The organism is Porphyrobacter sp. MBR-49, assembly GCF_053628655.1.
In genome coordinates, this window is the sequence record NZ_JBRJGU010000010.1 from 57672 (window position 1) to 112548 (window position 54877).

Below are 54877 nucleotides of genomic sequence, written 5' to 3' on the forward strand. Positions count from 1 at the left end.
AATGGCGAAATGCGCCCGGTGCGCCGTCCTGCACCGGAAACCGATATCGGCCATATGCTGCCCTATCGCCGAGCTAGTTTTGGCCTTGATGCGATGGAGCTGCGCGGGTCAGCCGCGCCCGATTTCGCCGCGATCCTCGGGCTGAAAGACTATCCCGAGGCGACCTCGCCCGGTCTGCTCGACAATCTGCTGCGGCTGCCGTTCGAAATGGTGGTGACGGAAAGCTACGCCCCCAACGAACGCACCACGGCGAAAGAACGCATCGACCTTGCGCTGCGCCGTTCGCGCTCGGTGGATGAAGAAGCCGCTGCCGAACGCGCCGACATGATGGCGGCGCGCGATGCGCTGGGCAATGGTGCGGTCGGGTTTGGCGATCATCACCTGACCGTGCTGGTGCGCGAACGCTCGCTCCCCCGGCTCGATGACGCCATGGCGTCCTGCGCCGCGGCGCTGGCCGATACCGGCGCGATTGCGGTGCGTGAGGATACCAATCTTGAACCCGCGTTCTGGGCGCAGTTCCCCGGTAACGAGGAATATATCGTGCGCCGCGCGCTGATATCCTCGGCCAATATGGCGGGCTTCGGGTCGTTCCACGGCTTTGCGCTGGGGCAGGCCGCAGGCAACCACTGGGGCGATGCGGTGACGCTGCTGGAAACCACCAGCGCCACCCCGTTCTTCTTCAATTTCCACCACGGGGACTTGGGCAATTTCTCGGTCATTGGGCCATCCGGCTCGGGCAAGACCGTGGTGATGAACTTCCTTGCGGCCCAAGCGCAGAAGTTCAAACCGCGCACCATCCTGTTTGACAAGGATCGCGGGGCGGAGCTGTTCATTCGCGGGATCGGCGGGCGCTATGACCGGATCGCGCCGGGGATGCCCACCGGGTTCAACCCGCTCATCCTGCCCGATACGCCTGCCAACCGTGCGTTCCTGCGCGATTGGCTCGCGGTGTTGTTGAAGGCCGATGGGCCAGAGGAATTTTCGACCATCAGCGCCGCGGTTGATGCGACCTACGCCAATGATCCATCGCTGCGGCGGCTGCGCCACTTCAAGGAACTGCTCGCGGGCGCGCGTCGCCCGACACCGGGCGATCTGGCGGATCGGCTGGCGGCGTGGATCGGGGAAGGCGAACATAGCTGGCTGTTCGACAACGAACGCGACCGGCTCGACCTCTCGCAGCGCGTGCTCGGCTTTGACATGACCGCGCTGCTCGAAAACCCGCGTCTGCGCACGCCGACCATGATGTATCTGTTCCACCGGATTGATGAACGGCTCGATGGTCAGCCGACTATGATCCTGATCGATGAAGGTTGGAAGGCGCTGGATGACGAGGTGTTCGCCGCGCGCATTCGCGATTGGCTGAAGACGCTGCGCAAACGCAACGCGCTGGTCGGGTTTGCCACGCAAAGCGCGCGTGATGCGCTCGACAGCCGGATTTCGACCGCGCTGGTCGAACAGACCGCGACGATGGTGTTCATGCCCAACAGCCGCGCGCGGCCAGAGGATTACTGCGACGGGTTCGGGTTGACGAGCCACGAATTCGCGCTGATCCGCTCGCTACCCGCGCACTCGCGCTGCTTCCTTGTGCGTCAGCCCGATGCATCCGTGGTTGTCCGCCTCGACCTGTCGGGCGCGCCGGAGGTGCTCACCATCCTGTCAGGCCGCGAAAGCGCGGTGCGCAGGCTCGATCTGCTGCGCGAAGCGGTGGGGGATGAGCCGGCCGCTTGGTATCCCGCGCTCACCGGGCGCGAGTGGCCCGATGGCGTGGTGGACGAAGACGGCCAGCCTGTCTGGCAGGCCGCGGAATGACCACCGCGTGCGATCTGGCCGCCCAGTCGATGGGCACCGGGGTGGCCGCCGCGCTTTCGGCGGTGGACTGCATCGCCAGCGGGGTATCCGAACAGGCGTTCAACCGGCTGTTTGGCACCGAAGGCCAGCTGACCTTCGCGTTGACGCTGATGTTGGTGCTGTATGTCAGCTTCTTTGCGATTTCGCTGATGCTGGGGCGATCAAACCTTGGGGTGCGCGCGCTGCTGCCCAAGGTGATCACACTGGGGCTGGTAATGGGTTTTGCCACCAGTTTTGTGGCGTTTTCGACGATTTTCTACAACATCTTCATCGGCGGGCCGGACCAGATCGCAGGCATCTTGACCGGCGTGCGAGGTGAAAGCGCCACGACGGTGTTCGCGCAGAAACTCGACGTGGTGTTCCTCGCGATCCAGCAGGCGAGCGGGGATACCAAGGATATCAATGCCTTTTCGCCGCCGGGCATGATGTGGTTTGGCGCGATGCTGCTGCTGCTCGGCACCGTGGGCCTGCTGGTGGCGGCGCGGATTGCGCTGGCGCTGCTGCTCGCGGTGGGGCCGATTTTCGTGGTGCTGGCCTTGTTCGAAGGCACGCGCGGGCTGTTCACCGGCTGGCTCAAGGGGCTGACGATGATGGCGCTGGCACCGCTGTTCGCGGTGCTGGGCGGGTCGATCATGCTCGAACTCGCGGTGCCGATCCTCGCCGCGCTGGTGGCGGTGCCGGGGCAGATCGATCAGCAGGCGGCGATGGCGTTCTTTCTGGTCGGCGCGGTGCACATGGCGTTGATGTTCATGGCGTTGAAGGTGGCGGGCACGATGGTTTCAGGCTGGCAGGTGTTCGGGCTGGTTCCGGACAAGCAGCGTGGCCGCAGCAATGATGCCCCGCGCTCCGCGCCCCCACCCGTGATGGCCGTGACCACGCCGCGCAGCACGAATATCGCGTCTGGCAATCCCGGCCTTGCCCCGCGCAGGGTCGACCTAGGCACCCCTTCGCCCGCGCTTGCCGGCAATGATACCGGGCCTGCGGGCAATGTTTCACGTGAAACACACGTCTTTGCCACGTCTGGTGGCGGACAGGTGGTGCCGCTCAACCCCGCCACTTCGCGCACCCGCGGCATCGGCAACCGCTTCCGTTCGGCCAGCAATACCAAAGGCGGAGCCAAGCCCGCCATGACCACCCCACCGGAGACCTACCAATGATCCGAGCCGTGATTCTTCCCGCGCTCGCCTTCGCGCTGACTGCCCCCGCTGCGGCGCAGGACGCCCGACTGCAAACGCTGGTCTATGATGAGGCCGCCGTGGTGCGGATCGACGGCAAGGTGAAGGTGCAGACCACCATCAAATTCGCCCCCGATGAAGTGATCGAAAACGTCGCCATCGGGGACAGCGCGGCGTGGCAGGTGCAGCCAAACAAGGCGCAGACGATCCTGTTCGTCAAACCTTTGGAACCCGCCGCGCGCACCAATATGACGGTGGTGACCGACCGGCGCACCTACCTGTTCGATCTGGTCGCATCCCCGCGCAATGCCCCGCTTTACGTGCTGCAATTCCGCTATCCCGAGCTGGAAAAGGCCGAGGAAGAAGCGCGGCTTGCTATGGCGGCCGAGGCTGAGGCGGAGGCCTTGCGTGCGGCGGCCAACCCGCTGGAGCTGGCGGCTGCCAATGATCCCTATGCGGTGTCCGATCCGGCTAGTCTGAACTTCGAATGGGCGAGCGCGGGCGCGGTTGAACTGCTGCCCAGCCGCGCCTTTGACGATGGTGATGCAGTGTTCCTGAGCTGGCCCACGGGCACTGCAATCCCGGCCATTCTCGTGACCAATGACGATGGCGATGAAGGCCCGGTCAACTTCACCGTGCGCGGGGATACGGTGGTGGTTGACGGGGTGCCGCCGCAGATCATCCTGCGTTCGGGCCGCGATACCGCCACGCTCACCAATACCGGCCCTGCCGCTCCGTCGGCGCGCAGCGCCGGGCTGTCGGGCAAGCGGGGATCGTGATGATTTCGAACCACATTCACTTCGCCAAGGAGACCGAATAATGCGTCTGGCCATGCGTTTACCGCCGAAAAAGGGCGATGGAGCAGGTAGCGAAGCGGTTGATCCGCGGGAGCGCGAATCGGCGGAAATCATCGATCTCGCCAGCCGCGCGGCGTTCCCGGCTGTTACCGACCGCAAGGCGAAAGGTGACAGCCTTGGGCTAGCGGTTGGGGTGGCTCTGGTCGCGCTTTTGGGCGCGACCACGTTCTGGGCGATGAATTCGGCACGCACGCCAGAACCGCAGGGGATCGGCAATCCCGCCGTGGCCCCGCCGCAGGCCGCTGCGCCTGCGACGGTGCAGCCCGTGGCCGATCCTGCGCTGCAACCAGCCCAACCGCAGCCCGATCCCGCGCCAGCGCCCGTTCTGGCCAATAACCCCGCGATGATGCCGGGCGCGGCGATCAATCCCTATGCCAGCCCGCAATTGGTGTTCGACGCCAGCCGCGCCGCCAGCGCCTCGCGCCTTGCCGAGGCTCCGTTGGGCGCACCGGCAGGCAGCGCGGCGGGTGATGTGGCAGGCACCGGCGGTGCGGCCGCCTTTGCCAGCCGTATCGGCGGGGTGGGCGGCGCGCCTGCACAGGCGCGGCCGATGACCAATCCTTCGACCACAGTGACCGAAGGCACGCTGATCCCCGCGATCCTTGAAACCGCGATCAACACCGATGTTCCGGGCTTTGTCCGCGCGGTGGTGAGCCAGGATGTGCGAAGTTTTGATGGCAAGCGCATTCTCGTGCCGCGTTCGTCGCGGTTGATCGGGCAGTATCAGGCGGGCGTGCAGCAAGGGCAGCGGCGCGCCTATGTGATCTGGACGCGGCTGATCCGGCCGGATGGCGCTTCGGTCAACCTTGCATCACCCGCGATCGGGTTTGACGGGACGACCGGGCTGGAAGGTGACGTCAACAGCCACTTCTTCAAACGCTTTGGATCGGGCCTGCTGCTGTCAGTGATCGGCGGGCTGGGCGCGGTTGCGACCGGCGGCGTCGGCGGCGTGATCGTTGCGGGCGGCGCGCAAGGCGCGGCGAGTTCGGCGGTGCAGGCCAACGGCGAGATCAGCCCGACCATCCGCGTGCGCATGGGCGAACCGATCCGGGTGTTCACCGCGCGCGATCTCGATTTCAGCACGGTCGGCAACTGAGTGGAGCAATGAGCGCGGATATCCACCGACTGGGCATGGGTGAGGAGCCTGACAGCGCCGCGTTGAGTGCCGAACGCAGCGTCTATCTTGACGCCTATCTCGCGCCGTTCCGCCGCTGGCTTGATCGTGACACTGTGACCGAAATCATGGTCAACCGACCCGGCGAAGTGTGGATCGAGGATGCGTCGAATCCGGGGATGCAGCGGATTGATACCCCCGAAATTGATGACCGGCTCGTGCAGCGCCTCGCCGAACAGGTCGCGCGCGTTTCGCACCAAGGGATCAACCGCGAACACCCGCTGCTGGGTGCCACCCTGCCAGACGGCGCGCGGGTGCAGTTCTGCGGCCCGCCTGCCAGCCGCAAGCATTGGGTAATGGCAATCCGCCGCCATCGCAGGCTCGACTTGCCGCTTGATGCCTATGACACCGGCCCGCTGGTGGGCGAGGGCCATGTCGACCTGCCCGACCCGCAATCGCAGCCGATTGCGTTTCTGCGCGCAGCGATCCGGGCGCGGCGCACGATCCTGATTTCGGGCGGCACCAGCACCGGCAAGACCACCTTTCTCAACGCCATGCTCGGCGAAATCCCGCGCGCTGAACGGGTGGTGATGGTCGAAGACACGCCCGAGTTGAAGTTTCCGGGAGAAAACGCGGTCGGCCTGGTCGCGATCAAAGGCGAGCTGGGCGAGGCCAAAGTCACCGCCAATGAATTGCTGCAAGCCGCCTTGCGCCTGCGGCCCGACCGGATCGTGCTGGGCGAATTGCGCGGCGCGGAAAGTGTCAGTTTTCTGCGCGCGATCAACACCGGGCATCCGGGCAGTTTTTCGACCATCCACGCCAATAGCTTGCGCGGCGCGCTCGAACAATTGTCGCTGATGGTGATGCAGACCGGGATCGGGCTGACCCGCACAGACACCATCGCCTATGCCGCCAGCGTGATCGACGTGATCGTGCAACTGGGCCGCGATGCCAATGGCAAACGCGGGATCACGCAGATTGCTGATAGCCGGGATCTGGTATGATGTCCGGTCTGCGCCGCCAGAGGTGGCCCGTCAGCACAAGCTGTCAAATTGACATTGGTGTGACAAGCACATCTTCCTGATTTACACCTTGCAGCCTAGCGAACATGGGGTTGCGAGTGTCGTGATCGATCAAGCGGCGCGAGGCAGAACAGGGAAGCGATGAGCACGTCACCGATTGCCACTGAGGATGTTTCCGCCAGCACAAGCACCGTGCAGATGGTTGAACTTGGCCCTGACGAATCGCCCTATTTCAACCGCGAGCTATCGTGGCTGCAATTCAACCAACGCGTGCTGGCAGAGGCCTGCAACGAACAATATCCGCTGCTGGAACGCCTGCGCTTCCTGTCGATTTCGGGCAGCAATCTTGATGAATTCATGATGATCCGCGTGGCCGGGCTGGTCGGGCAGGTGCAGCGCGGGCTGGAAACACCGTCGCTTGATGGGCGTAGCCCTTCGCAGCAACTCGCCGCGATCCGGCAAAAGCTGGCTGAATTGTCGCAGCGCCAGCAAGCGATCTGGCGTTCGGTGCGCGATGGATTGGCCGGGGCTGAAATCCACATTGCCGATGAACAGCGCATCAGCCCTGCCGCCTACAAGTGGCTGAAAGCGTTCTTCCTTGAAGAAATCCTGCCGATCATCACGCCGCAGGCGCTCGACCCGGCGCATCCGTTCCCCTTCGTGCAGAACGAAGGCATGGGCCTGCTGTTCACGCTGACCCGCGACGAGACAAACGAACAATTGATCGAAATGGTGCTGATCCCCAGCGCGCTGCCGCGGTTTGTGCGGGTGCCGCATAGGGTGACGGGCGAAAGCGGGGTGCTGTATATTTCGATCGCGCGGCTGATCCAGCGCTATGCCGGCGCGCTGTTCCCCGGCTTCACGATCGAAGGCGACGGGTTGTTCCGCGTGCTGCGCGACAGCGACATCGAAATCGAGGAAGAGGCCGAGGATCTGGTGCGCACCTTCCGCAGCGCAATCCAGCGCCGCCGCCGCGGGCAGGTGATCCAGTTGGAACTGGAGGAAGATTTCGATCCTGCCGCCGAGGCGCTGCTGCTTGAACAATTGGGCATCAATGAAGCCGCGGTAATCAAGACCGATGGGATGATCGGGATCGACGGGCTGGCCGAAATCGTCCGCGAAGACCGGCCTGACCTGAAGTTCGACGCCTATTCGCCGCGCTTTCCCGAACGCATCCGCGAACATGACGGCGATGCCTTTTCCGCGATCCGCGAAAAGGACATCATCATCCACCACCCCTACGAAAGTTTTGAAGTGGTAGTTGATTTCATCCGGCAGGCCGCCGCCGATCCCGATGTGGTGGCGATCAAGCAGACGCTTTACCGCGCGGGATCACAAAGCGCGGTAATCAATGCCCTGATCGAGGCGGCAGAGGCGGGCAAATCGGTCACGGCCGTGGTCGAATTGAAGGCCCGGTTTGACGAAGAACAGAACCTCAAATGGGCGAGCAAGCTTGAACGCGCCGGGGTGCAGGTGATCTACGGTTTCACCGACTGGAAAACCCACGCCAAGGTGGCGATGGTGGTGCGCCGCGAGGGCGAAAGTTTCCGCACTTACTGCCATTTTGGCACCGGCAATTATCACCCTGTCACCGCCAAGGTTTACACTGATCTGAGCTTCTTCACCGCCGACCCCAAACTGGGGCGCGATGCGGCCAAGATGTTCAATTTCGTCACCGGCTATGTCGAACCCCATGCGCTCGAACGCATCCACATCGCGCCGATCGATCTGCGCGCCGAAATCTATCGCCGGATCGATATCGAGATCGCCCATGCGCAGGCAGGCAAGCCAGCGGCGATCTGGTTCAAGTGCAACCAGCTGACCGATGAAGGCGTGATCGATCGGCTCTATGCCGCCAGCAATGCCGGGGTGCAGGTGGAACTGATCACGCGCGGCATCTGTTGTTTGCGCCCTGGGGTGGCGGGCCTTTCGGAAAATATTCGGGTCAAATCGATAATCGGCCGCTTCCTTGAACACAGCCGTATCTATGCCTTTGCCAATGGTCACGCCCTGCCGAGCACGCAGGCGGCGGTGTTCATCTCATCGGCGGACATGATGAGCCGCAATCTGGATCGCCGGGTTGAGGCGCTGATCCCTATCCTCAACCGCACCGTGCATGATCAGGTGCTGCAACAGGTGCTGCTGGCCAATATGCTTGATACCGAACAAAGCTGGTGGTTGCACCCCGATGGCAATTATTCGCGGGTTACGGCAGCCAAGGAAGACGGAGCAAAACCATTCAACTGCCACCGCTATTTCATGACCAACCCGTCGCTATCGGGGCGCGGCGGGGCGCTTGAAGCGGGCGCGGTGCCCAAGCTGACCATGCGCCGGGGGGCGGCCTAGTGACCTATCCAAAACGTCGGGGTGAGCTTGGCAGCGTGATTGCCGGAAGCAGGCCCGAACGTGCGATCATCGACATCGGTTCGAACACCGTGCGTCTGGTCGTCTATGGCGGCACGATGCGCGCGCCCACCGTGTTGCTCAACGAAAAGGTGACCGCCAAACTGGGGCGTGACATCGCCAGCGCGGGCAGGCTGGCCGACGAAGCGATGGCGTTGGCGATGCGCGGGCTGAGGCGGTTTGCATTGTTGCTGGTCGATCTGGGCATCACCGATATTGAAACGGTGGCCACAGCGGCGGTGCGCGATGCAGCCAATGGCCCTGAATTCGTCGCGCAGTTGCAGGCTATCGGCCTTCAGCCGCGCGTCATCACGGGCGAGCAGGAAGCCTTGCTCAGCGCCCACGGGGTGATCGGCGCGTTCCCGCAAGCACGCGGGATCGTGGCGGATCTTGGCGGGGGTAGCCTTGAACTGGTGCGCGTTGCTGGCGGGCAGACCGACAGCGCCAGCACGCTGCCGCTCGGCACCCTGCGCCTGCCCGATCACCGCAAGGGCGGGCGGGCAGAGATGGACAAGTCGCTCGACAAGGCGATCCGCAAGGCCGGGTGGGATCTATCGGGCAATGCGCCTGATGCGAACGGCGCGCTCTATCTGGTCGGCGGAACGTGGCGGGCGATGGCGGTCTATGCGATGGCGGCGCGCGGATACCCGCTCAGCGATCCGCACGGGTTCGAACTCGACTCCGATGCCGCGAACGAACTTGCAAAGGGCCTAGCCTCGACCGAAAGCCAGGTAATCAAAGGCCGCGAACGGATTTCGGCGATGCGCGCTGAAAAGCTGCCCGATGCCGCCGTGCTGTTGCAGGCATTGCTGGCGCGGCTGGCACCCGCAAAGGTGGTGTTTTCATCATGGGGTCTGCGCGAAGGGCTGATTTATGATCGCCTGCCAGCGCATACCAAGGCGCAAGACCCGCTGCTCGCCGGGATCGCGGTGTTTGCCAGCCAGCGCGGATCGGCTCCGACGCTGGCGACGCGGCTGGCAGCCTGGACGCTCGACGCGGCGCCCGCGCGCGAACATGGCAGCGAACGGCTGCGGCTGGCAGCAACCATGCTGGCACTCGCCGCAATGCAGATCGAACCGAACATCCGCCAGCCGCAAGCCATCAACTGGGCGCTGCACAAACGTTGGGTGGGGATCAATGCCATGGAACGCGCGATGCTCGCCGCTGCGATTTCCGCCAATGGCAACCAGCTGAATCTACCCGCCCGGGTGCGCGCGCTCGCAAGCGAGGAGGCGCTGGAGGAAGCGGTGCGCTGGGGTCTGGCGCTGCGGATCGCCCGGCGGCTGGGCGCGCAGTCGCGCCGCTCGCTCGAAGTCAGCCGGCTGGTGGTGGAAGACACCGCGCTGGTTTTGAAACTGGCGCACAGCCACGCCGCGCTGTGCGGCCAGTCGACCGAAAAGGATATAAAGCTGCTGGCCGGGCGGTTGGGGCTTGGCTGGCGGGTCGATATCGTGCCCGACGCCGAACTGGTATAAGCCCGTGCGGCGCCTGAGCATTTTCAGCGCGTGATGCGTCAGCATCTTAGCGCGCTGGTATTAAGCGTTTGACGGTTGTTTCCTTGATAGTCCGGTTCATCCGCTCGGTCTGACCGTTGCGCCAGGGGTGATTGATCTTAGTTTCTATGCACCGCATATCGACCATGAGTGTCGTTCAGGTGGCTTCGGGCCAACGCCATAGGGAAGTAGCCAATGGCGTATGTCCTGAACGTCTTCATCGGTTCTTTGTCACCAGCCACTTCGGGCAGTCGGCTGATTGCGCGGCGCTGCAGGCAGCGATGCAGTGACGGGCATGTCAGAACGCGGGATTGTGGCCTGCTGGCGTAGAGGCAGTCATCCAGCGCCCGATGCGGCTTGCAAACGGGGCGAGGGGGTCTATTCTCGCTAAACGTTCGCAGGGGAGGCGGTGCCATGACAATCCACCAGGTTTCATTTCCGGTCACAGCTGCGCTGCTGATGGGCCTGACCGCTTGCAGCCCGGCCAAACAGACCATCGACCCCGCGGGCGAAACCTTTGCCGCAGTGGCACCTGATGAGGTGATCACGCTTACCGGAACCGAACCGTTCTGGGGCGTCCGGATATCAGGGGGGCAAGCAAATTATGCCAACCCCGATCATCCCGAAGGCTATGACTTTGCGGTTGAGCGGTTCGCTGGAAACAACGGGCTGGGCTTTTCGGGCACGATGGAAGGGGCCGCAGTCACTATCACGCTTACGCCCGGTGCGTGCAGTGACGGGATGAGCGACCGCACCTATCCCTATGTCGCCACTATCGCCTTGGGTGACGAAACCCTGCGCGGGTGCGGCTATACTGACCGGCAGCCATTTACGGGCGATGCCGCGCCGTAAACGGCGGGGTTGATACGCCCTGATCCTAGAACAGTCCCGGAATCTCGAACTGCGCGGCATTGGGCCGTTGGGGCTGCAGCATCTGGTGCTCTGGCAGATCGAGTCCGGCGCGCGCGCGCTGGGTTTGATTCACGCCGCCCGCAATTGCGATTTGCCCGCCGGTAATCGGCGCTGCGCATGAGCGCCCGGCCAGAAAATCGAGTGCGGTCGCAATTGAGGCTTCCTGCGGATCACCAAGCGCGCGTGAGAGGTCATCGCCCGCGCTGCAAGTATTCGGCATTACGCTAGCCAGACCCGAAAAATATTCGCCCTGGTCATTGGCGTTGACCGTTTGGAAGGTGACCGCGCGCACCCGCAGATCACATGCGGCAAGATCAAACCCGAACTGGCCGACCGGCTTACCAAACGAATTGGCACCGATCAGCGCGATGTTATCGTTCAGATAGGGGATCATGCTGTTGGTGACCAACTCGCTTGCCGATGCGGTCGCACCGGTGGCGATGAAGGCGACACGGCTGGGGGCAATCGCGTTGACTTCGCTGCGAAACAATCGTGTTTCGTTCTCGGCTGCCTTGGATGGGCGCAAGATGGTGCGGCTCCACACCTGTCCGATGCGTCCTTCACCCATCAGATCGCCCATCGTATCGGCCACACTCACCAGCCCGCCGCCATTATAGCGCAGGTCAATGATCAATTCGGTCACGCCCTGCGCGGCGAATTGGCCATAGGCCTGGCGCAACTGTTCTGCGGCGTCAGCAACAATGAAGGTGCGCAGGTTGAGATAGCCCACCTGTTTGCCGCCATCATTGAGGATCAGCGTGCCAAAGCGGTCTGATACCGGATCGAGCGAAAAATCGGTCTTGGTGATGCTGCTTTCGATGGTTGCGCCGCCGGGTTGGACAAAGCGCAGCACCCGTGTTGTACCTGCGGTGGACGGGCCAAGTGCATCGACCACCGCCTGCGCGCCTCCGCTTGCCATCAGGCTGGATACGGTTTGCAGGTTGGCGCTGGTGGTGCCGATCGCGGTAATCTCGCTACCGCGATCCAATCCGGCGGCAAGGCCGTTGGCACCTTCAAAAGCTTCCGCCACGAATACCCGGCGTGCAGCATTATCAAACGCCAGACGGATGCCGAAGCCCGCGCTGGAGCCGGAATTGATCAGCGCGTTTTCTTCGGCAATCGAGGTTGCAAAGGTGAACCCGCGATCACGGTTCTGCGCCCGCGCCGGGGCGACCCGCGCATCAAGGTAGGCTTGCAGGCTGTTGACGCTGGTCTGATTGACCGTGGCCAGCAGATCGGGGAACAGATACCATTCATTGAGCACCTGATCGGCAAAATCCTGCTGGGCACGCAGCGAACAGGCTGAAGGTGTCGGAGTTGGTGTGGGCGCAGGGGTCGGCCCGCCGCCGGTATTGGGCGGTGGGCTTGACGATCCGCCGCCGCCACAGGCAGCAAGACTGGCGGCGAGAACGAAGCTCAATGCGGTGCGACCGACATGCATGGCGAGTGATAACTCCGGAATCGTAAAGGATCAGAGGCGGGCTAAGCCCTGTTTTCTACATCGAAGAGATGCAATGTCACCGGTGCAAGAGCAAGGATCGGCGCATCCAAACTGTGCAATAGGGCTGAAACCGTGACCTTTTTGCCTGCATTTGCTGAGTTTTCCGCAAAAACCGGCGAAAACCGCCTTGCCAAGTCTCGTTTCTCGGCGCTGGCTGGACTAGCACGAGGGGGATGGAACGACAGAATCATGACTGATTTTCCGGCCTGGCTCACGGCGCACGTGCCTGCGCCCGCGCGTCATCCCGGCCTTGCGGTGGCGGTGCTGGGATCGGCGCAGACGATGGCGCGCGGCGGATTTGCGCTGACCAGCCCGGCGTTTGGCGCGGGCGAGGAAATGGACGCCAGCTTCACCGCGTGGGAAGAAGACGCCGTCGCCCCGCCGCTGGAATGGAGCGCGCCGCCGCCCGGATCGCACGAATTGGTGCTGGTCGTTGAAGATGCTTCGGGCGCTTTGGCCAAGGGGGGCGCTGAACCAGCGTGCCACTGGCTAGTCTGGGGCCTCGCTGCGCAGCGCGGCAAGCTGCTTGAAGGCGAAGTGCCGCCGCGCACTGGCAAGAACGCGTTTGGCAATTCCGAATGGCTGTTGCCCGACCCGCCCGAGGGTGAGACGCGCCACTATCTGTTTCAACTGTTCGCTACCGACCTGCCGCTTGTGCTGATGCCTGGCGCGGGGAGGGCGGAACTGCTCGCATCGCTGCAAGGGACGATTACCGCCTGCGCAGTGCTCCACGCTACCTTTACCGGGGGCGGGAGTGATGATGCGGGCTGGGAAGATGATGAGATTGACTAAACTGCCACTATGACAAGGGAGTAGAATATGGCTGGCTCGACCAACGCACTGCAGAAACCCGTGACACTTTCCGGTGATCTCGAAGCGGTCATCGGCAAGGGTCCGATGACCCGCGCTCAGGTGACATCGAAGGTGTGGGAATACATCAAGGCGAACAGCCTTCAGGACACCAAGGACAAGCGTCAGATCAATCCCGATGCCAAGCTGGGCGCGGTGATCGGCAAAGACCAGATCTCGATGTTCCAGATGACGGCTGCGGTGTCCAAGCACCTCAAGTAAGCGTGCCGGGCACCATCGCGGTGCCTTGCCACTTGCGCAATATCGGCGGCGCGCGGCCTGTTATGGGTCGCGCGCCGTCGTGTTTTGGCGGTGGTTGGGCCTGTGCGGCGCACCGGTAATTCCAGCGCAATTGTTCGATCAGCTTAGCCGCGCTATCACCCTTGCCAATGTCTTTGCCCCGATCAGCGGGCGTTTACCTTCGGGAGCCTCCTCCATGCAAATCTGTGCGCCGTCTTTCATCGCTCTGGCCGCTGCGCTGGCGCTGGTCAGCCCGCTTGCTGCGCAGGAGGCTGACCCGGCGGTCGCCACCGCCAATGCCGCGCTGGAGGCCGCGCCGGTGTTTGATGGGCATAATGACGTCCCCAACCAGCTGCGCGCGCGGGTGGCGAACCAGATCAACGGATTTGATTTTGCGGACACCTCTCACACTGGCGAGAGCCATCCCCAAGCGAGCGTGATGCAGACCGATCTGGCGCGGCTTGCCCAAGGCAAGGTCGGGGCGCAGTTCTGGTCGGTCTATGTCCCCTCCAACCCCGATGAGGCCGAGGCGGTGCAGCAGGTGATCGAGCAGATCGATGTCACCAAGCGGTTGATCGCGCGCTACCCCGATGGGCTGCGTTATGCCGAGACCGCCGATCAGGTCGAACGCGCAATGGCCGATGGCAAAGTCGCTTCGCTGCTGGGCATGGAAGGCGGCCATTCGATCGGATCGAGCCTGGCGGTGCTGCGCCAGCTTTATGCGCTGGGCGCGCGCTATATGACGCTCACCCACAACAGCAACACCCCGTGGGCCGACGCGGCGACCGATACCCCGGTGCACGGGGGTCTGAGCGATTTCGGCAAGGATGTGGTGCGCGAGATGAACCGGCTGGGGATGCTGGTCGATCTTTCCCATGTCAGCGAGGCGACAATGCTCGATGCGCTCGACGTGGCGCAGGCCCCGGTGATTTTCAGCCACTCGGGCGCGCGCGCGATCAATGGTCATCCGCGCAATGTGCCCGATTCCGTTCTGCGGCGGCTGCCCTATAATGGCGGGATCGTCATGGTGGTGGCGTTGCCGGGGTTCCTCAATGAACAACGCCGCCAGTGGTTTGCCACCCGTTCGGCCGAAGAGGCGCGGCTGAAGGCGCTGTTTCAGGGGCAGCCCGACACGGTAACGGCGACGATGGACGCATGGGATAAAGCCAACCCCGAACCCGCCACCACGATTGCGCACATGGCCGACCATATCGACCATATCCGCGAGATTGCGGGAGTGGAGTCGATTGGCATTGGCGGGGATTTTGACGGGATGCCATCAGGCCCGGTCGGTTTCGAGGACGTGCGCGGCTATCCGCTGCTGTTCGCTGAACTGGCCCGGCGCGGCTATTCGCAAGCCGAACTGGAGATGATCGCCAGCCGCAATGCGCTGCGGGTGATGCGCGCGGCCGAAGCTTTTGCCGCGAGCGTCGCGGACATGGCTCCGATCGAGACGCTGATCACATCGCCCGCGAAGGCGCAGTGATCAGCCCCAGATCGCCGGAATGATCCACACCGCGCTCATCGCGATCACGGCGAAGGCAAGGCTGAAGCCCAGCACATAGCGAAGGCCAGTGTGGGATACTGACCCGCGCGCGGCGTCGGTTTCGATGTGGACGGTGTCGTCTTGTTCGGACATGCGACTCTCCTATTGGTTTCCGTAAGGTAAGCCAACGGCAACATATTACAATGATTACCGCGATACCGCGCCGGGCGCGTTCTCAAACCTGCCGGGCGCGGTCGTCCCTCAGTCTCTGAGCAGTTCGTTGATTCCGGTCTTTGAACGGGTCTGCGCGTCCACCGTTTTGACGATCACCGCACAATAGAGGCTTGGGCCGGGTGATCCATCGGGTAGCGGCTTGCCCGGCAGCGATCCGGGGACGACCACCGCATAGGGCGGAACCGCGCCCATGTGGACTTCACCCGTGGCACGGTCGACGATCTTGGTTGATGCGCCAAGATAGACGCCCATCGACAGCACGGCGCCTTCGCCCACCCGCACACCTTCGGCGACTTCGGCGCGCGCACCGATGAACGCGCCATCGCCGATGATGACGGGTTCGGCCTGCAAGGGTTCAAGCACACCGCCAATCCCTGCGCCGCCGGAAATATGCACATTCGCGCCGATCTGCGCGCATGATCCGACAGTCGCCCAGGTATCGATCATGGTGTTTTCGCCAACGTAAGCGCCGATATTGACGAAGCTCGGCATCAGCACCGCGCCCTTGCCGATAAAGCTGCCGCGCCGCACCACTGCGCCGGGCACGACGCGAAAACCCGCTTCGCTAAAACGGTTTTCGCCCCAGCCAGCAAACTTCAGCGGCACCTTGTCAAACGCCGCCTCACCCGCTGCGCCGCCTTCCATCACGCGGTTTTCGTTCAGCCGGAAGCTGAGCAGCACGGCCTTTTTCAGCCATTGGTTGACCTTCCAGCCGCCACTTCCGTCAGGCTCTGCCACGCGCGCCTCGCCGCTATCGAGCAGCGCGAGTGCATCACTGACGGCATGGCGCACATCGCTGCCGGGTGTGACGTCAGCGCGGCTTTCCCACGCGTCTTCGATGGCGGCGATCAGGGTGTCACTCATGGTGTTCTCCGGTGCGAAATCAGCAAGTCGGTGCTGCTAGCCGCACTGTGGGAACACGGCAAGCGTTACGCTGGCATTCCGGCGGCGCGGGCGAATTCGTAAGCCCGCTCGGTCAATGGGCGCACGCGGTCGCTCATCGCCTGCGCATGGGCAGACGACGCGGTGCCATCGATCACGCGCTTCTTGATCCCCTGCATGATCCCGGCAAGCCGGAACAGGTTATAGGCAAAATACCAATCCATCGGCGGAACGGGATAGCCGGTGCGCGCGACGTAGCGTTCGACCGCTTCTTCGACCGTGGGGATGCCCAGCGCCGCCAGATCCAGCCCCAGCAGCCCCGCACGCCCGTCAGCGGGCTGGAACCAGTTGAGCATCAGGTAGCTGAAATCGGCAATCGGATCGCCCAGCGTCGACAGCTCCCAATCGAGCACCGCGATGATGCGGGCTTCCGTCTTGTGGAAGATTACGTTGTCGAGCCGGTAATCACCATGCACCACGGATGAACCGTGCTGCGGCGGGATGGTTTGCGGCAGCCATTCGATCAGCCGCTCCATTTCGGGCATATGCTCGGTTTCAGACAGCTTGTATTGCTTGGTCCAGCGGGCGATCTGGCGCGCGCAGTAATCGGTTGGCTTGCCATAATCGCCAAGCCCGATGGCGTCGGGTTGATTAAGGTGCAGATCGGCCATCGTGTCGATCAGCGCGTGATAAAGTTCGCGGCGTTCGGCAGGTTCGATCCCCGGCAGCGCGCCATTCCACAGGCTGCGCCCATCGGCCATGCTCATCACGAAGAACTTCGATCCGATCACGTCCGGATCTTCGCACAGACCATAGGTGCGCGGGACGGGAAAGCCGGTGGGATACAGCCCGGTCATCGCGGTATATTCACGGTCAACCGCGTGAGCCGATGGCAGCAACTTGCCGAACGGTTGACGGCGCAACACGTAGGATGCGCTGGGCGTGTCGATCCGGTAGGTCGGGTTCGATTGCCCGCCCTTGAACTTGGTGTAGCTGATCGGGCCGGCAAAGCCTTCGACATTGGCTTCGAACCAGCGCGTCAGCGCGGCGAGATCGAGCGCGTCTTTCTCGGTCACTGCGACCGTGCCGACCATTTCCTTGTCGTAATCGATGTTGTTCGTTTCTGGCATCAGTCAAACACCACCACGCTGCGCGCTGAATGCCCCGCGCGCATCTTGTTGAAGCCTTCGTTGACCGCATCGAGCGGGATGCGTTCGGCGATAATCGTATCGAGATCGAGCAGCCCGCGCAGGTAAAAATCGACGAGGCGCGGCAGATCGATGGGGAAGTGGTTCATCCCCATCAGCGCGCCCATCAGCTTTTTGCCGCCGAGCAAATCCATCGCCGACAGGCCAACCTTGCAATCCAATGGCATCATGCCGAGGATCACTGCTGTTCCCCCGCGCCGCAACGATGCCACTGCAAGATCGGCCGAGGCTTGTCTGCCCACCGCTTCGATCCCCCAATCGACCCCGCCATTCGAAATGGCGATGATCTGCTTGGCCGCATCCTCGGCCAGCGCGTCGATGGTATGGGTCGCGCCCAGCACTTCAGCCAGCGCGCGCTTTTCCGGCAGCGGATCGGCGGCGATGATCTTGCCTGCGCCAGCGATTTTGGCGGCGTTGATCGCGGCCAGACCCACGCCCCCGCAGCCCACCACCAGCACGGTTTCACCCGGCGTCACCTTGCAAGCGTTGAAAATCGTCCCCGCCCCGGTCGTCACCGCGCAGCCGAGCACGGCGGCGCGATCAAACGGCATATCCTTGTCGATCGCAACGCAGGCGTGTTCGTGAATCAGCATCTGTTCGGACAGCGCCGACAGGTTGAGCATCTGTGCCACGGGTGAGCCATCGGCGCGCAGCATACGCGGCGGTTCACCCTTGGCACGGCGGGTGTCAGCGCCCATGCACAGCGCCATGCGGCCCGTTACGCAGAACTCGCAGTGCCCGCAAAAGGCGGACAGGCAGCTGACGACATGATCGCCGGGCTTCACCGTCTTCACTTCCGATCCGACCGCGCGCACGATCCCCGCCGCTTCATGCCCCGGTATAGCGGGAAGCGCGTGGGGGTAATGCCCATCGATGAAGTGCAGATCGGAATGGCACAGCCCGCAGGCCTTGGTGTCGATCAGCACTTCATGCGGAAGTGGGTCGGCAAAGGTGACTTCGCCGATGGTCAGGCCTTGGCCCGGTTGTTCAAGAATCGCGGCTTTTGCCATTGATCCAAATCTCCGTTCGCCCTGAGCCTGCCGAGGGCTGTTCTTCTTCATGACCCGTTGCTCGAAGAAAAGCAGTGCTTCGACAGGCTCAGCACAAACGGATTTCCTGACTGGCCTAGCGCGCCACACCCATATCGCCCGAACTGAAGCTCGCGCCGTCAGTGGTGGCCCGCCCATGGTCGCCGCGCAGCGCATTGGCCGTGGGGCCGGGCTGCGGAGCGTGCTTGGCGAACTCCATATGCGCAATCGAGCGCGCGTGGACTTCGTCCGGCCCATCGGCCAGCCGCAGCGTGCGTTGATTGGCGTAGCTGCGCGCAAGACCGTAATCTTCCGACACGCCGCCGCCGCCATGCGCTTGGATCGCATCGTCGATAATCCGCAGCGCCATGGTGGGGGCCTGCACTTTGATCATCGCGATTTCCTGCTTTGCCGCCTTGTTGCCGACCTTGTCCATCATGTCGGCGGCTTTCAGGCAAAGCAGGCGGGTCATGTCGATATCGATGCGGGCACGCGCGACGCGTTCTTCCCACACTGAATGCTTGTAAACCGGCTTGCCGAAGGCTTCGCGTTCCTGCAGGCGGCGGCACATTTTCTCCAGCGCTTCTTCCGCGACGCCGATGGTGCGCATGCAGTGGTGGATGCGGCCCGGCCCAAGGCGGCCTTGCGCGATTTCAAACCCGCGCCCTTCGCCCAGCAACATATTGGTGACGGGGACGCGCACGTCCTTCATCTCGACTTCCATGTGGCCGTGCGGGGCATCATCGTAACCGAACACCGGCAGGTGACGCAGGATGTTCACGCCGGGGGTGTCAATTGGCATCAGCACCATCGATTGCTGGGCGTGGCGCTGGGCAGAAAGATCGGTTTTGCCCATCACAATCGCGACCTTGCAGCGCGGATCGCCAAGGCCCGATGACCACCACTTGCGCCCGTTGATGACGTATTCGTCGCCATCGCGTTCGATCCGGGTTTCGATGTTGGTCGCATCAGATGACGCAGTGAAAGGTTCGGTCATCAGGAAGGCCGAACGGACTTCCCCGTTCATCAGCGGACGCAGCCACGTCTCTTTCTGCTCGCGCGTTCCATAGCGGTGGAACACTTCCATATTGCCGGTATCGGGCGCGGAACAGTTGAACACTTCGCTGGCCCAGCCGATGCGTCCCATTTCCTCGGCGCAGAGCGCATATTCGAGGTTGGTGAGGCCGGGGTCTTCAAATTCGAAGCTGTCGTCGACATGGTGATGGCTGTCATTGCGCGGCGGCATGAACAGGTTCCAGATGCCGGCTTCCTTGGCCTTGGCCTTGGTTTCCTCGACGATCGGAAGCACCTTCCAGCGATCGCCTTCGCGGTCTTGCTGGTCATAGACCGCCACGTTCGGGCGCACATGCGCGGCGATGAAATCGCGCACGCGATTGCGCCAATAAAGCTGACGTTCGGTGGGTTCGAAATCCATGGGGATGTTCCTCTCTCGTCCTGAATTGCAATCGACTCTGCGGACAACCGTGGCAGAGCCTCGTGCGCCCGCCAAGCTCTCATTTCTGGGGCGCGGGCAAGATTCCCTCCTGCGCGAGCGGCGCATCGGGCGCTGCCGCTACGGCATCGCGATTTTCCCGCATTCGGCGTTCGGCCAGCCGGTTGACCCGCGCTTCGTGATCTTCGCGGCTGATCGGAAAGCGCGCCAGCCACCATGCGGCAATTACCGCCAGCAACAGCATCGCACCGCAGTAATAGATTACCAGATCGGCGATAACCCCCTGTGGCACGGTGCCGGGGGAGGCATCGGTTGCAAGCTGAGACAAGGAGATGATCTGCCCCGACATAAAAATCCCCGCGCCCGTCGCACATTTCTGCACCAGCCAGTTACCCGAATAGAACGATCCTTCCGCCCGGCGGTTGGTGCGTTCCTCAAACGCCTCGACAATTTCGGCAATCATCGAGGTTGCCGATACCAGCGAGATGATCCCGAGCGAATTGGCAATCAGCACGAAACCGTAAAACAGCCCGGTTGAAGCTGTGCTGCCGGGTTGCGGCCAGAAGCCAAGCAACAGCAACGCGAACGGCGTAATGCCAATCGAGGTGCCGACAATCATCGCAAGGCCTGCGCTTTTCGCTTTGCCAAAGCGGCGGTGCAGCGGGCCGATCATCACGAACATCAGCACCACTGATGCAAACAGCACCAGCGGATAGAGGATCAACTGCGCGCGAGTGAGCTGCCACACGAACAGGTTGAGGTAATTGGTGATCGAAAAGGTCATGCCTTGATGGACATAGGCGGCAAGCCCGCCAACCGCGAAAATCAGGAACGCGCGTTCGGAAAAAGCCTCGGTAATCTCGCTGAACGCGCCCTTGATGGTGAACGGGGCAGGCTTGGTTGCGGGCAGGCGAGCCACCAGTTTGTGCTGGCCCAAAGCCGACCCGATCACCGACACCGCCATCAATATCGCGCCGAATATGCCAAACACGAAATAGCCGTCCTGCTGCAACAGCCCTTCGGCGCCGGGCATGAAGACCGTGTAGGCCAGCACCATCATGCCCAGCCCGCCGATCCACCCGCCCATCGCGCGGTATCGGAACAAGGTGGTGCGTTCATCGTAATCGGCGGTGATTTCCGGCACCAGGCTGATTGACGGCACCTCGCACGCTGACAGCAGCAGGCGCACGGCAATCGCGATACCGAGCAATCCGGCAAAACTGGGGGCTTCGCCGCTGGGCGGGCTCCACATCAGCACCCAGCAAAAGGCCAGCGGGATCGGGGCGGCATAGAGCCACGGCAAACGCCTGCCCCACTTCGTATAAGTGCGATCCGACAGGTTGCCGAGGATCGGATCGACCACCGCATCGACCAGCAGCGCAATCAGCAAAGCAACGCTGACCAGCGCTGCATCCATGCCCAGCACCTGATTGTAGAAAATCAGCAGGAAAAACGAAAAACCATTGTCTTTCACGCCGAATGCGACCGCGCCAAAGCCCTGAATCAGCTTAAGGCGCATTGGCAATTTGCCTGTTATTAAACCAGCGCCGCCGCTCATAGGCAGCCGCCTGCGCTGGCTTTCAGCCCGCCGAATCCGGCCAAATTCTCTCTCCCGTTTTCAGTTTCGAACCTAGACCGATTGTGCGGGCCGTCAATCATGCAAGCCTGACGCTACGGCATCGCAGTTCGGGCGATCAGTGCTTGCAGGCGCCGTGCGAATGCCGATAACGTAAGCGTCAAGTGGGAGCTTATCGAGAGGAGAATCGGCTCATGGCTGATCTGGAAACATTCCGCAGCGAAACCCGTGCATGGCTGGAGGCGAACTGCCCGGCTGAAATGCGCCAGCCCGTCCGCGATGAAGATGACGCCTATTGGGGCGGACGCCGTGCCAAGTTCAAGAATGACGCGCAAAAAGCATGGTTCGAAGCCTGTCTGGCCAAGGGCTACACCGTGCCTGCATGGCCGCAAGCATACGGCGGGGCAGGGCTGAACCCGGCCGAAGCCAAGGTGCTGTGCGAAGAAATGAGCCGCATCAACGCCCGCCCGCCCTTGTCGTCATTCGGCATCTGGATGCTTGGCCCCGCGCTGCTGCATTTTGGCACCGAAGGGCAGAAACAGCGGTTCCTCAATGAAATCGCGCGCGGCGAGATTCGCTGGTGTCAGGGCTATTCGGAACCGGGTTCGGGCAGCGACCTTGTCAGCTTGCAGACCTTTGGCGAGGATAAGGGCGACAGCTGGGTGGTCAACGGCCAGAAGATCTGGACATCCTACGCCGATCACGCCGACTGGATTTTCTGCCTCGTGCGCACCGACAAGGCCGACAAATATCAGGGCATCACCTTCATGCTGTTCGATATGGCGAGCGAAGGGGTGAGCACCAAGCCGATCCTGTTGATCAGCGGCAATTCGCCGTTCTGCGAAACCTTTTTCGACAATGTTTCAGTGCCCAAATCCTATGGCGATGATTGTCCGGCCTATGTCGGCCAGATCAATCGCGGGTGGGATGTGGCCAAATATCTGCTCGGCCACGAACGCGAGATGATTTCGGGCGCGGGCGGCGGCGACCGCACGGCTGCGATTGGCGCGGTGATGAAGCGCGCGGCAGCCCGCACCGGCGATGACATTGACCCCGTGCTGCGCGCCGAACTGGCGATGTTCGATGTCGATGCGCTGGCCTACACCGCGATGGGCGAGAAGTTCCTCGATGAAATCAAGGTTGGCAAGGCGCACCCGGCGCAGCCCAATATGATGAAATATGTCGGGACGGAACTGAACAAGCGCCGCCACGAATTGATGATGGCGGCGGGCGGTTCGCGCAGCCTTGAATGGGACAGCGAGGAAACCGGCGGCGGTAAGCCTTCGCGCGGCTGGCTGCGCACCAAGGCGAACTCGATCGAGGGCGGCACCAGCGAGGTGATGCTAAACGTGATCGCCAAGCGTATTCTCGATCTGCCGGGCGCGTAATTTGAAACATTGAGCGTCACCCCTGCCCCAAAAACCTTGGCGCCGGGGTGACGGGCACCATAGAGAGGGAAAACCAATGCCCCTGTATCATAACGACGATCAGGCCATGCTGGCCGATACCGCGCGCGGCTTCATGGCCGAAGAAGGCAACATCGCCAAGCAACTGCGCCACTGGCGCGACCGCAATTGCAAGGATGGCTTCGGCCACGGCCTCTGGAAGCAGATGGCCGAAATGGGCTTTACCGGGATGCTGGTGGGCGAGGGTGATGGCGGGCTGGGCATGGGCCATGTCGAAGCCGGGATCGTGCTTGAGGAAATCGGCCGCAACCTTACCCCCTCGCCGTTTCTCACGTCCTCGGTGCTCGCCGCAACCGCGCTCAAGCACGGATCGGCGGACGTGAAGGGCCGCTACCTCCCCGGCCTGATCGCAGGTGACAGCGTGTTCGCGGTGGCGATTGACGAAACCGCCAAGCACCGCCCCGGTCGCATCACCACCCGCGCCGAACGTTCGGGCAACGGATTCCGGCTGTCAGGTTCCAAAAGCTTCGTCGTCTATGGCGGCAGCGCCGACATGATCGTGGTCGCCGCGCGCACGTCTGGTGCGGACGATGACGACGATGGGATCACGCTGTTCGCGGTGCCCAAAGACGCCAGCAGGATGAGCCATGACGCGGTGCGGCTGGTCGATTCGTCGATGGCAACCCACACCAAATTCGACAACGTCGAGCTTGATGGCGATGCGGTGATTGGTGAGGTCGACGGCGGGCGCGAAGTGCTCAATGCGATGCTGCTGGCGGGCCGGGTTGGCGCTGCGGCAGAAGGCGTGGGCGTTGCCAGCGGGGCGATGGACATGACGGTCGATTACCTGAAACAGCGCAAGCAGTTCGGGCGGCTGATCGGTGAGTTTCAGGCGCTGCAACACCGCGCCAGCCATCTCTATTCCGAGGTCGAAATCGCCCGCGCGGTGACGATCAAGGCGCAGCAATTGCTCGATGCCGGTGCGGAAAGCGCCGACCTGATGACCAGCGTTGCCAAGGCCAAGGTTGCCAAGACCGCGCGGCTCGCGGTGCAGGAGGGGGTGCAAATGCACGGCGGCATTGGTATGACCGACGAATACGACATCGGCCTTTATATGAAGCGCGACCGCGCCTTGGCCGAATTTCTGGGCGATGCTTTTTTCCACGCTAATCGCGTGGCGACCTTGAGCGGATACTAGACTTTTTATCGTCGCCCCGGACTTGATCCGGGGCCCCGCTTTTGTCTCGCGGCGGGTCCGAAGTTAGCGGGATCCCGGGTCAAGTCCGGGATGACGGAGAGAATAGTCGAAATGGACATTCAATCACTTTTCAGCCTCGAAGGGCGCATCGCGCTGGTCACGGGTGGTTCGCGCGGGATCGGCAAGATGTTTGTCGAAGGCCTGCTCGCCGCCGGATGCGCGCGGGTTTACATCTCGGCCCGCAAGGTTGAACAGATGCAGGCCACGATTGACGAATTCGGTGCGGATCGCGTGATCGGCATTCCTGCCGACCTTTCGCAGATGGACGGCATGGTCGCGCTGGCTGATGAATTGCATCGCCGTGAGACCCGGCTCGATATCCTCATCAACAATGCCGGCGCAGCGTGGGGGCAGCCGTTCCTCGAATTTACCGAGGCTGGCTGGCACCGGACGATGGATCTGAACGTCAAAACCCCGTTCTTCCTCACCCAGAAACTGCACGATCTGCTGGTCGAAGGCGGCAAGGCCGGGCATCCGGCCAAGGTGATCCACGTGTCATCAATTGATGGGCAGCGGATCAACCCGTGGGAAACCTACGCCTATCAGGCATCCAAGGCGGCGGTGATCCAGCTGACCCGGCGCATGGCGGCGCGGCTGATCCATGATAACATCATCGTCACCTCGATCGCGCCGGGCGCCTTCCCGTCAGAAATGAACAAGGCCGCCAAGGACGCGCCCGATGCCAGCGCGGCAGGCATCCCGGCCAAGCGGATCGGCACTGCCGAGGATATGGCGGCGGCCGCGATCTACCTGTGCAGCCGCGCAGGCGATTACGTGGTGGGTGACACGCTGACGGTGGATGGCGGCGTGGTCAATGCGCTGCTGCCGAACCACTTCGCCGATCCGGGCGGCAAGGGCTGATCGCCTGACCACCGCAAGCTGGCATCGCGCAATCGGGAAAATTCTCCTGATTGCCGCAGCAGTTACCCAGGCCTAGATTGGCGCGACTCAACATCTGAAGGGCCGCGCCATGATGTTCAATTTTCTGCCTAGGATGATCACCTCCGCTTGCGCGCTTGCGCTGATGGTGCCCGCCGGTGCCTATGCGCAGGAGGCCGCGCCGGCTTCGCCTGCTGACGAAGAGGATTTCGCCATTCCGGATGAGGGTGAGGATGCCGCTCCGCCAGCCGAAATCGCGCCGGAAATCGCCGCCGCGCTGGAACAGATGGATGAAGTGATCAAGGCGCTCGATGCCAAGGCGACGCGCACCGGCAATAATTGGCAATTCACGCTGGAAGAACACATGATGATCGTCGTCACCGATACGGCGGCGGCGCGGATGCGGATCATCACCCCGATCGCGCTGATTGCCGAACTGCCCGAAGGGGCGATGCAGCGGTTGATGCAGGCCAATTTCGATACCGCGCTCGATGCGCGTTATGCAGTGGCGCAGGATCTGGTGTGGGGCGCGTTTATGCATCCCCTTGATACGCTCACCCAGCGCGATTTTGCCTCGGGCATCCTGCAGACCCACAGCATCGGTGCGACCTTCGGCACCAGCTTTTCGAGCGGTGCCATCAGTTACGGCGGCGGTGATAGCGGCGCGATTTTCGAACAGCAATTGGAAGAACTGCTCAAGGAACTGGAGAAGAACCGCACCACCTGATCTGGCATGCAGGGTGCGACCACACGCTTTCTGGCCGCAGTTGCGATGGCCTTGATCCCGAGCCGCTCTACAGCATTTACCAGGCGTGACCGATCCTGTAGCGGTAGCCCATTGTGGTGGCAGCCAAGGGGTGCATTCTTGTCGGCAATTGGGCGCGCGATGATCGGGATTGCCGGCCTGCAACAGCAGCCGATGGCGCATGCTGAACTGGTGTTGTAGGGATTGGCGATGCAATCCCTTTTGGCGGACTATGTCACCCCTTTTGGCCCCTATATCGGCCTTGCCCTGCTAATCGGCATTTTTGCGGCCTTCGCGACTGAGCGCAGGCCGCCGGTGATCATTGCGGTCACGGGCGGACTGTTGATGATGCTATTCGGCTTTCTGCCCCCGCGCGAACTGCTGGGCGTGTTCAGCAATTCGGCACCGATCACGATTGCCGCGATGTTTGTGCTGTCAGGCGCGTTGCTGCGCACTGGCGCTCTGGAGGAGGTTTCGGGCTGGATCATCCGGCGCACCTTGCGCAAACCCCGGCTGGCGGTGGCGGAGATTGGCGCCGGAACCATCGTGGCTTCTGCGTTCATGAACAACACGCCGGTTGTGGTTGTGATGATCCCGATCGTTCAGCGCCTCGCCCGCGTGCTCGGCCTTGCTGCCACCCGGCTGCTGATCCCCTTGTCCTATATATCGATCCTTGGGGGGACGCTGACGTTGATCGGCACGTCAACCAATCTGCTGGTCGATGGTGTGGCCCAGCAACAGGGGCTGGCGGCGTTCGGGATTTTTGAGATCACTGTGGTCGGCCTGTGCGCCGCGGCGGCCGGGCTTGGAGTGCTGACCCTGACAGGAAGGTTTCTGCTGCCCGACCGGGCCGCCCACGCCATTGACGATCAGGGTGAGAGCGATGCGTTTCTGTCGCACCTGGTGCTGGCACCGGAAAGCCTGCTGGTCGGGCGCAGGATCGGTGACATCACCGTTTTTCGCCGCCCTGGCGTGCGTCTTATCGGCGTCCAGCGGGGCAAGGCGATCAATCGGCATGGTTTCGATGATTGGCTGCTTGCGGCGGGGGATCAACTGATCGTGACCGCCAGCCCGACCGAGCTTGCATCGCTTGCCGAAGCGGATGATTTCAAGGTCGGTCTGATGGGTGTTGGCGGCGGAGTAACAACGGCTGGCCCAAACCGACCCCGAGACCTGCGGCTGGTGGAGGCGGTAATTTCTCCTTCCCACCCCATGATCGGGCGCAGACTGGCCGATATCCCGCTGCTGTCCCGGCTCAGGGTTCGCGTGCTTGGCCTTGTCCGGCCCCGCCATGTTGCTGGCCCCGATCTTGCCAATGTGCGCGTGCGGGCAGGCGACCGGTTGCTTATCGCAGCGGGCAACGATGCCGCGCAGGCGCTGCAGGCAAATGTCGGCCTGACCGATGTCAGCAAGGCGAAAGTCCGTGCGTTTCGGCGGACCAAGGCCCCTATCGCCATTGCCACCTTGGCAGGGGTTGTTTTGCTGGCCGCGACATTCGGATGGCCGATCGAAGCGCTCGCTTTGGCAGGGGTCGGCATCGTCCTGTTGTTCCGCTGCCTTGAACCGGAAGAAGCCTGGGGCGCGATTGACGGTAATACGCTGGTATTGATCTTCGGGATGCTGGCTGTCGGCAAGGGGTTGGAAAATGCCGGGACGGTCGAACTGATCGTGTCCAGTCTTGAACCCCTGTTGACGACAATGACACCGTTGATTCTGTTGATCGCGATCTATGCCGTCACCAGCCTGCTCACCGAAACCGTAACCAACAACGCGGTGGCGGTGATCATGACGCCGATTGCGATTAGCCTGGCCCCGATTGCCGGAATCGACCCGCGCCCCTTGGTGGTCGCCGTGATGTTCGGGGCCAGCGCGAGCTTTGCTACGCCGATTGGTTATCAGACCAACACACTCGTTTACGGCGCGGCCAACTACCGCTTCATGGACTTCGTGAAGATCGGCGTCCCGATGAATATCACGGTCGGCATTGCGGCATGCATGGCGATTCATTGGCTCTACTGATGCGCTTATACCAGCGCGCTAAGATGCTGACGCATCACGCGCTGGAATTTCTCAAGCGCCGCACGGGCTTATACCAAAGCGCGATGAGTCAGGCTCATCGCGCTTTGGTATAACATCAGCGCGCGGGGAATGTCGGAGCCAATCCAGCAGGCTAACCAGTCAAACACTGATCCCGAACAACCTGCCAACCGCAGCTGTGACCGCCATCGCCAGAATGCCCCAGCCCATCACCCGCAGCATGGCCGGGATGATCGGCGCAGCGCCCGCCTTCGCGCCAAGCGCGCCGAGGATCGCAAGCGCGATCACGGAAATCACCACCACCACCGGGATAATCACTGCCGCCGGGGCGAGAAAGGCCGCGATCAGCGGCACCGCCGCCGCCACGCTGAACGTCGCACCAGAAGCAAGCGCGGCCTGCAACGGGCGCGCGGTGAGCGCTTCGCTCAAGCCCAGTTCGTCACGCACATGGGCGGCCAGCGGATCGTGCGCGGTCAGCTCGCGCGCGACGGCGGCGGCGGTTTGCGCGCTCAACCCGCGGCTCTGATAGATCGCGGCAAGCTCTTCCTGCTCGGCCTCGGGCGTGTGCACCAGCGCGTGCTGTTCGCGCCGGATATCCGCCTGTTCGGAATCCCGCTGCGATGAAACCGAGATATATTCGCCCGCCGCCATCGACAGCGCGCCTGCCAATAGGCCTGCCACCCCGGCAACCAGAACAGCCTGCGGCTGCGGCGTTGCGGCGGCCACACCGATGATCAGCGAGGATACCGAAATAATCCCGTCATTCGCCCCCAGCACAGCCGCCCTCAACCAGCCGCTGCGGTGGACGACGTGCGGATCATCGGGGTGGGCGGTGGCAGATGTCATGCTTGGTTATCCCATCAGCCCACGCACAAACGGGATCAGCCCGGTCTGACGCTGACGCTTCATCCGCTCGGCCTCAAGGATGGCGCGGACTTTGGCAAAGCAGACCTCAATATCATCATTGATGATCACGTAATCATACCCGTCCCAGTGACTGATTTCGGCCCGCGCGCGTTCCATGCGGGCGGTGATCACTTCGGCACTGTCGGTGGCGCGGCTGTGCAGGCGGCGGTGGAGTTCATTGATTGACGGAGGCAGGATGAATACCCGCACCACATCCTGCTGATCTTTCTGGTAAAGCTGCTGGGTGCCCTGCCAGTCAATATCGAACAGGAAATCCTGCCCGTCTTTCAAGGCGGCGCGGATGATTCCCTTGGGCGTTCCATAACGATAGCCGAACACCTCGGCCCATTCGTAGAAATCGTCCTCGTCAATCATCTGCTGGAACAGATCGTCTGAAACGAAGTGGTAATGCACGCCGTCAACCTCGCCCGGGCGCGGGGGGCGGGTGGTGGCTGATACCGACAGCTTGATCTCGCCGTCCTTGGCGAGCAGCATCCGCGACAAGGTGGTCTTGCCCGCACCCGACGGTGAGGACAGAATGAACATCAGGCCGCGGCGGTGAAGCTGGTCGGCTGAATTGTGTGAGGTATCGCCCATAGCGCCCGTTGCCCCAAGAGGAGGGCACAAATCAAGAGCGCTCAGCCGTTGTTGCCCGTTCGTTTGCGCGCGCGGCGGTTGGTTTCGAGCCGTTTGCCCCGGTCATACAGCAGTTTGGCGGCGAGGCCTCCGGCCACCACCACAAGGCCCAAGGGCGAGCGGGTGGCGATGCGGCTCGCCCCCCACAATGCCACGCTGGCAGCCAGCGAGCGGCCATCGATCAGGCGATCAGCCTCGGCCTTGTCATAATCACCATCGGAACTGGCCGCCAACAGGCCTTTTTCCGCCCGTTTGCGCAGCAGGCTGCCCGCTGAGCGCAGCACGATATCGGCGATCATCAGGTTGGTACCAGCGACCAGGCTGGACGGCGGTGATTTGTCCGCAATGGTGGCTGGCGGTGCATCTGTGGACGTATCTGCGGGGGCAGGGGTTTCAGCCGCAGCCGGGACGGGCGCACTCGCGCTGCGCTTCACCTGTGCACCTGTCCGCTTGGCCCACGCCATCGGCGCTACTTCTTGCGCCCGAAATCGACCGACACGACGTTTGATCCGTCGCCATCGCCGTCACCATCGGGATCGGTGCCGTCGTTTTCGGCATCCTCGTGCGTTTCCGGGGCGAATTCTTCGGCTGCGGCCTGAAACTGGAGGCCGAAATCAACCGCCGGATCGACAAACGCAGTGATCGCGGCGAACGGGATGACCAGTTTTGACGGCACCTGATTGAAGGTGAGGCTGACTGAAAAGCCGTCTTCGCCCACTTCAAGATCCCAGAACTTGTTCTGCAGCACGATGGTCATTTCATCGGGGAAGCGTTCGCGCAGGCGTGGCGGGATCGAAACGCCCGGCGCGCCGGTCTTGAAGGTGATGTAGAAATGGTGAGTTCCCGGCAGTGCGCCGCCACCGCCAACGATTGATCCGAGCACCCGGCCCACCACCGCGCGCAGGGCTTCCTGCACGATTTCGTCATAGGGGATCAGGCTGTCGGGCGTGTCGCTGTTCATGGTGGGCGGATTCGTGGCGGGACGCGCGGGCTTGGTCAAGCCCTTTGCAGCATGATCCCACGGGTTTGGCAGGTGCTTGTCATGGGCCGCGAGAGGGCTATAGCGCCGGAATATGGCCAACATCCTCGCCCGCACCGGCTCGATAGAGCGCAACACCACCGAAACCCGCATCGCGATCCACGTCGATCTTGATGGATCGGGCGCCTATGATGTGTCCACGGGAATCGGCTTTCTCGATCATATGGTCGAACAGTTCAGCCGCCATTCGCTGATCGATGTGACGATGAAAGTCGAAGGCGATCTCCACGTCGATCAGCACCACACCACCGAAGATTCGGCGATTGCGCTGGGTCAGGCCATCGCGCAGGCGCTGGGCGACAAGGCCGGGATCGGGCGTTACGGCGCGGCCTATTCGCCGATGGACGAGACGCTGGCGCGGGTGGCGCTGGACATTTCCGGGCGCCCGTTTCTGGTATGGAACGCGCGCTTCACCCAGGAAAAGTTGGGCGAGTGGGATACCGAACTGATCGAACACTGGTTCCATTCGGTATCGCAGGCGGCGGGGATCACGCTGCATATCGAACTGCTTTACGGCAGCAACAACCACCACATCTGCGAAAGTATCTACAAAGGCTTTGCCCGCGCGATGCGGCAGGCGGTGGAACGCGACCCGCGCAAGGGCGAGAGCGTGCCGAGCACCAAGGGGCAATTGGGTGGGTAATTCGGCTGCGCAGCAGCCGCAAGGCCGCCAAAGCGTTCTGGCGCCCGTCCGCAGCGGGCGCAGCTGTGCTGCGCGCGTAGCGAGGATCGCGCGCCCGGAGGGGCGTGCGGAAAACAAAAATGCCTGAGGTTATCGCGCTGATTGATTACGGCGCGGGCAACCTCCATTCGGTTCACAATGCGCTGAAGGCGGCGGGAGCGGACGTCACCGTCACCGCCGATCCGTTCGTGGTGCGCGCGGCTGACCGGATCGTGCTGCCCGGCGTCGGCAGTTTTAAAGCCTGCGCCGAAGGGCTGCGCGCCATCCCGCACATGGTCGAGGCGATGACTGAGCGCGTCCATGTCGGCGGCGCGCCGTTCCTTGGCATCTGCGTGGGGATGCAGCTTCTCGCAGATCGCGGCCTGGAGCATGGCGAAACCCCCGGTCTTGGCTGGATCGCGGGTGAGGTGCGGCTGATCGAACCGACCGACGCAAGCATCAAGGTGCCGCACATGGGTTGGAACGACGTTGCGATCCTGCCCCATGCCAGAAATCACCCGGTGATTGCGGAGGGGGAAGCCTATTTCCTCCACTCCTACCACTTCGCTGCCGATAACGGTGCGGATGTCGCGGCGATGACCGACCACGGCGAGGGGCTGGTGGCGGCGGTGGCGCGTGGTAATGTGCTGGGCGTGCAGTTTCACCCGGAAAAGAGCCAGAGCTACGGGCTGGCGGTGCTCCGGCGCTTTTTGGAGTGGTATCCATGAGGAGTTTGGCATGATCGTCTTCCCCGCCATCGACCTCAAAGGCGGTCAGGTCGTCCGCCTTGCCGAAGGGGACATGGAGCGCGCCACGATTTATGGCGATGATCCGGCCGCGCAGGCGTTGATCTTCGCCGATGCCGGGGCCGAGCACCTGCACGTGGTCGATCTTGACGGCAGCTTTGCGGGCGAAAGCCGCAACCGCGCGGCGGTCGAGGCGATTGTCGAAGCCTTCCCCGGCTATGTGCAGCTGGGCGGCGGCATCCGCGATGCGGCGGCGGTTGAAGGCTGGTTCAACCTCGGCGTGGCGCGGGTGGTGATGGGCTCCGCCGCGCTCAAGAACCCCGAATTTGTGAAAGACATGGCCCGCGAATGGGAAGGCGGCATCGTCGTCGCGGTGGACGCGAAAGACGGCCATGTAGCGACCGAGGGCTGGGCGGAGGTCTCGGACGTGCCGGTCGTGGATCTCGCCCGCCGGTTTGAGGATGCGGGGGTTGCCTCGCTATTGTTCACCGACATTGGCCGCGACGGCTTGCTCAAGGGTGTGAACATCGACGCGACCGTCGATCTCGCCCGCCGCGTGGACATTCCGGTGATCGCCAGCGGCGGGGTCAAGGGGCTGGACGACATCCATATGCTGGCGCTCCACGCGCATGAGGGGATCGAGGGGGTGATTACCGGGCGGGCGCTGTATGAAGGGCGGCTCGATCTGGCGGCGGCGATTGCGATGGGGAGCCGTGAATGACTGTCCGCATCCGCGTCATCCCCTGCCTTGATGTCGCCAATGGCCGCGTGGTCAAGGGCGTCAATTTCGTCGATCTGAAGGACGCGGGCGATCCGGTGGAGCAGGCGCGCGCCTATGACGCAGCGGGTGCGGATGAACTGTGTTTCTTAGACATTTCCGCCAGCCACGAAGGGCGCGGGACGTTGTTAGACATGGTGCGGCGCACAGCAGAGGTGTGCTTCATGCCGCTGACCGTGGGCGGCGGGGTACGTTCGGCGGAAGATGCGCGCGCGCTGCTGCTGGCCGGCGCGGACAAGGTGGCGGTCAACTCTGCGGCCGTTGCCCGGCCCGAACTGGTGGGCGAAATCGCCGCGAAGTTCGGCAGCCAATGCGTTGTCGCCAGCGTCGATGCGCGGCGCACCCCGCGCGGGAATTGGGAAATCTTCACCCACGGCGGGCGCAAGCCCACGGGGATTGATGCGGTTGAATACGCGATGCAGGTCGCGGCGCTGGGGGCAGGCGAATTGCTCGTCACCTCGATGGACGGGGACGGCACGCAGCGCGGCTATGACCTCGACCTCACCCGCACCATCGCCGATGCGGTCAGCGTCCCGGTGATCGCCAGCGGCGGGGTGGGGAGCCTTGAACACCTCGTTGACGGCGTGACCAAGGGCCATGCCAGCGCGGTGCTGGCGGCGAGCATCTTCCATTTCGGCACCCACACCATCGCCGAGGCCCACGCGGCGCTGCGGGCGACTGGCTTGCCAGCACGCGGTTAATCTCCCTTCACCAAAGGGATGGGACTTCAATTGCGCGCGCGTGTCCACTATGGACATGCCAATGGACATCTTATCCCGCCTAGAAGCCGCTATCGCTGAGCGTCGCCATGCTTCGCCGGACGAAAGCTATGTGGCCAAGCTCCACGACAAAGGCCTCTCCAAAATCGCCCAGAAACTCGGTGAGGAAGCGACCGAGGCGGTAATCGCCGCGCTTGCGGGGGACGAGGTCGATCTGGTCGAGGAAGCGGCCGACCTGTTGTTCCACCTGCTTGTCATGCTTGGTGCGCGCGAGGTCAAGCTGGCCGCGGTGCTGGCCGAACTCGAACGCCGCGAAGGCACCTCTGGCATCACCGAAAAAGCATCACGGAGCGAATAATGCCGATTGATCCGACCCTGCCTTATGATGATGCCAATATCTTTGCGAAAATCCTGCGTGGGGACATCCCGTCAAACAAAGTCTACGAGGACGAGTGGGCTTTCGCGTTTGAGGATATCAACCCGCAGGCAGAGGTGCACACGCTGGTGGTGCCCAAGGGCCGCTATGTCAGCTGGGACGATTTTTCGACCACGGCCTCGGATGCTGAAATCGCCGGGTTTGTGCGCGCGGTGGGTGCAGTGGCGCGGGCCAAGGGGCTGGTCGAACCCGGTTACCGACTGCTCGCCAATATCGGCGCGCATGGCGGGCAGGAAGTGCCGCACCTGCATGTCCATATCTTTGGCGGCGAGCCATTGGGGCGTATGATTTGTGTTTAATGCAGCCCATCCGGGCTGCATTTTCTTCGCATTGCAACCGATGATTGCGCGGCGGCGAGTGCGGGCTAAGCCCCGTTCCACTGCCATTCATCGACAAATCGCAACACCCGGCTTTGCAGCGATTCCCGGCTGCGCTAATGCGAGCCGCGATGATCTCTCCCACTCCCCCCGGCGGCATCCTTGATGGTGCGCGGCATCTTTATGCGGTGCGCGTCTATTATGAGGATACGGATCTGTCGGGGATCACCTACCACGCCAATTACCTGCGCTGGTTCGAACGGGCGCGCTCTGACCTGTTGCGCGTGCTCGGCATAGATCAGCGCGCCGCGATTGAAGGTGGGGAGGGCGCCTATGCCCTGTCCGAGGTCAACCTGAAATATCTGCGCCCCGCAAAGCTGGACGATGATGTGGTGATCGAAACCCGCTGCACCGAACTTGGTGCGGCGTCGTGCCGGATGCACCAGATTGCAAGGCGGGGAGATGATACCTTGTGCGAAGCCCACCTGCGGGTCGGCTTTATTACCTTTGACGGTCGCCCGCGCCGTCAGCCTGCCGCTTGGCGCGCTGCCTTCCAGACATTCATGAACGAGGAAATCTGAACCCGTGACGCTTGCCCTGCTTAGCGCCGTTGCCGCTGCCCCTGCTGCCACCCGGCTTGATCCGGTCGAACTGTTTCTGCAGGCCGATATCATCGTGCAAGCGGTGATGGTGGGCCTGATCCTCGCCAGCATCTGGGTGTGGATGATCATCGTCTCGTTCAGCCTGCGGCTTGGCGGCCTGACCCGCAAATCGCGCGCATACGAAGCCGAGTTCTGGGAGCACCGCGACCGCGAAGGCCTGCTGACCAAACAGGCGCGCAGGGAAGTCCCCGCCGCGCGTGTGGCGGGCGCTGGGCTGGACGAATGGAAGCGGTCGACCGCCAAGCAGCCGTTTGATCGCGACGCCACCCGCCAGCGGGTCAGCGCAGTGATGGAAAGCCAGATCGCCGAGGAGGCCGATGAGCTCGCCGGACGGCTCAATTTCCTCGCCACGGTCGGATCGGTCGCGCCGTTTGTCGGCCTGTTCGGCACGGTGTGGGGGATCATGAACAGCTTTTTCCAGATCGGCGCGCAGCAAAGCGCCAGCCTCGCCGTGGTCGCCCCCGGCATTGCCGAAGCGCTGTTTGCTACCGCCATCGGGCTATTCGCGGCGATCCCGGCGGTGATTGCCTATAACCGCTTTGGCGCGTCGGTGAACCAGTATGAAGCGAAGCTGCAACGCTTTGCTGACAAGCTGCACACCGGGCTGAGCCGCGAGTTGGATCGGTTATGAAAAGATTGGTGTCAATCGGCGGCAGCGCCGCCGCAAGGGCGACTGCCCGCCCGCAGCGGGCGCAGCTTTGCTGCGCGTCTAGCGAGGATCGCGCGCCCGGAGGGGCGTGCGAAAAACAAAAATGGCCATAAATCTATCCTCTTCCCGCCGGGGCAAGCGCACGCGGCGCAGCGCGATGGCTGAAATCAACGTCACGCCGCTAGTGGACGTGATGCTGGTGCTGCTGATCATCTTCATGGTGACGGTCACGCTGCCCGCCGTCGGCGTGCCGGTGGAACTGCCGGAAAGTCGCGCCGTGCCGGTGGAGGAAACCCCCGATCAGATCACCATCTCGATCGACCGCGCAGGGGTCATCTATATAGAAGATACCGCCGTGCCGACCGGCGGGCTTCCCGCCGCGCTTGAGACGCTGGATCGGGGCGGGGAGCCGCCGCTGATTGTGCTGCGCGGGGATCGCAGCCTTGATTATGGCCGGGTGATGGCGGTGATGGGTGAATTGGGCCGCGCGGGCTTCACTTCGATCTCGCTGGTCACGGATGGTTCAGTTTCGGCCCCATAACTGCAGAACCATGGTGGGTGAAATGGCGTTCCGGAGCGAGGAGAAGGTCGGCCTTGCCGCAGCATTGGTGCTGCACGGCGTGCTGGTGGCCGTGCTGTTGATGCAGGCGGTGCGCAGCGAAGTGTCGGTGTTTCCCGAACGCATGATGGTGAGCCTTGCGACCGAAGTGGGGCTGGAGGCGAGTGCGCCCGATCCCGTGGCGGAAAGCCGCGCCGCGATTGCGCCGACGCTGTCCGATACCCCCGCGCCTGCGCCCGATCCTGTGCAGCCCGAACGCGCCGAGCGTGCCGCGGCTACTCCGCCGCCCCAGCCGAAACGCACCACCCGCACCCCCGCGCCCAAGCCCAGCGCTGCGCCCGCCAAACCGGCGGAAGCGGGGGGGGGGAGCCGGATTGGCGATGATTTCCTCGGCGGGGCCGGTTCGTCCACCACCACGACAGAAACCCGCATCCCCGCTTCGCAGATCGGGGCGAGCGCCAAGGCCTCTATCGGGCAGGCGCTGGCGCGTCAGGTCAAGCCGCATTGGACCGCGCCGCAGGGTTTGGAGGTTGACCAACTTGTAACTTTGGTCGACTTTGACCTGAACCCGGATGGTAGCCTGAAAGGCCGCCCGCGTGTGCGCAACCAGAGCGGGATCAACGATGCCAACCGCACACAGGCAGCGCGCCATGCGGAAAATGCCATTCGCGCAGTGCAACTGGCCGCGCCGTTTGACCTGCCGGAAGAATATTACGAGGCTTGGAAGGCTGTCCGGGGCGCTCGGTTTGATAGGAACACATCACGATGAAACCCGTATTGCTTGCCGCCCTTTTGCTGACCGCCGCGATGCCCGCTACGGGGATGGCGCAGGATCTTGGCGCGCCGATCAGCGAGGATGGCCGGGTGGAAACCACCGCCACCGATGCTTCTGCAGCGCAGGCGGAGGAAGGCATTTCCTTCACCGTCACCGATGAAAACGCATGGTCGGACATCGGCATCGCCATCCCGGCCTTCGCCACCGACCGCGAACGCCCCACCCCCGCCAACGAGGGCGGCACCGGCGCGCTGGGGCGCGAAGTTGCCCGCGTCATCACTGCCAACCTGCGCAATAACGGGCTGTTCAAGCCGGTCGGCCCCGACAGCCTGCCGCAGCCCGCCTTCAACCAGATCACCGCCCCGGCCTTCTCCACATGGAGCGGGCGCAGCGCGGAAATGCTGGTGCACGGCTATGTCCGCGCGCGCGATGATGGCAAGCTGGTGGTCGGCTGCTACCTCTATGATGTCGCCTTGCAGGATGAACTGGTGCGCGAAGGCTGGGTGGTCGGCCCGGCGGATTGGCGGCGCGCCGCGCACAAGTGCAGCGACCTGATCTTCTCGCGCCTGACCGGCGAAAGCCCGTTCTTTGACAGCCGCATCGCCTATATCGCGGAAACCGGGCCGAAAGATCGCCGGGTCAAGCGGTTGGCGATCATGGATAGCGACGGGGCCAACCACCGTTTTCTGACGCTTGGCAGCGCCACCGCGCTTACTCCGCGCTATTCACCCGACTATTCGAAGATTCTGTATCTGTCCTATGTCGACGGCAATCCGCGCATCTATGTCTATGACATCGGCAGCGGCAAGCAGACGCTGGTATCTGAAAACCGCAATCCCACCATCGCCCCGCGCTGGTCGCCCGATGGCCGCTTCATCCTCTATTCGATGGCGGTGGCGGGCAATACCGACATCTACCGCGTGCCTGCGACCGGCGGGGCGAGCGTCAAGCTGACTGATAATCCCGGCATCGACGTGGGCGGATCCTATTCGCCCGATGGCAGTAAAATCGTGTTTGAAAGCGACCGTTCGGGCAGCCAGCAATGCTATGTGATGAACGCGGATGGCACCAACCAGAAACGCATCAGCTTTTTCGGCGGACGCTGCGCCACGCCCGAATGGAGCCCGCGCGGCGACCAGATCGCCTTCACCCGGATCGCCGGGGACTTCAACATCGCGGTGATGAATACCGGCGGCGGCAATATGCGGGTGTTGACCCGCGGCTGGCAGGATGAAGCCCCGACCTGGGCACCCAATGGCCGCATCATCCAGTTCTTCCGCACCGAACGCAACACCGGGCGTTCGGGCATCTGGCAGGTCGATCTGACCGGCCAGAACGAACGCCGCCTGCCGACCCCGGTTGACGCCTCCGACCCCGCCTGGGGCCCGATCCGGCCTTGAATAAGCCTGTTACGATGAAAGGAACCAAGCGATGAACACGAAACTTGCCACGATCCTGCTGCTGGCATCCGCCACCAGCCTTGCCGCCTGCGCCAAGAAAGCGCCCGAACAACTGCCTCCGCCGCCCGAACCGGCGCCCACCGTGACCCAGCCTGCACCGGCAGTGCAGCCCAGTGGCCCGCAGGTCGGATCGCAGCAGCATTTCGCCGTTGCGGTTGGATCATCCACCACGATCTATTTCGATACGGATCGCTACAACGTCGATTCGCAAGATGCCGCCGCTTTGCAGGCACAGGCGCAGTATTTCGCGCAGTATCCGCAAGTGACCTTCACGATCGAAGGCCATGCCGACGAACGCGGCACGCGCGAATACAACCTTGCGCTGGGTGAACGCCGCGCGACTGCGGCGAAGAACTTCCTCGTCAGCCTTGGCGTCAATGCGAACCGCATTTCAGTGGTGAGTTACGGCAAGGAACGCCCGGTGGCGCTGGCATCGAATGAAGGTGCGTGGGCGCAGAACCGCCGCGCCGCCTCGGTCATCATTAACTGAGGATCAGAGTGAATGCAGGCCGGGTGCAAGCTCGGCCTGCACCGCATAGGGCGCAGCCGCAGCCGCAGCCGGGGCGTCGATCCCGGCAAGATCGCGCGCACTTGTCACCACGCAGAGGCCCGCCAGCGCAAGCACTGAAAACAGGCTGGAAAGGGTCAATTGCGGGCTCATCCTGAAGTCTTTCCTGATCGAATGGCGAACCATCGTATTGCAGCCTATTGCATTGCAGCATTTCACATTGCAACTGGTTTTTCTTGTCTCACCGCTTCCCAATCCCCGCCACCTCGCCTAGATTGACTGCCCAATGCCATCGACCAACAACATTTACCGCCGCCGCCCCGGTGCCCCGCGATGAGCCGCGCCAAGCGTTCGCTCGACTGGGGCTTTCCGCGCTGGCGGGCCTACGGCTCCTCGCAGGAAGCCACGCAGGTGCGCATCTGCGACCGCCACGGCTGCGCCGAGCCGGGCAATTGCCCTGCGCCCAAAGCCCCCAACAGCCGCGAACGGTGGTATTTCTGCCAGAAACACGCCGCAGAATATAATTCCGGCTGGGATTATTTCGAAGGGCTGGAGCAGGCCGAAAAGGACGAACGCACCCGTGCTGAACAGCGCGAAAACGCCGGTTACGCTGAAAGCGCGTATTACGGCTGGGCCGGATCGGGCGATGGTTCGCGCAGCACCGATGAAATGCGCGCGCTTGAATTGCTGGGGCTTGAAGCGGACGCCGATTTTACCGCGATCAAAAAAGCTTACCGCGCCTGCGCCAAGGAAGTTCACCCCGATGTAAAGCCCGGCGATGCCGAAGCGGCCAAGCAGTTTCAGGCGATACAGGTATCCTACGAAGTGCTGCGCGCCGCCGAAGAACGGCGTGAATGGCGGGGATAGCGCGTTGCTTCAGAATGTCAGCGTGGCACCCGCCAATGGCCCGCTGAGATAGCCTTCAAACCGTGTCCCGCCTGATGGCCGATCAAGGTAAAGGTGGCGGTAGCCTGCTGACAGGTAGAGCGATTTTCCCGCGCGGTAATTCAGGGTCGCAACGCCTTGCCATGTGAGGTCGGAGCCCACTGCGAACCCGCCGACATCACCATAGGCCAGCAATGACAGGCGCGGCGCGATCTGGCTGTTCAGCCGGATTGCGGTGACGGGATCGACGAAGGTATCGTCCGGCGCCAGCGCGATCCCGGCAAGCGGGACGTCCACCCTGCCATCAAGGCTCCACACACGCACGCCGCCGAGCACGTCGATGGTGGTCGTATCGCTCGCCTGAAACCGCTTGCCGCCGAGCAATGAGAGCGAGCGAATCGCAACTTTTCCTGCGGCGGGAATGCCCGGCGGCACAAGGCCGTCTTTGGAACTCTTGGTGTAACTGAAATCGGTCAGCAGCACCAAATCGCCTTTGCGCGCCAGTGCTGTGGCGAAGATTGCGGCATCGAGATCTTCCAGCACCTCACCCAGTGATTTGTTGAACTCCAATGCCGGCCCGCCGGAAAAGGGAGTGAAATCCCCGCCGATCCCGGCGCCCCAGCCATAAATGGTGACTTGCCCAGACCAGTCATCATCGGTCGATTGGGCGGCAGGCTCCTGCGCTGCCAGCGGAGCGGGCAGTATTGCCAACACGGCCAGCGCGGCGATTGATGCCCGGATCACGCCAAGTTCTCCTTGAACACCCGCCCGCCCTTCATCACCAGTTTCAGGTTGCTCGCCGGATCACCGATAAAATCGAGGCTGGCTGATGGATTGCCGTCCCACACCAGCAGATCTGCCAGCGCGCCCGGCTCGATCACCCCAAGCTTGCCCGGATAGGGCGCGCGCTCGCCCGACATTGCCAGTAACTCGCCCGCCGCGCCGGTTGCCATGCGCAGGGCCTCTAACGGGGCCATGAAGCGGGTCAGCTTGGCCAGTTGCCGCCCCTGACTGGCTGAACCACCGGGGTTCATCAGGATGTCGGTGCCAAACGCCATCTTCACCCCCTCGGCGCGGCCTTGCTCGAACGCCTGCACTGTGCCGCGCGCGACCTGTTCGCCCTTGGCCTGCTGGACCGGGTCGGCTCTGGGATTGGAATCTTCATCGGACAGGAAGGGCTGGATTGACCACCATGCCCCTTCAGCCTTCATCATGCGGATGGTGGCGATGTCGGCCAACTGGCCGTGCTCGATCGACCTGACCCCGGCCCGCAGCGCCCGCTGGATGCCTTCTGGCGTGTAGACGTGCGAACAGACATAGGTGCCCCAATCCGCCGCCGCGCGCACGGCGGCACGCATTTCCTCTTCAAGGAATTGCGCGGTGTCGAGCGGGTCATACAGCGAAGTGACCCCGCCGCCCGCCATGATCTTGATCTGCGATGCGCCCTTCATCAATTGTTCGCGCGTTCGGCGCAGCACCTCGGCTTCACCATCGGCAATCGCGGCAACCCCGGTGCGTTCAGTGTAATCTGCGGGATCGCCGTCCATGCGGGGCAGGGCGTTGAGCAGGCGGAAATCGCCATGGCCCGATGTTTGCGAAATCATCGCACCCGACGGGAAGATGCGCGGGCCAGCCAGCACGCCGCGATCCACCGCCTGTTTCAACCCGAATGCCGGTCCGCCGGTGTCGCGCACAGTCGTGAAGCCGCGCATCAGGGTTGCGCCTGCTTCCTGCCCGGCGATCAGGTGGATGAAGGCGATATCCTGCGTTAGAGCGGCCAGTTGGCTGACGCTGACAAGGGTGGCGTGCCAGTGGCTATCAATCAGCCCCGGCGTAACGCTGCGCCCGCCGCAGTCGATCCGGTCTGCGTCTTGCGGCCCGGTTCCGGCATTGACGATCGCGCTGATCTTGCCACCTTCGACCACGATTTCGCGGCCCTGTTGCATCCGCAAGGTGGTGCCATCAAAATAGCTGCAATTGGTCAGAACCGTGGGCCGCCCCGGCGTCTGCGCGCGAGCGAAGCTGGGGGCTAGCCCGAACCCGGCGAACATCCCCAGCACCGCCGCCGTGCCGCCCAATGCCTGCCGCCGCGAGAGATCAGCTTCAATCCGGTCAAAGGCCGCCTGCGTTTTGGGCGCGCCGCACAGGCAGGGGTTGATCCACGCCGCCTCCGGCGTGCCATCAGCGTGTTGGTGTCCGCAACATTCCAGCCCCATCGTCACATCCCCCGATATTTCGAACCAGACCAACCTACGGAATAAAAGCCTGTTTGCAAGCCTTCATGGCGTATCCTGCGGCCCCGCAAACCCCTTGCCCCGGCTGTCGATTTGCGGATCGGGGTTGTCGTTCCACCACGCCACATCACTCCACGGGCGCACGTCGATTTCGTGCGTCCAGCAATCGCGTGGCTGGTGGGCGAGGTGCCAGTACGTTTGCGCCAGGGATGCGGGATTGATGATGCCATCGGAACCTTTCGCCGCCTTGAAGCCAGCGAAATTGTCACCCAGCAGCTTGCCCAATGTGTCAGGGGCATCAACCGCGCCATCGACCACCACGTGCGCGACATGGACACCGTGCGGGGCAAATTCGGCGTTCAATGTCTGGCACAGCATCCGCCGCCCGCCCATTGCGGCGGCGTGGCTGTGTTGTCCGGCATTGCCGCGCACTGCCGCAGTTGATGACGTGACCAGCAGCGTGCCATGCGCGCCTGTTTTCGCCCGCTCGACCATCGCCGGCAGCAGCGCGTGGGCCAGCCGGAACACGCCATAGGTGCCCAGCCGCCAACCCAGTTCAAACGTGCGGTGCGGGGTATCGGGCAGGGCGCGGGTGCCAATCTGCGCGCCGAGATTGTAGAGCGCGCAGGCAATCGGGCCGATATCGGCTTCGGTGCGCGCCACCAGTTCCTCGATCGTGCCATCGTCCGCCGCGTTGAGCAGGGTGCCGTTGGCGCTGCCGCCCGCGGCTTCGATTGCGCCAACCAACCGCGCCAGCCCGGCCTCATCAGAACGCCGCGCCAATACCGCGTGGTATCCCCCGGCGGCAAAATGCGCAGCGGCATGGCCCCCGATCCCGGCCCCTGCGCCAAGGACCAGGAATACGGGCTTGCGTGTGTCGGTCATGGTGGTTTCTCCCTCGCCTCGCTTGCACTCTATCAAGCGGGGCGAGAAAGCTCACACATATTCCAGCGCCTGCGCAAAATCGGCGATCAGATCATCGGCATCCTCGATCCCCACGCTGATCCGCACGAGATTGTCGGTAATCCCCAGCATCGCCTTGCGCGCCGCCGGAACCGACAGGTGGGTCATCGACGCCGGGTGGCTCGCCAGCGTTTCCGTCCCGCCAAGGCTGACGGCAAGTTTGGCGATTGTCAGATGATCGAGGAAGGCGAAACTTTCCGCCTCTCCGCCCTTGATGAACACCGAGAACGTGGATCCGGCGCCAAGGCAGTGACGATCATAGATATCCTGCTGGCGCGCATCATTGATCAGGCCGAGATAGCCCAGCCCTTCGACCTTGGGGTGAGATTTCAGGAAATCGCACACTTTCGTCGCGTTTTCGCCCGCGCGCTGCATCCTCAGTTCAACCGTTTCAAGGCTGCGCATCAACATCCATGCGGTGTTGGGATCAACGATCCCGCCCATCGTGTTGCGCAGCGCGCGCACCGGGTCCATCCACCGTTTCGCGCCAGCTAAACTGCCCGCAACCAGATCCGAATGGCCGCCGACATATTTGGTCAGCGAATAGGCGACAATATCCGCGCCATGATCCAGCGGGCGCTGCCACAACGGGCCGAGGAAGGTGTTGTCGATCGCAATGGGCGTGCCTGTAAGTGCGTGGTCGCGCGCAGCGGCGACGGCTTCGATGTCGACGAGCGCGTTGGTGGGATTGGCGGGGCTTTCAAGGTAGATCATCGCCACCTTGCCGCCTTGCGCTTCGGCCTGCGCCTTGGCCTTGGCCAGCACCGTGTCCAGTTCAGCGCGGGTCGCCCCGGCGGGAAAATCAATATAGGTGACGCCAAACCGGCTCAGCACCTTGGCGACAAAGCCTTCGGATGCGGCATAGAGCGGCCCGGAATGCACGATCACGTCGTTCTGGCTGGCATAGGCCATCAACAGGATGCAGATCGCCGTCATCCCGCTGCTGAAGGCGAGCGCGTCTTCGGCCCCATCCCAAATGGCGAGCCGGCCTTCGAGGATTTCCTGATTGGGGCCGTTGAACCGCGAATAGACTAGGCCTTCCGCGCCGCCTTCACGCAGGCCGGTGATGCCTTCGAAATGGCGCTTGCCCGCAGCGGCGCTTTCAAACGCGAAGGTCGAGGTAAGGAAGATCGGGGCTTTCAGCGATCCTTCGGACAGCACCGGATCATAACCGTGGCCCATCATCAGGGTGGATGGCTTTAACGCGCGCCCGCCGATGGACTTGATGCCGGGTTTGGGTTTGCGGCGCGGGGTGGGGATATTGGTCGCATCGACAGCGTCGGTCATGTGCAGATTGCCCTTCCTAGACATACGCTCCCAGGAAGGCGGGAGCTGGTCGCAATGGGCAGGGCACCCGTTCCTAACCTCCGCAGGAACGCCTCTCCGCAGCCAGTGCTCAATCGCCAACCGAATATCGCGCGCCGACCAGCGTTGCAAGCGCAGCGGCGGTGGTTTCAGACAGGCGAATCAATATTCAGACAAGCGCTGCAATTCCCCACACCACACCCACGATCAGCACGATGCCTGCCAGATCCAGCAGTGCGCCCGCTGTCACCATCCGTTCGATCCTGATGCGTCCCGTGGCCCAGGCGATCGCGTTGGGGCCAGTGCCTGCGGGCAGCATGAAGCCCCAGCTGGCCGCCAGCGCGGCGGGCAGGGCGAGCAGCACCGGATCAGCCCCCAACGCTACCACCAGCGCGGCGACCACTGGCACGATCCCGGTGGCGGTCGCGACATTGCTGGCAAATTCGGTCACCACGATCACCAATGCAACCACCGCCAGCGCGACCAGCAACAGCGGCCAATGTTCGAGCGGCAGCAGCGCCTGCCCGACCCAATCAGCCAGCCCCGATGCCTGCATTCCGCCCGCCAACGCCAACCCGCCGCCGAACATGAAGATCACGCTCCACGGCGCGCGGTCGGCCTCTTTCCACACCAGCAGCGGGCGGCCCGTGCCATCGGGGATCAGGAACAGCGCAAGGCTGGCGATCACCGCGATGGTGCCATCGGTCCATGATCCGGCGGGCAGCAGCGGCGCGACCAACGGCTGCGTGACCCACCCGATGAAGGTGACAAACACCAGCGGCACCAGCCGTTTTTCCGGCGCGGCCCATGCGGCGTGACTGTCAATCGCGGCGCGGGCGGCGGCGATGTCGAACGGGTGGTCGGCCACGCGCTGCACCCGGCCGATGATCCACGCGGCCAGCGGAATGCCCAGCACAACCACCGGCACGCCGTACATCGACCATTCGATAAAGCTGATCCGCACCCCAGCAATGCTATCCAGCAGGCCCACCGCAATCGCATTGGTGGGCGATCCGACGATCGTGCCAAGCCCGCCGATGCTGGCCGCAAAAGCAATGCCCATCGGCAGTGCGCCCGCGATGCCGTCCTGCGGCGGCGGCGCATCGTTAGAGGCGACGCTCCCGCCCCCCTGCAACACCGCCAGCGCCATCGGCATCATGATCAGCGCGGTCGAGGTGTTGGAAATCAGCATCGACAGCAGCGCTGCGGAAATCATGAAGGCCAGCAGCAATGTCCCCGCGCCGCCGCGCCCGCCTACCGCGCGCAGGATCGCAAGGCTCAACCGGCGGTGCAGCCCGGTGCGTTCAATCGCCAGCGCGATGAACGCCCCGCCCAACAGCAGGAACAGGATCGGCGAATAATAGGTGCTGGCCGTGGCCTGAGCATCGGCGACGCCCGACAAGGGCAACACCACGAACGGCAGCAGCGCGGTGACAGCCAGCGGCACCGCCTCGGTCATCCACCAGGCAGCCATCCACACCACCAGACCGGCAACCAGCCACGCCCCCGGCGCCATCCCCGCAGGCGGCAGCAGCAGCGCGGTGAGCGCGAATGCAGCAGGCCCGAGCAAAAGGCCGATCCGGCGTGCGGTCATGGCTTGGCGTTCCGATCCACGCGCTCCAGCTAGCACCGAGTATGGTAAGCGCACCAGAGCGGACTGCGTTAAATCTTACACACGCAGCCTGCCCTGACCCTAGTAGGGAGAGACAACTTTAAACCCGCTCTCGCCTACGGCGTCATCATCAGGACGCGGCGATCGTGGTGCTGAACTATCCATCGCACCGTCCGCTTTACCCATGGTATTCGACACCTGCTGAAACGTGTCCTCGCGGGCGGCCATGTCGCAGCCCTGTTCCTTGAGGTGCCCGTCAATCGAAAAGATGCCCAAGGGGTTCTCAATAAAGCCGCCGTCTTCGGCCAGCATGTCAGCGTGAACCGCATCGCAATGGTCGCCCCACCCTGGGGAGCCAATCAAATCAAGCGTGTCCCCAATCGCGTTCTTGAACAGTCCAAGCGTAATGCCTTCAGAGCGGAATGCGGGGGACGTACGTGAATCCGGTGCGTCTCCGCGCGCGACCTCAGCCTTGACCCATGACCCCCGGAGCCAGCCCGGTTCGACCCGCGCGGTCATGGTCATGGTCACGAGGTCGCCACTCATCACCTTCCATTCCACGAAGTCGCGCGAACGTACCATCCGGAATTCCGGCAATATGCCCCCTGCGGCCTCAGCCGTGGTTCCCGGCTCGCCAGGCTGTTTGCGGATGTCGAGCGTGGCCAGTGCTTCCAGCACGTCGTCTGGCGAATGGTCGCTCGACACAGGGGCATTCACGAACTTGTGCAAGGCGACATAGGCGAGCGCGATAAAGAGCAAGGCATAGCCAATGCGCTGGATAATTTTCACGATCCCATCCCCTTTCAAACCTTACCCCTTAATCATTGAGTTTCATTAAGATTTGGTTCGAATTTGCGGGATGTCATTTGCTTTGGGGGCATTGCCTCAGTGACCACGGAGGGTCGCCAAACAAGAAGGGCGCGGAACTTTTCGGTTCCGCGCCCTTGCTGTGTTGTCGTAACTTGCTGCGGCCTATTTCGGCGCCAGCACCATCAGCATCTGGCGACCTTCCAGTCGCGGGAAGGCTTCGACCTTGGCGACTTCGGCCACGTCTTCCTGCACCTTTTTCAGCAGATCCATGCCAAGATGCTGGTGCGCCATTTCACGCCCGCGAAACCGCAGGGTGATCTTCACCTTGTCGCCGTTTTCGATGAACTTGGTGACGTTGCGCATCTTCACGTCATAATCATGCGTGTCGATGTTCGGGCGCATCTTCACTTCCTTGATATCCTGCGTCTTCTGCGTCTTGCGCGCCAGATTGGCTTTCTTCTGCGCTTCATAGCGGAATTTACCGACATCAAGGTATTTGCACACCGGCGGGTCCGCGTTGGGGGACACTTCGACGAGGTTCAGACCTTTCTCGTTGGCCTGCTCAATCGCTTCGCGGGTGAACATCACGCCAAGGTTTTCGCCTTCGTCATCGATGACGCGGACCTTGGGGACATTGATCATGGTATCAAACCGAGGGCCGCTTTTTACGGGCGGGGCCATCGAGCGCCGGGGTGGACGTGATATGGGGTGTTCTCCTGTGGTTGCTTACGTATCAGCGCGCTCCTTAGTGCGAAACGAAGGCGAGCGCTAGGTGGAGTCTTGCGGTGCCTAAAGCTGCACGCCCCACGAGAGCTTGGGGAAGGCGAACAGGCCGAAGCCTGCTGCCCGCGGCATCACATAATGCGCGATGCAGACGAACAAGGTGAGAAGCGCCGAGAACATTACAACAGAGAAAAGGCTTAACCCGGCGAGTTCCAACGTTAACGGCTTGCCGTCGCTGACCAGTACGAAAGTGAAAAAGCCAACCGCCATCATGCACCCGAGCACCAGCGCTGACGGCCAGACCATCGCAAACGGGTACTTGTCGCCATAGATTTGACCGACAGTTGGCGCAGCAAGGAAGTACATCCAGACAGTCATGAAGCTGGCCAGCATCAGCCCGGGCACTGATGCTTCGAGCGTCGATTCCCCGGCGGTGCCGCTGACACGCGCGATGATAACGGGGCTCAATATCGCAACGAAGATGACCCCATGCCAAATGGTGAGCGTGCCGAGGCCGTAGCGGAGCGGTGCGAACTCTATCATGCCCCCGCCTGCCACAGCGCAAACCGCGCAATCCGGCCCTTGGCGGGCATCAGCGCCTCGATCCGGTTCGCGGGTTGCAGCGCGGCGCGGATTTCGGGTGCGGCGGCGTCCATCCCTCCGGTGAGCGTGCCGAAGGCAGGGAGGATCATCCGCTCGGCCCCGGTGGTGCTGCGGCCCACGACCGCGCAAGGGCGGGCAATATGGCGATTGCGGACATTCACCCGCAGTTTGGGGTGGTAGTGGCCGGACAATTCAGGCGCAGTCTCGCCCGCGCGGGCTTCGTGGCGCAGCTTGATCCCGCCAACCTCCAGTTCGTCCACAATCGTCCCGCCAAAGCCTTTGGGCAACTGTTCGTCATGGTTGCCGGTGATCCAGACCCATTCGAGCGCGCGGGTCAGCGCCTCCAGCATTCCGGTGCAATGCGCGTCCAGCCGCAATGCGCCCGCATCATCGTGGAAATTGTCCCCCAGCGTTATCACCCGCCGCGCGCCCGTTATCCGCACCGCGTCCGCCAGCCGTTCGAGCGTATCGCGGCTGTCATAGGGGGGCAGCATCTGTCCGGTTTTCGCAAACCAGCTCGCCTTTTCCAGATGCAGGTCAGCCACCAGCAGCGTGCGCTCGGCTGGCCAGTATAGAGCGCGCGCGGGGCCGAGCAACATTTCGTGACCGGCGAACGGGAAGGGCGCGAACATAGCGGGAACCATGGATTTCCTTTGCTGACTTTCTTTCGGCCCGCAACAAAAACCGTTCATGCTACGCTTGTCGAAGCAATGTCTTTTTGTCTAACCCGCCCTCTCGGGAGAAGGACGGCCCTTCGACACGCTCTGGGTGAACGGGATTTATGGATTGGTCTGACAAGACAGCGCGCGCGCGGGCGTGGTTCGAAAGCTTGCGCGATTCGATCTGCGCCGAGTTCGAGGCGATCGAACGCGAGGCCGGATCGGACGCCAGCTTCACCTACACGCCCTGGAGCCGCGAAGAAGACGGCAACCCCGATCCCGGCGGCGGGGTGCAGGGGTTGATGAAAGGCCGCGTGTTCGAAAAGGTCGGGGTCAATGTCTCGACCGTGCGCGGCAGCTTTGCCAAAGAGTTTGCCGGTTCAATCAACGGCGCGAGTGCGGAAGAACCGGGGTTTGTCGCCACCGGCATCAGTCTGGTGGCGCACATGGCCAACCCGCACGTGCCTGCCGTCCACATGAACACCCGGTTCCTGACTACAACCAAGGCATGGTTCGGCGGCGGCGCGGATTTGAACCCGCCGATCCCTTACGCAGCAGACACGGCGGAATTCCACGCCGCGATGCAGGCCGCCTGCGATCCGCATAACCCGACCTATTACGAACGGTATAAAAAGTGGGCGGACGAATATTTCTTCATCCCCCATCGGCAGGTGCATCGCGGGGTCGGCGGGATTTTCTACGACCACCTCGAATGCGCCGATGATGCGGCGTTCGATCGCAATTTTGCCTTCACACAGGATGTTGGCAAGGCGTTCCTCGCCATCTTCCCGGCGCTGGTGCGCAAACGCATGGGGAGCAAGTTCACGCCGGAGGATGAGGCCCGTCAGCTCGAATACCGGGGCCGCTATGCCGAATTCAATCTGGTCTATGATCGCGGCACGATCTTCGGCCTGAAAACCGGCGGCAACATCGACGCAATCCTGATGAGCCTGCCGCCCAGAGCCACGTGGTCATAACGCGCGACGTGGAGTTAGGCGGAGCCGCGCAAACGCTCCAGACCATCCCAGCGCGTCGGCACCGGCGGCCTTTGTCGCGGATCGGCAATGTCGAGTTGCTTGAGGGTATAGTTCAGCTTGCCGAAGTTGCAGAGCGCACAGCAGATGACGACATTATTCTCGTCCGAGCGCCCGCCGTGACTGTGTGGGATCACATGATCGTACTGGAGCCAAAAGCATGAGAATGCCGCGTGTTGTTGCTCCGGCGCGCTGCTCGTCCACGGGACAGCCTCGGGATAAAGTCCGTTAACGAGCTTGCGGATGTCGGCATCGATTACCGGGATGCCGCAGTATCGGCAACGATACCCGTCACGCGCAAGCACTGCCTGTTTGGTCGCTTTTTTCGGCGCACGGACGGGATCGAGTTCTGACTTCGGCAACTTGCTGATGTCATTTTCCGGCTTCGGAATGCGAATGTTCAGGCTGGGCCTCTGCCAGTCCGCCCAAGCCCAGTCGTAAACAGCGGGCATATCGGCCTTGGCAAACAGCGTCGCTGCGGCGACCACATCACCGTTAAGATGCGCGTCGGCTGCGGCAGATAGCAGATACCAAGCCTCGAAAATCTCCGGGATCGGCTCCCTGATCGACAAGCGGGAGGGTTCGCTGCTGACTATATTCACGGTCTGTCTCGCTCCAACTGAAGAGTGCTTGGCTTCATAGCATCATCTCACCCAACCACCACCACCCGCTGCCGGAACCAATCGGCGAGTTCGTCTTCGCTGAGTTCCCCTGCAGCAAGGGCGATCACTGTGTTGGTCGCTTCGACCTTGTCGAATGTGATTTCGACCGCGTTAGCGAGCAGGAACAGGCGCGCCATGATCCATGCCGTGCGTTTGTTGCCGTCAACGAAAGGATGGTTGCGGGCAATGCCGAAAGCGTAGGCTGCGGCAAGCTGGGCCAGTTCATCCTCACCATAATTCCAGCGATTGATCGGTCGGGCCAGCGCCGATTCCAGCGCGCCAGCATCGCGCAGGCCTACGCCGCCGCCATGCTCGGCAAGCTGGCGGTCGTGGACGGCATAGGCAATGCGGCTGTCTAGCCAAACCGGCTCGGCGCGGGGGTCAGTCATCAGGCGGGGCGCTTACTTTGCCAGCACCTTGAGGATATCGCGATCCTCGCGCATGATCTGTTCGGCAAGGCCCATCTGCCGCTCGAAATCGGGATCATAGGGCGTCAGATGCCAGCCTTCGGGCGACTGGGTCAGGTGGATCGTATCGCCCACCTCGGCGCGCAGCTGCGCCAGCACCTCTTTGGTGAGGATCACGGCAGCCGAGTTGCCGATCTTCGTAATCTTGAGCGTCGTGTTCATACGTGCGTTATAACACTTCTCGCATTGCACTGCAATATCGCGCTTGCTCCGTTTGGCCCCCGCGCCCATATCCGTCCGCTATGCTGCGCCAATACGAACTCGTTGAGAAGGTCCTCGATTACGACCCTGACGCCGATGAGGCGATGCTCAACCGCGCCTATGTCTATACCGTGCAGAAACACGGCACCCAGAAACGCGCGAGCGGCGATCCCTATTTCAGCCACCCGGTCGAAGTGGCGGGGTTAATGACTGACCTCAAGCTCGATCAGGCGACCATCATCACCGCGCTGCTGCATGATACGGTGGAAGACACGCTCGCCACGATTGAGGATATCGAGGCGCATTTCGGGCCCGAAGTCGCGCGGCTGGTCGACGGAGTGACCAAACTCTCCAAGATCGAGGCGATGCCCGAGAATGAACGCGCGGCGGAAAACCTGCGCAAGTTCCTGCTCGCCATGTCCGAAGATATCCGCGTGCTGCTGGTCAAGCTGGCTGACCGGCTGCACAATATGCGCACACTGCATTTCATCAAATCGCCCGAAAAGCGCCAGCGCATCGCGCGTGAGACGATGGATATCTACGCCCCGCTGGCCGAGCGCGTGGGGATGTATGAATATATGCGCGAAATGCAGGCGCTGGCGTTTCGCGAACTGGAGCCCGAAGGCTACGCCACCATCAACACCCGGCTGGAACAATTGCGCAGTCAGGACGGCGGGCAGGTTGATGCGATCGCGCTCAAGATCAAGCAACGCCTTGCCGAAGCCGGGTTGAAGGTTGAGGTTTCGGGCCGCGAAAAGCACCCCTTTTCAATCTGGCACAAAATGGCCGAACGCCATGTCAGCTTTGAACAGGTCACGGACATCATGGCCTTCCGCGTGCTGACCGAAACCGAGGAGGACTGTTACTGCGCATTGGGGGTGCTGCACACCACCTGGCAGGCCTTGCCGGGCAAGTTCAAGGATTACATCTCGACCCCGAAAACCAATGGCTATCGCAGCATCCACACCGCGTTGATGTACGAAAATTCGATGCGGGTCGAAGTGCAGATCCGCACCCGCGAAATGCACCGCCGCAACGAATTCGGGCTGGCGGCGCACTGGGCCTATAAACAGGATGGCAAGGCCGATGGGCAGGTTGCCTGGCTGCGCGATCTGATCGAGATTGTCGAACAAAGCCATGATGCCGAAGAACTGCTCGAACACACGCGGCTGGCGGTTTATCAGGATCGTATCTTTGCCTTCACCCCTAAAGGCGCGCTGTTCCAGCTGCCCAAGGGCGCGACCGCGGTGGATTTTGCCTTCGCCGTCCACACCAATCTGGGGCTGGCGACGGCGGGGGTGAAGATCAACGGGCGGCATATGCCGCTGCGCACTGCGCTCAATAATGGCGATGTGGTGGAGATCATCAAGAACCCGCACGCCGCGCCGCAACTGTCATGGCTGGGGTTTGTCGTAACCGGCAAGGCGCGCGCGTCTATTCGTCGTTCGGTGCGGCTGAAGGAACGCGCCGAGGTGGCGGCGATCGGATCGAAACTGTTCGATGAAATCGCGATCCGCGTTCCGGCCCGGATCGGCAAAAAAGCCATCCGCGCCGCGATTGAACGGCTCGGCATGGATGAGCCTGATGACCTGATGTATGCGATCGGTGCGGCCAAGCTGTCCGACCGCGAGGTGATGGAAGCGCTGGTGCCCGGCTGCACCGCCGGGATCGAGGCAGATGAACACTGGACGCGGCGCGAACGCGCGATCTCGATCCGCGGCCTGACCCCCGGTGTCGCGTTTGAACTGGCGGATTGCTGTCATCCGGTGCCGGGGGACCGCATCGTCGGTATCCGCCGCAAGGGTGAAACCGTGCTGGTCCACGCCATCGACTGCCTTGAGCTGGCCAGCGGGGTGGATAGCGACTGGATCGATCTGGCGTGGGGCAGCCGTTCGGTCGGCGCGTTGGGGCAATTGTCAGTGACACTGTACGACCGGCCCGGAACGCTGGCGGAAATGGCGGGGATTTTCGCGCAGAACAAGGCCAACGTGACTAGTCTGGCGCAAAGCCAGCTGGATCATCCCTTCACCACCTATGACATTGAAATCGAGGTGCAGGACGTGGCGCATTTAAACCGCATCCTCTCCGCCCTCAGGGCAAGCGATGCGGTGGCGCAGGCGGAACGGCAGTGATGGCGATCATCGGGCTGGATCACGTACAACTCGCGATCCCGCAAGGGGGCGAGCCGCAGGCGCGCGCGTTTTATTCCGGGCTGCTGGGCATGGCCGAAGTGCCCAAGCCAGCCAACCTTTCGGCGAGCGGCTGCTGGTTCACGAGCGGCGCGGTGCAAGTGCATATCGGCGTCGACCCCGATTTTCGCCCAGCCAAAAAGGCGCACCCCGCGCTGCTGGTGGATGACCTTGCGGGTTTGCGCGCGCGGCTGACGGCGGCGGGCTGCGTGACCCGCGATGACAAGCCGGTGGCAGGCTATCTGCGGTTCTTTACCGAAGACCCCTTCGGCAACCGGATCGAGTTGATGCAGCGGGTGTAATTGGTTGTCTGCCCCCCTCCCTTGAGGGAGGGGTTGGGGGTGGGTGCACCACGCCAGCGACAACCGCCGTACACCCCCACCCGGCCTCCCCCTCAAGGGGGGAGGAGAAGAAGGGCTCAGCCGCCGTCAACCATCCGCCGCACCGGCACGCGGATGTTGCAGATGTCCGCGCCGCCAGCAGGCACGATAAAGAACGGATCGCGGCGGTTGGCGATGGCTTTGGCGTAGGTCGCGAAGGTGCCGCTATCCGTCGAGAGGTATTCGAAGCTTGGTTGCTCGGACGGGGCGAGATCACTCGCCACCCGCACCGTCAGGATCGGCGTGCGCTTGGCGGCTTCCTCGGCGGTGTAGAACCCCAGCGCCCCCGACCCGCGCGGCAGGCTGGAGAGGTGCTGCATCCCCTCGATCACCCGGCCCACCAGCGCGATGTTGCGATCAAGGTGGCGCGGCGCATGGCCGATCACGGTATAAAGCTCTGCGCCAGAGCCCGTGTCCGGCGAGTAGTTCCGCCCCACGCCGACCATGCCGTAGCAGTGGACGGGCCAAGCAGTTCCTTGAAGGCCATGTCTGCCATTGTCGACGGCGTCCACAGAAATTGGCCAACCCTTCCAGATCGCGGTCATCTGCCCATATGGATCAGCATCATATGAGATGGCCTTCGCAACAAATGGAAACGGCATCGCTTCGGGTGCAGGTGCATAGAGGTCAAAATTTGTTGGGGAACCTCGCAAGAAGAACCAGCCAAGATCGGCCGCATAATCGCTCTCCCCCATCACCTTCAGCCCCTTCGGCAAGGGCTTCGCCTCACCCGTCGCTTCGGGGTTGTCGTAATTGGGATCGCCCCATTGGGTGACGTAATTGTCCTGGACCCGGTTGACCGAGATCCCGTCATACCACCCGGCGCGCGCGAACAGGCGGATATTATGCACCCAGCCCTGGCTGAATGGCGCAGGCATCAACTGGATCACCACCTGCCGTGGCTTGCCCTCGCTATCTGGCGAGAGGGTCATCACCAGCAGATCCTCCGCCGCAATCGCCACCCAGTCGGCGGCTGGCGCAGCGGCGACGATCTCGGACGGGGCACGAGCTCCCTTCGGCTCTTCCTGAGCGGAAGCGGGCAGGGCAAGGGCGAAGGCTGCGGTCGCAGCAAGAAGCAATGTTCGCATAAGCATAGTGGTGCCACTACGCGCCTTGCGAAGCAATCCATTCGCGGCTAGTGGCGCGTGCTCTTGTCCTAGTGGGCAATCGGAGCGGTGGCCGAGTGGTCGAAGGCGCACGCCTGGAAAGTGTGTATAGGTCAAAAGCCTATCGTGGGTTCGAATCCCACCCGCTCCGCCACCGGGCTTTCCAATCCGGTCCAATCCCCGCCAAGTTCCATCGCAAGCCCTTTACAATACATGGTTTTGGCGTCCAAGCTTTTCCAGCCCAATCCCCCTCTAGCCAGATACATGTCGGGGTAAATTGGGGGTAACAACTTTAGCAATTGGGGGTATTGGATGCTTACGGACAAGGCGGTTCGCGCTGCAGCACCAAAGGACAAGGCCTATAAGGTATCCGACAGAGGCGGGCTCTTTCTGCACATTTCGCCAAAGAATCACAAGTCATGGCGCTTCAAGTACCGACAGGAGGGCAAGGAACAGCTGCTTACCATCGGTGTCTATCCTGAGGTTTCGCTCGCCGAGGCTCGGGAAAAGCGCAACGATGCCCGCAAGCTGCTGCGGGAAGGCCGTGATCCTCGCATTGCTGCCAAGCGTGCGAAGCTTGTGGGCGG

At 62.7% G+C, this 54877-nt stretch carries 59 protein-coding genes, 1 tRNA gene and 1 pseudogene (2 of these 61 only partly in view); 34 read left to right on the top strand and 27 right to left on the bottom strand.

All coding sequences use genetic code 11. The features are described 5' to 3' along the window. The 7 genes from ACSSV3_RS13250 to ACSSV3_RS13280 form a co-directional block, all read left to right on the top strand. A protein-coding gene (locus ACSSV3_RS13250) for a VirB4 family type IV secretion/conjugal transfer ATPase (RefSeq protein WP_354326609.1) crosses the window boundary here: on the top strand, positions 1-1809 show its 3' portion. Its footprint begins 615 nt before the window's first position; the window shows 1809 of its 2424 coding nt (coding positions 616-2424); its start codon lies beyond the left edge, outside the window; its stop codon occupies positions 1807-1809. After that, positions 1806-3005 carry a type IV secretion system protein gene (locus ACSSV3_RS13255; RefSeq protein WP_354326607.1) on the top strand — a complete coding sequence of 400 codons (1200 nt, stop codon included), beginning with the start codon at positions 1806-1808 and terminating at the stop codon, positions 3003-3005. Before ACSSV3_RS13250 ends, ACSSV3_RS13255 begins: the two co-directional genes overlap by 4 nt. Then, positions 3002-3802 (top strand): TrbG/VirB9 family P-type conjugative transfer protein, encoded by an 801-nt coding sequence (locus ACSSV3_RS13260; RefSeq protein ID WP_354326605.1) that lies wholly within the window; start codon positions 3002-3004, stop codon positions 3800-3802. The genes ACSSV3_RS13255 and ACSSV3_RS13260 overlap by 4 nt, the downstream gene beginning before the upstream one ends. A 40-nt stretch (positions 3803-3842) precedes the next feature. After that, on the top strand, positions 3843-4976 hold the full coding sequence (locus ACSSV3_RS13265) for a TrbI/VirB10 family protein (protein ID WP_354326603.1): 1134 nt from the start codon (positions 3843-3845) through the stop codon (positions 4974-4976). Between the two features lie 8 nt (positions 4977-4984). Beyond that, positions 4985-5998 (top strand): P-type DNA transfer ATPase VirB11, encoded by a 1014-nt coding sequence (gene virB11 / locus ACSSV3_RS13270; protein ID WP_354326601.1) that lies wholly within the window; start codon positions 4985-4987, stop codon positions 5996-5998. Positions 5999-6157: 159 nt separating this feature from the next. Next, positions 6158-8362, top strand: coding sequence for an RNA degradosome polyphosphate kinase (locus tag ACSSV3_RS13275; RefSeq protein WP_454184819.1), 2205 nt, complete (start codon positions 6158-6160; stop codon positions 8360-8362). Next, a complete protein-coding gene (locus ACSSV3_RS13280) occupies positions 8362-9894 on the top strand; it encodes a Ppx/GppA family phosphatase (RefSeq protein WP_354326600.1) in 1533 nt (510 codons plus the stop codon). Before ACSSV3_RS13275 ends, ACSSV3_RS13280 begins: the two co-directional genes overlap by 1 nt. A 64-nt stretch (positions 9895-9958) precedes the next feature. Here the strand turns inward: ACSSV3_RS13280 and ACSSV3_RS13285 are convergent. Continuing rightward, a pseudogene (locus tag ACSSV3_RS13285) lies at positions 9959-10256 on the bottom strand (hypothetical protein); the annotation flags it as partial. Between the two features lie 70 nt (positions 10257-10326). Here ACSSV3_RS13285 and ACSSV3_RS13290 point away from each other — a divergent pair. Continuing rightward, positions 10327-10764: a COG3650 family protein gene (locus tag ACSSV3_RS13290; protein ID WP_354326598.1), complete on the top strand. Its 438-nt coding sequence runs from the start codon at positions 10327-10329 to the stop codon at positions 10762-10764. Positions 10765-10789: 25 nt separating this feature from the next. On the opposite strand, the gene ACSSV3_RS13295 is transcribed toward ACSSV3_RS13290, so the two are convergent. Both ACSSV3_RS13295 and ACSSV3_RS13300 read right to left on the bottom strand, forming a co-directional pair. Beyond that, complete coding sequence (locus ACSSV3_RS13295; protein ID WP_354326597.1) at positions 10790-12265, bottom strand: S41 family peptidase; 1476 nt, start codon at positions 12263-12265, stop codon at positions 10790-10792. A gap of 41 nt (positions 12266-12306) precedes the next feature. Then, on the bottom strand, positions 12307-12516 hold the full coding sequence (locus tag ACSSV3_RS13300) for a hypothetical protein (protein WP_354326595.1): 210 nt from the start codon (positions 12514-12516) through the stop codon (positions 12307-12309). Here ACSSV3_RS13300 and ACSSV3_RS13305 point away from each other — a divergent pair. The 3 genes from ACSSV3_RS13305 (at position 12515) to ACSSV3_RS13315 (ending at position 14900) form a co-directional block, all read left to right on the top strand. Further along, positions 12515-13117: a YbhB/YbcL family Raf kinase inhibitor-like protein gene (locus tag ACSSV3_RS13305; protein ID WP_354326593.1), complete on the top strand. Its 603-nt coding sequence runs from the start codon at positions 12515-12517 to the stop codon at positions 13115-13117. The genes ACSSV3_RS13300 and ACSSV3_RS13305 overlap by 2 nt on opposite strands. 27 nt (positions 13118-13144) lie before the next feature. After that, positions 13145-13396 carry an SWIB/MDM2 domain-containing protein gene (locus tag ACSSV3_RS13310; protein ID WP_354326591.1) on the top strand — a complete coding sequence of 84 codons (252 nt, stop codon included), beginning with the start codon at positions 13145-13147 and terminating at the stop codon, positions 13394-13396. A 214-nt stretch (positions 13397-13610) separates the two neighbouring features. Beyond that, on the top strand, positions 13611-14900 hold the full coding sequence (locus ACSSV3_RS13315; RefSeq protein ID WP_354326589.1) for a dipeptidase: 1290 nt from the start codon (positions 13611-13613) through the stop codon (positions 14898-14900). Here the strand turns inward: ACSSV3_RS13315 and ACSSV3_RS13320 are convergent, their stop codons facing one another. The 6 genes from ACSSV3_RS13320 to ACSSV3_RS13345 form a co-directional block, all read right to left on the bottom strand. Then, the gene (locus ACSSV3_RS13320; RefSeq protein ID WP_354326587.1) at positions 14901-15053 is read right to left on the bottom strand and encodes a hypothetical protein; all 153 of its coding nucleotides are present in this window, start codon (positions 15051-15053) and stop codon (positions 14901-14903) included. A gap of 108 nt (positions 15054-15161) precedes the next feature. After that, positions 15162-15998: a 2,3,4,5-tetrahydropyridine-2,6-dicarboxylate N-succinyltransferase gene (dapD, locus tag ACSSV3_RS13325; protein ID WP_354326585.1), complete on the bottom strand. Its 837-nt coding sequence runs from the start codon at positions 15996-15998 to the stop codon at positions 15162-15164. Positions 15999-16063: 65 nt separating this feature from the next. Further along, positions 16064-17146, bottom strand: a complete 1083-nt coding sequence (locus tag ACSSV3_RS13330) for a phosphotransferase family protein (protein ID WP_354326583.1) — start codon at positions 17144-17146, stop codon at positions 16064-16066. Next, a complete protein-coding gene (locus tag ACSSV3_RS13335; protein ID WP_354326581.1) occupies positions 17146-18234 on the bottom strand; it encodes a Zn-dependent alcohol dehydrogenase in 1089 nt (362 codons plus the stop codon). The genes ACSSV3_RS13330 and ACSSV3_RS13335 overlap by 1 nt, the downstream gene beginning before the upstream one ends. Before the next feature lie 115 nt (positions 18235-18349). Continuing rightward, positions 18350-19687, bottom strand: coding sequence for an acyl-CoA dehydrogenase family protein (locus tag ACSSV3_RS13340; RefSeq protein ID WP_354326580.1), 1338 nt, complete (start codon positions 19685-19687; stop codon positions 18350-18352). A gap of 79 nt (positions 19688-19766) precedes the next feature. Then, on the bottom strand, positions 19767-21224 hold the full coding sequence (locus ACSSV3_RS13345) for an MFS transporter (RefSeq protein ID WP_354326578.1): 1458 nt from the start codon (positions 21222-21224) through the stop codon (positions 19767-19769). 251 nt (positions 21225-21475) lie between these two features. On the opposite strand from ACSSV3_RS13345, the gene ACSSV3_RS13350 reads away from it, so the two are divergent. The 5 genes from ACSSV3_RS13350 to ACSSV3_RS13370 all read left to right on the top strand — a co-directional run bounded on the left by ACSSV3_RS13350 (position 21476) and on the right by ACSSV3_RS13370 (position 27588). Next, a complete protein-coding gene (locus ACSSV3_RS13350; protein WP_354326576.1) occupies positions 21476-22669 on the top strand; it encodes an acyl-CoA dehydrogenase family protein in 1194 nt (397 codons plus the stop codon). A gap of 76 nt (positions 22670-22745) precedes the next feature. After that, positions 22746-23885, top strand: a complete 1140-nt coding sequence (locus tag ACSSV3_RS13355; protein ID WP_354326574.1) for an acyl-CoA dehydrogenase family protein — start codon at positions 22746-22748, stop codon at positions 23883-23885. A 111-nt stretch (positions 23886-23996) separates the two neighbouring features. Next, complete coding sequence (locus ACSSV3_RS13360; protein WP_354326572.1) at positions 23997-24806, top strand: SDR family oxidoreductase; 810 nt, start codon at positions 23997-23999, stop codon at positions 24804-24806. Positions 24807-24915: 109 nt separating this feature from the next. Next, positions 24916-25551, top strand: a complete 636-nt coding sequence (locus ACSSV3_RS13365; RefSeq protein WP_354326570.1) for a hypothetical protein — start codon at positions 24916-24918, stop codon at positions 25549-25551. Between the two features lie 228 nt (positions 25552-25779). Then, the gene (locus ACSSV3_RS13370) at positions 25780-27588 is read left to right on the top strand and encodes an SLC13 family permease (protein WP_354326568.1); all 1809 of its coding nucleotides are present in this window, start codon (positions 25780-25782) and stop codon (positions 27586-27588) included. 159 nt (positions 27589-27747) lie between these two features. Here ACSSV3_RS13370 and ACSSV3_RS13375 read toward each other — a convergent pair whose 3' ends face one another. From ACSSV3_RS13375 to ACSSV3_RS13390, 4 genes are read right to left on the bottom strand one after another with little or no spacing between them, the layout of a single operon-like run. Then, positions 27748-28452: a VIT1/CCC1 transporter family protein gene (locus tag ACSSV3_RS13375; RefSeq protein ID WP_354326566.1), complete on the bottom strand. Its 705-nt coding sequence runs from the start codon at positions 28450-28452 to the stop codon at positions 27748-27750. Between the two features lie 6 nt (positions 28453-28458). Continuing rightward, a complete protein-coding gene (gene gmk, locus ACSSV3_RS13380) occupies positions 28459-29109 on the bottom strand; it encodes a guanylate kinase (RefSeq protein ID WP_354326565.1) in 651 nt (216 codons plus the stop codon). 41 nt (positions 29110-29150) lie between these two features. Further along, on the bottom strand, positions 29151-29612 hold the full coding sequence (locus ACSSV3_RS13385; protein ID WP_354326563.1) for a hypothetical protein: 462 nt from the start codon (positions 29610-29612) through the stop codon (positions 29151-29153). 5 nt (positions 29613-29617) lie between these two features. After that, on the bottom strand, positions 29618-30109 hold the full coding sequence (locus ACSSV3_RS13390) for an SspB family protein (RefSeq protein ID WP_354326561.1): 492 nt from the start codon (positions 30107-30109) through the stop codon (positions 29618-29620). 112 nt (positions 30110-30221) lie between these two features. Here ACSSV3_RS13390 and hisB point away from each other — a divergent pair, with 112 nt between their 5' ends. The 12 genes from hisB (at position 30222) to pal (ending at position 38439) form a co-directional block, all read left to right on the top strand. Continuing rightward, on the top strand, positions 30222-30830 hold the full coding sequence (gene hisB / locus ACSSV3_RS13395) for an imidazoleglycerol-phosphate dehydratase HisB (protein WP_354326559.1): 609 nt from the start codon (positions 30222-30224) through the stop codon (positions 30828-30830). A gap of 119 nt (positions 30831-30949) precedes the next feature. After that, positions 30950-31576 (top strand): imidazole glycerol phosphate synthase subunit HisH, encoded by a 627-nt coding sequence (hisH, locus tag ACSSV3_RS13400; RefSeq protein WP_354326557.1) that lies wholly within the window; start codon positions 30950-30952, stop codon positions 31574-31576. A gap of 10 nt (positions 31577-31586) precedes the next feature. Next, a complete protein-coding gene (hisA, locus tag ACSSV3_RS13405) occupies positions 31587-32315 on the top strand; it encodes a 1-(5-phosphoribosyl)-5-[(5-phosphoribosylamino)methylideneamino]imidazole-4-carboxamide isomerase (RefSeq protein WP_354326555.1) in 729 nt (242 codons plus the stop codon). Then, a complete protein-coding gene (gene hisF, locus ACSSV3_RS13410; protein WP_354326554.1) occupies positions 32312-33073 on the top strand; it encodes an imidazole glycerol phosphate synthase subunit HisF in 762 nt (253 codons plus the stop codon). Before hisA ends, hisF begins: the two co-directional genes overlap by 4 nt. Before the next feature lie 61 nt (positions 33074-33134). Next, positions 33135-33449 carry a phosphoribosyl-ATP diphosphatase gene (locus ACSSV3_RS13415; RefSeq protein WP_354326552.1) on the top strand — a complete coding sequence of 105 codons (315 nt, stop codon included), beginning with the start codon at positions 33135-33137 and terminating at the stop codon, positions 33447-33449. Continuing rightward, positions 33449-33826, top strand: a complete 378-nt coding sequence (locus ACSSV3_RS13420; RefSeq protein ID WP_354326550.1) for a histidine triad nucleotide-binding protein — start codon at positions 33449-33451, stop codon at positions 33824-33826. Before ACSSV3_RS13415 ends, ACSSV3_RS13420 begins: the two co-directional genes overlap by 1 nt. Before the next feature lie 149 nt (positions 33827-33975). Next, on the top strand, positions 33976-34425 hold the full coding sequence (locus tag ACSSV3_RS13425; protein ID WP_354326549.1) for a YbgC/FadM family acyl-CoA thioesterase: 450 nt from the start codon (positions 33976-33978) through the stop codon (positions 34423-34425). Positions 34426-34429: 4 nt separating this feature from the next. Next, positions 34430-35137, top strand: a complete 708-nt coding sequence (gene tolQ, locus ACSSV3_RS13430) for a protein TolQ (protein ID WP_354326548.1) — start codon at positions 34430-34432, stop codon at positions 35135-35137. A 121-nt stretch (positions 35138-35258) separates the two neighbouring features. Then, positions 35259-35696: an ExbD/TolR family protein gene (locus ACSSV3_RS13435; RefSeq protein ID WP_354326547.1), complete on the top strand. Its 438-nt coding sequence runs from the start codon at positions 35259-35261 to the stop codon at positions 35694-35696. A 22-nt stretch (positions 35697-35718) separates the two neighbouring features. Next, on the top strand, positions 35719-36483 hold the full coding sequence (locus tag ACSSV3_RS13440) for an energy transducer TonB (protein ID WP_354326546.1): 765 nt from the start codon (positions 35719-35721) through the stop codon (positions 36481-36483). Then, positions 36480-37889 (top strand): Tol-Pal system beta propeller repeat protein TolB, encoded by a 1410-nt coding sequence (gene tolB / locus ACSSV3_RS13445; RefSeq protein ID WP_354326545.1) that lies wholly within the window; start codon positions 36480-36482, stop codon positions 37887-37889. Before ACSSV3_RS13440 ends, tolB begins: the two co-directional genes overlap by 4 nt. A 31-nt stretch (positions 37890-37920) precedes the next feature. Then, positions 37921-38439: a peptidoglycan-associated lipoprotein Pal gene (gene pal / locus ACSSV3_RS13450; RefSeq protein ID WP_354326543.1), complete on the top strand. Its 519-nt coding sequence runs from the start codon at positions 37921-37923 to the stop codon at positions 38437-38439. A gap of 3 nt (positions 38440-38442) precedes the next feature. On the opposite strand, the gene ACSSV3_RS13455 is transcribed toward pal, so the two are convergent. Next, positions 38443-38610, bottom strand: coding sequence for a hypothetical protein (locus ACSSV3_RS13455; protein ID WP_354326541.1), 168 nt, complete (start codon positions 38608-38610; stop codon positions 38443-38445). Between the two features lie 180 nt (positions 38611-38790). Between ACSSV3_RS13455 and ACSSV3_RS13460 the strand changes: the two genes are divergently transcribed. After that, positions 38791-39324: a J domain-containing protein gene (locus ACSSV3_RS13460; protein ID WP_354326539.1), complete on the top strand. Its 534-nt coding sequence runs from the start codon at positions 38791-38793 to the stop codon at positions 39322-39324. Positions 39325-39333: 9 nt separating this feature from the next. On the opposite strand, the gene ACSSV3_RS13465 is transcribed toward ACSSV3_RS13460, so the two are convergent. From ACSSV3_RS13465 to pdeM, 9 genes are all read right to left on the bottom strand, one after another. After that, a complete protein-coding gene (locus ACSSV3_RS13465; RefSeq protein WP_354326538.1) occupies positions 39334-40086 on the bottom strand; it encodes a hypothetical protein in 753 nt (250 codons plus the stop codon). Next, positions 40083-41591: a metal-dependent hydrolase family protein gene (locus ACSSV3_RS13470; RefSeq protein WP_354326536.1), complete on the bottom strand. Its 1509-nt coding sequence runs from the start codon at positions 41589-41591 to the stop codon at positions 40083-40085. The genes ACSSV3_RS13465 and ACSSV3_RS13470 overlap by 4 nt, the downstream gene beginning before the upstream one ends. Before the next feature lie 30 nt (positions 41592-41621). Beyond that, on the bottom strand, positions 41622-42461 hold the full coding sequence (locus ACSSV3_RS13475; protein ID WP_354326534.1) for an SDR family NAD(P)-dependent oxidoreductase: 840 nt from the start codon (positions 42459-42461) through the stop codon (positions 41622-41624). 51 nt (positions 42462-42512) lie between these two features. After that, a complete protein-coding gene (locus ACSSV3_RS13480) occupies positions 42513-43826 on the bottom strand; it encodes a cystathionine gamma-synthase family protein (RefSeq protein ID WP_354326533.1) in 1314 nt (437 codons plus the stop codon). Positions 43827-44013: 187 nt separating this feature from the next. After that, a complete protein-coding gene (locus tag ACSSV3_RS13485) occupies positions 44014-45438 on the bottom strand; it encodes an SLC13 family permease (RefSeq protein ID WP_354326532.1) in 1425 nt (474 codons plus the stop codon). Between the two features lie 99 nt (positions 45439-45537). Then, entirely contained in the window at positions 45538-46245 is a 708-nt protein-coding gene (locus ACSSV3_RS13490; protein WP_354326531.1) for a hypothetical protein, read from the bottom strand. A gap of 183 nt (positions 46246-46428) precedes the next feature. Then, positions 46429-46947 (bottom strand): translation initiation factor IF-3, encoded by a 519-nt coding sequence (gene infC / locus ACSSV3_RS13495; RefSeq protein WP_354326529.1) that lies wholly within the window; start codon positions 46945-46947, stop codon positions 46429-46431. 108 nt (positions 46948-47055) lie between these two features. After that, complete coding sequence (locus ACSSV3_RS13500) at positions 47056-47532, bottom strand: hypothetical protein (protein ID WP_354326527.1); 477 nt, start codon at positions 47530-47532, stop codon at positions 47056-47058. Next, positions 47529-48236, bottom strand: a complete 708-nt coding sequence (gene pdeM / locus ACSSV3_RS13505) for a ligase-associated DNA damage response endonuclease PdeM (RefSeq protein ID WP_454184820.1) — start codon at positions 48234-48236, stop codon at positions 47529-47531. The genes ACSSV3_RS13500 and pdeM overlap by 4 nt, the downstream gene beginning before the upstream one ends. Positions 48237-48373: 137 nt before the next feature. Here pdeM and hemF point away from each other — a divergent pair, with 137 nt between their 5' ends. Then, a complete protein-coding gene (hemF, locus tag ACSSV3_RS13510) occupies positions 48374-49228 on the top strand; it encodes an oxygen-dependent coproporphyrinogen oxidase (protein WP_354326526.1) in 855 nt (284 codons plus the stop codon). A 14-nt stretch (positions 49229-49242) separates the two neighbouring features. Here the strand turns inward: hemF and ACSSV3_RS13515 are convergent, their stop codons facing one another. The 3 genes from ACSSV3_RS13515 to ACSSV3_RS13525 are packed head-to-tail and all read right to left on the bottom strand — an operon-like array spanning position 49243 to position 50576. After that, positions 49243-49887, bottom strand: coding sequence for an HNH endonuclease (locus tag ACSSV3_RS13515; RefSeq protein ID WP_354326524.1), 645 nt, complete (start codon positions 49885-49887; stop codon positions 49243-49245). A gap of 47 nt (positions 49888-49934) precedes the next feature. Next, a complete protein-coding gene (locus ACSSV3_RS13520; RefSeq protein WP_354326523.1) occupies positions 49935-50336 on the bottom strand; it encodes a type II toxin-antitoxin system death-on-curing family toxin in 402 nt (133 codons plus the stop codon). 12 nt (positions 50337-50348) lie between these two features. Next, a complete protein-coding gene (locus tag ACSSV3_RS13525; protein ID WP_354326520.1) occupies positions 50349-50576 on the bottom strand; it encodes an AbrB/MazE/SpoVT family DNA-binding domain-containing protein in 228 nt (75 codons plus the stop codon). 80 nt (positions 50577-50656) lie between these two features. On the opposite strand from ACSSV3_RS13525, the gene ACSSV3_RS13530 reads away from it, so the two are divergent. Both ACSSV3_RS13530 and ACSSV3_RS13535 read left to right on the top strand, forming a co-directional pair. Continuing rightward, positions 50657-52747 carry a RelA/SpoT family protein gene (locus ACSSV3_RS13530; RefSeq protein WP_354326519.1) on the top strand — a complete coding sequence of 697 codons (2091 nt, stop codon included), beginning with the start codon at positions 50657-50659 and terminating at the stop codon, positions 52745-52747. Then, positions 52747-53106 (top strand): VOC family protein, encoded by a 360-nt coding sequence (locus tag ACSSV3_RS13535; protein ID WP_354326703.1) that lies wholly within the window; start codon positions 52747-52749, stop codon positions 53104-53106. Before ACSSV3_RS13530 ends, ACSSV3_RS13535 begins: the two co-directional genes overlap by 1 nt. A gap of 116 nt (positions 53107-53222) precedes the next feature. Here ACSSV3_RS13535 and ACSSV3_RS13540 read toward each other — a convergent pair whose 3' ends face one another. Further along, complete coding sequence (locus ACSSV3_RS13540) at positions 53223-54272, bottom strand: peptidylprolyl isomerase (RefSeq protein ID WP_354326516.1); 1050 nt, start codon at positions 54270-54272, stop codon at positions 53223-53225. A gap of 81 nt (positions 54273-54353) precedes the next feature. Here ACSSV3_RS13540 and ACSSV3_RS13545 point away from each other — a divergent pair. Both ACSSV3_RS13545 and ACSSV3_RS13550 read left to right on the top strand, forming a co-directional pair. Next, positions 54354-54444, top strand: a tRNA-Ser gene (locus ACSSV3_RS13545). A 158-nt stretch (positions 54445-54602) separates the two neighbouring features. After that, positions 54603-54877 carry the start of a tyrosine-type recombinase/integrase gene (locus ACSSV3_RS13550; protein ID WP_354326514.1) on the top strand. The gene runs 1039 nt beyond the window's last position, so only the first 275 of its 1314 coding nucleotides appear in the window; it begins with the start codon at positions 54603-54605; its stop codon lies beyond the right edge, outside the window.

Excerpts from the sequence above, each read along its gene's own strand:
- ACSSV3_RS13255 (WP_354326607.1), top strand. The coding sequence starts at position 1,806 with ATGACCACCGCGTGCGATCTGGCCGCCCAGTCGATGGGCACCGGGGTG.
- ACSSV3_RS13260 (WP_354326605.1), top strand. The coding sequence starts at position 3,002 with ATGATCCGAGCCGTGATTCTTCCCGCGCTCGCCTTCGCGCTGACTGCC.
- ACSSV3_RS13265 (WP_354326603.1), top strand. The coding sequence starts at position 3,843 with ATGCGTCTGGCCATGCGTTTACCGCCGAAAAAGGGCGATGGAGCAGGT.
- virB11 (WP_354326601.1), top strand. The coding sequence starts at position 4,985 with ATGAGCGCGGATATCCACCGACTGGGCATGGGTGAGGAGCCTGACAGC.
- ACSSV3_RS13275 (WP_454184819.1), top strand. The coding sequence starts at position 6,158 with ATGAGCACGTCACCGATTGCCACTGAGGATGTTTCCGCCAGCACAAGC.
- ACSSV3_RS13290 (WP_354326598.1), top strand. The coding sequence starts at position 10,327 with ATGACAATCCACCAGGTTTCATTTCCGGTCACAGCTGCGCTGCTGATG.
- ACSSV3_RS13295 (WP_354326597.1), bottom strand. The coding sequence starts at position 12,265 with ATGCATGTCGGTCGCACCGCATTGAGCTTCGTTCTCGCCGCCAGTCTT.
- ACSSV3_RS13305 (WP_354326593.1), top strand. The coding sequence starts at position 12,515 with ATGACTGATTTTCCGGCCTGGCTCACGGCGCACGTGCCTGCGCCCGCG.
- ACSSV3_RS13300 (WP_354326595.1), bottom strand. The coding sequence starts at position 12,516 with ATGATTCTGTCGTTCCATCCCCCTCGTGCTAGTCCAGCCAGCGCCGAG.
- ACSSV3_RS13310 (WP_354326591.1), top strand. The coding sequence starts at position 13,145 with ATGGCTGGCTCGACCAACGCACTGCAGAAACCCGTGACACTTTCCGGT.
- ACSSV3_RS13315 (WP_354326589.1), top strand. The coding sequence starts at position 13,611 with ATGCAAATCTGTGCGCCGTCTTTCATCGCTCTGGCCGCTGCGCTGGCG.
- ACSSV3_RS13320 (WP_354326587.1), bottom strand. The coding sequence starts at position 15,053 with ATGTCCGAACAAGACGACACCGTCCACATCGAAACCGACGCCGCGCGC.
- dapD (WP_354326585.1), bottom strand. The coding sequence starts at position 15,998 with ATGAGTGACACCCTGATCGCCGCCATCGAAGACGCGTGGGAAAGCCGC.
- ACSSV3_RS13330 (WP_354326583.1), bottom strand. The coding sequence starts at position 17,146 with ATGCCAGAAACGAACAACATCGATTACGACAAGGAAATGGTCGGCACG.
- ACSSV3_RS13335 (WP_354326581.1), bottom strand. The coding sequence starts at position 18,234 with ATGGCAAAAGCCGCGATTCTTGAACAACCGGGCCAAGGCCTGACCATC.
- ACSSV3_RS13340 (WP_354326580.1), bottom strand. The coding sequence starts at position 19,687 with ATGGATTTCGAACCCACCGAACGTCAGCTTTATTGGCGCAATCGCGTG.
- ACSSV3_RS13345 (WP_354326578.1), bottom strand. The coding sequence starts at position 21,224 with ATGCGCCTTAAGCTGATTCAGGGCTTTGGCGCGGTCGCATTCGGCGTG.
- ACSSV3_RS13350 (WP_354326576.1), top strand. The coding sequence starts at position 21,476 with ATGGCTGATCTGGAAACATTCCGCAGCGAAACCCGTGCATGGCTGGAG.
- ACSSV3_RS13355 (WP_354326574.1), top strand. The coding sequence starts at position 22,746 with ATGCCCCTGTATCATAACGACGATCAGGCCATGCTGGCCGATACCGCG.
- ACSSV3_RS13360 (WP_354326572.1), top strand. The coding sequence starts at position 23,997 with ATGGACATTCAATCACTTTTCAGCCTCGAAGGGCGCATCGCGCTGGTC.
- ACSSV3_RS13365 (WP_354326570.1), top strand. The coding sequence starts at position 24,916 with ATGATGTTCAATTTTCTGCCTAGGATGATCACCTCCGCTTGCGCGCTT.
- ACSSV3_RS13370 (WP_354326568.1), top strand. The coding sequence starts at position 25,780 with ATGCAATCCCTTTTGGCGGACTATGTCACCCCTTTTGGCCCCTATATC.
- ACSSV3_RS13375 (WP_354326566.1), bottom strand. The coding sequence starts at position 28,452 with ATGACATCTGCCACCGCCCACCCCGATGATCCGCACGTCGTCCACCGC.
- gmk (WP_354326565.1), bottom strand. The coding sequence starts at position 29,109 with ATGGGCGATACCTCACACAATTCAGCCGACCAGCTTCACCGCCGCGGC.
- ACSSV3_RS13385 (WP_354326563.1), bottom strand. The coding sequence starts at position 29,612 with ATGGCGTGGGCCAAGCGGACAGGTGCACAGGTGAAGCGCAGCGCGAGT.
- ACSSV3_RS13390 (WP_354326561.1), bottom strand. The coding sequence starts at position 30,109 with ATGAACAGCGACACGCCCGACAGCCTGATCCCCTATGACGAAATCGTG.
- hisB (WP_354326559.1), top strand. The coding sequence starts at position 30,222 with ATGGCCAACATCCTCGCCCGCACCGGCTCGATAGAGCGCAACACCACC.
- hisH (WP_354326557.1), top strand. The coding sequence starts at position 30,950 with ATGCCTGAGGTTATCGCGCTGATTGATTACGGCGCGGGCAACCTCCAT.
- hisA (WP_354326555.1), top strand. The coding sequence starts at position 31,587 with ATGATCGTCTTCCCCGCCATCGACCTCAAAGGCGGTCAGGTCGTCCGC.
- hisF (WP_354326554.1), top strand. The coding sequence starts at position 32,312 with ATGACTGTCCGCATCCGCGTCATCCCCTGCCTTGATGTCGCCAATGGC.
- ACSSV3_RS13415 (WP_354326552.1), top strand. The coding sequence starts at position 33,135 with ATGGACATCTTATCCCGCCTAGAAGCCGCTATCGCTGAGCGTCGCCAT.
- ACSSV3_RS13420 (WP_354326550.1), top strand. The coding sequence starts at position 33,449 with ATGCCGATTGATCCGACCCTGCCTTATGATGATGCCAATATCTTTGCG.
- ACSSV3_RS13425 (WP_354326549.1), top strand. The coding sequence starts at position 33,976 with ATGATCTCTCCCACTCCCCCCGGCGGCATCCTTGATGGTGCGCGGCAT.
- ACSSV3_RS13435 (WP_354326547.1), top strand. The coding sequence starts at position 35,259 with ATGGCCATAAATCTATCCTCTTCCCGCCGGGGCAAGCGCACGCGGCGC.
- ACSSV3_RS13440 (WP_354326546.1), top strand. The coding sequence starts at position 35,719 with ATGGCGTTCCGGAGCGAGGAGAAGGTCGGCCTTGCCGCAGCATTGGTG.
- tolB (WP_354326545.1), top strand. The coding sequence starts at position 36,480 with ATGAAACCCGTATTGCTTGCCGCCCTTTTGCTGACCGCCGCGATGCCC.
- pal (WP_354326543.1), top strand. The coding sequence starts at position 37,921 with ATGAACACGAAACTTGCCACGATCCTGCTGCTGGCATCCGCCACCAGC.
- ACSSV3_RS13455 (WP_354326541.1), bottom strand. The coding sequence starts at position 38,610 with ATGAGCCCGCAATTGACCCTTTCCAGCCTGTTTTCAGTGCTTGCGCTG.
- ACSSV3_RS13460 (WP_354326539.1), top strand. The coding sequence starts at position 38,791 with ATGAGCCGCGCCAAGCGTTCGCTCGACTGGGGCTTTCCGCGCTGGCGG.
- ACSSV3_RS13475 (WP_354326534.1), bottom strand. The coding sequence starts at position 42,461 with ATGACCGACACACGCAAGCCCGTATTCCTGGTCCTTGGCGCAGGGGCC.
- ACSSV3_RS13480 (WP_354326533.1), bottom strand. The coding sequence starts at position 43,826 with ATGACCGACGCTGTCGATGCGACCAATATCCCCACCCCGCGCCGCAAA.
- ACSSV3_RS13485 (WP_354326532.1), bottom strand. The coding sequence starts at position 45,438 with ATGACCGCACGCCGGATCGGCCTTTTGCTCGGGCCTGCTGCATTCGCG.
- infC (WP_354326529.1), bottom strand. The coding sequence starts at position 46,947 with ATGGCCCCGCCCGTAAAAAGCGGCCCTCGGTTTGATACCATGATCAAT.
- ACSSV3_RS13500 (WP_354326527.1), bottom strand. The coding sequence starts at position 47,532 with ATGATAGAGTTCGCACCGCTCCGCTACGGCCTCGGCACGCTCACCATT.
- pdeM (WP_454184820.1), bottom strand. The coding sequence starts at position 48,236 with ATGGTTCCCGCTATGTTCGCGCCCTTCCCGTTCGCCGGTCACGAAATG.
- hemF (WP_354326526.1), top strand. The coding sequence starts at position 48,374 with ATGGATTGGTCTGACAAGACAGCGCGCGCGCGGGCGTGGTTCGAAAGC.
- ACSSV3_RS13520 (WP_354326523.1), bottom strand. The coding sequence starts at position 50,336 with ATGACTGACCCCCGCGCCGAGCCGGTTTGGCTAGACAGCCGCATTGCC.
- ACSSV3_RS13525 (WP_354326520.1), bottom strand. The coding sequence starts at position 50,576 with ATGAACACGACGCTCAAGATTACGAAGATCGGCAACTCGGCTGCCGTG.
- ACSSV3_RS13530 (WP_354326519.1), top strand. The coding sequence starts at position 50,657 with ATGCTGCGCCAATACGAACTCGTTGAGAAGGTCCTCGATTACGACCCT.
- ACSSV3_RS13535 (WP_354326703.1), top strand. The coding sequence starts at position 52,747 with ATGGCGATCATCGGGCTGGATCACGTACAACTCGCGATCCCGCAAGGG.
- ACSSV3_RS13540 (WP_354326516.1), bottom strand. The coding sequence starts at position 54,272 with ATGCGAACATTGCTTCTTGCTGCGACCGCAGCCTTCGCCCTTGCCCTG.